Consider the following 57671-nt stretch of genomic DNA (forward strand, 5'->3'; position numbering starts at 1 on the left):
AATGTCCGGGGCTGAAACACGACACCGAAGCTGTGGACTTGCCTATGGCAAGTGGTAGAGGAGCATTCTTAACTGCGGCGAAGCAGTACCGATAAGGAGCTGTGGAGTGTTAAGAAGAGAGAATGCCGGAATGAGTAGCGAGATGGAGGTGGGAATCCTCCAGGCCGAATATCTAAGGTTTCCAGAGTAAAGCTGATCTGCTCTGGGTAAGTCGGGACCTAAGGCAAGGTCGAAAGACGTAGTCGATGGACAACAGGTTGAAATTCCTGTACCACATATCATCAGAACTGTGGGGACACAGGACGATAACCAGACCCGGGAATGAAAAGACCGGGGCAAGCGAAGAAGGAGTTAAGCCGGCAAATCCGCTTAACAATCCGAAAGCGTGATGCGGACCGAACAAAAGTAGGGAAGCTGGTAATTCGAACTGTCAAGAAAAGCCGCTATTGTGTGATATGTGCCCGTACCGTAAACCGACACAGGTGGATGAGGAGAGAATCCTAAGGCCGGCGGGAGAAGCATTGTTAAGGAACTCGGCAAAATGACCCTGTAACTTCGGGATAAAGGGTGCCTGCGCAAGCAGGCCGCAGAGAATAGGCTCAAGCAACTGTTTAGCAAAAACACAGGTCTATGCAAAACCGAAAGGTGAGGTATATGGGCTGACGCCTGCCCGGTGCTGGAAGGTTAAGAGGAGAGGTTAGAGCAATCGAAGCTTTGAATTTAAGCCCCAGTAAACGGCGGCCGTAACTATAACGGTCCTAAGGTAGCGAAATTCCTTGTCGGGTAAGTTCCGACCCGCACGAAAGGCGTAATGATTTGAGCGCTGTCTCGACAATGCACCCGGTGAAATTGAAGTACCAGTGAAGATGCTGGTTACCTGCGCCAGGACGGAAAGACCCCATGGAGCTTTACTCCAGCTTGATACTGGGATTCGGTTATACATGTACAGGATAGGTGGGAGGCTAAGAAATGAGGACGCCAGTCTTCATGGAGCCGCTGTTGGGATACCACCCTTGTGTGACTGGGTTTCTAACCTGCAGCCGTGACCCGGCTGGGGGACAATGTCAGGTGGGGAGTTTGACTGGGGCGGTCGCCTCCGAAAGGGGATCGGAGGCGCTCAAAGGTTCCCTCAGAATGGTTGGAAACCATTTGCAGAGTGCAAAGGCATAAGGGAGCTTGACTGCGAGACCGACGGGTCGAGCAGGTAGGAAACTAGGACTTAGTGATCCGGTGGTATAAAGTGGGATTGCCATCGCTCAACGGATAAAAGCTACCCTGGGGATAACAGGCTTATCACTCCCAAGAGTTCACATCGACGGAGTGGTTTGGCACCTCGATGTCGGCTCATCGCATCCTGGGGCTGAAGTAGGTCCCAAGGGTTGGGCTGTTCGCCCATTAAAGCGGTACGCGAGCTGGGTTCAGAACGTCGTGAGACAGTTCGGTCCCTATCCGGCGTGGGCGTAGGATATTTGAGAGGAGCTGTCCTTAGTACGAGAGGACCGGGATGGACTGACCTCTGGTGCATCGGTTGGGTATCAAACCCATGGCCGAGTAGCCAAGTCGGGACGGGATAAACGCTGAAGGCATCTAAGCGTGAAGCCCCCCTCAAGATGAGATATCCCATACGCAAGTAGTAAGACCCCTTGAAGACGACGAGGTAGATAGGGCAGAGGTGGAAGTGTGGTAACACATGCAGCTGACTGTCACTAATAGGTCGAGGGCTTAACCAAGACGGTTTAGGTAAGAGAAAACGGATGAAATTCAATATGTGGTTTTGAGGGTATATACCTTCCTATTTAGATGTATTCCTCGATAGCTCAGTCGGTAGAGCACGCGGCTGTTAACCGCGCTGTCGTAGGTTCAAGTCCTACTCGGGGAGCTGGTCTGAAAGGACCTCAAGGTTTCGGACCTTTAGCTCAGTTGGTTAGAGCAACCGGCTCATAACCGGTCGGTCCTGGGTTCGAGTCCCTGAAGGTCCATTTTCAAATCCAATTTTATTATTATTTTGGCCTGGTGGCTCAGCTGGTTAGAGCGCCGCCCTGTCACGGCGGAGGTCGTGGGTTCGAACCCCATCCGGGTCGCTGATCTGTCGATCAGATCGTTACAATTCCATATTGGAAAAGGGGTCTTAGCTCAGCTGGGAGAGCATCTGCCTTACAAGCAGAGGGTCATAGGTTCGAGCCCTATAGGCCCCATTTGGCGAGTCAGCCATAGATGCCGCAGTGGCGGAACTGGCAGACGCACAGGACTTAAAATCCTGCGGGACTAATCTCCCGTGCCGGTTCGATTCCGGCCTGCGGCATTTACGTGAAAGGTATTTCTGTATTTACAGAGATACCTTTTTTTGTTACTCTAAGAGAGTAGTGAAACAGAAGGAGAATTGAGAGCAGATAGGGAAAAGAACTTTAAAGAAAGAATATTGTTTTCAGGCAGCAACAAAATAGAGACGATCAAGAGAAGGGAAGATAGCGATGATAAGAAAAACAGCACGCGAAACAGTACTTTATTATAATCCGGAAGCATCATCAAAAGTTGTAAAATTAAAAGGAGTCCTGGTGCGCATGGGGATTCGAATCCGAAATGTGACGCCAGAACAGTTTGACGAAACGGTAGGAGCCCTTGCCGGGATTTCAGGATTTGAAAAAGAAAATCAAAATAAAGAGCAGTTGGTAAGGAATCTGCAGGAGCAGCGCCAGGAACCAAGCCAGGATCAGAATCAAGACCAGCATCCGATGATTCAGGATGAAGTACTGGTTATGCATGGATTTACGAGCCGCCGGATCGATGAACTTCTGGCGGCATTTCGAAAGGCAGGAGTTGTGAAGGTAGAATTGAAGGCCATTGTGACGGAAACGAATGCGCACTGGACATTTTACCATCTGTATGAAGAAATTAAAGAGGAACATGAACGTATGACGAAAGGCGGGGCAAATGCAGAGGGATAAGGCAATGTCAGATGAGCCGATTTTGCGAAAAAGAGTTTCTGGCAAACGGGCGGGGCTATTCCTTCTTTGTGTTATGCTGCTGTGCAGTGCCTGCTCAGCTCCAAAAGAGGAAAAAACGAAAGAAAAAACAGTGCTAGAATTATGGCATTACTGGGCGAGACAGGATTCAAGACAGTGTTTGGCTGGCATGATCCAGGAATTTAATGCGATGCATGAGGATATTGAGGTTCGGGCGAATTATATCGCAGATGAAGATTTTAAAAAGCGTCTGGTATTGGCGGCAGCCTCCGGAGAAACTCCGGATTTGGCGATTGTAGACTCTTCGGATGTCCAATATTATGATAAGGCGGGGATTTTATCCGATCTTTCTGAAGAGGTGAACGAGACGGAATATCTTTCCAGGGCTATGATCAGCTGCCGGGCAAAGGATGGACGCATCATAGGACTTCCATTAGGCTTAAACTGTCTGATTTTTTATTACAATACGGATATTTTGAAGCAGGCAGGGATAGAACCGCCTGAAACACTTGAGGAGTTTGTAAGAGCGGCAGAAGCGGTCACAACCGACCAGATATCCGGATGCGCATTTCCGGCCTTGCAAAGTGAGGAAAGCAGTTTTTGTTTTTTACCGATCCTATGGAATTATGGGGGAAGTCTTGCCCAGATTGATTCCCCGGCGGGAGAGGAAGCCTTTGGATTCCTGAAGCAGCTTGCGCAGAATGGTGCATTGAGTGAAGATAATGTCAATATGACCTTATCGGATATTGGATGGGAATTTGCGAATGGAAATATAGCAATGGCGTTTATGACATCTGGTTATGAATATGAGATTCGAAAAGAAAATCCTTCTTTGCATTTTGCGATGGCAAAGCTTCCCTGTGGAGAGAACGCGGTTACGGTCAGTGGTGGGGAAGTTCTCGCCGTGACAGACCCGGAACACGAGGTGGCTGCCAGAGAATTTGTAAAATTCATGTCGGAACCGGCACAGGTGAAGAAGTGTCAGGATAGTATGGGATATCTTGCTGCAAGAAGAGATATGCTGAAAGAGCAGATCGGCCGGGACCCGGAGAAAAAGGCATACTGGGATTATCTGAAACAGGCGAAACTCCGGGAAATAGAGGCTTACTGGCCATCCTTGTCGATGGAAATTGCAGAAAGCATTAACCGTGTGATCCTGGGGCAGGATGACCCGGATGAGTTAAAACAGCTTTCTGAACGCATCAGCCGGATCAGGAGGGAGAACTATGAAAAAGAGTAGAAGCCTGCGCTCCATGATTTTTTTCCTGGCAGTTGTTCTGGTAATCCCCATTCTTGGTTTTTCTTTGTATTTGCAGCTGCAGACGTGGAAACTTATGCAATCGAATTTGCAGAGAGAATTGGAGGGGGAGTTATATACAGAGAATCACATGCTTCAAATGATCATGGATAAGTACGATATGGTCCTTTATGATTTTTGTACAGATGATGAGATCATAGATCTGGTGGAGCAGATCAATGAAGCAGAGAAGGCCTCCGATGCAGTAAAATATCAGATTCGGCGGAATCTGTCGCATCTATGCAACCGAAATGCCGGGATTGAAGGAATTACGCTGATTACGGAGTCTGGTACGATCTGCTTTTATGACCGGAGAGCAGCCTCTTTTGTGTCAACCAAATGGGCAAATCAGGTATCTCCCGGAGACATGCAGGGAAAGATGGCTGTCTATCACGGAAATTCTTATCAGAATGAAGGGGAAGATACTTCGCTCCATATGCTTCAGCTTACAAGAAAGCTCGCAGATTACCGGAATATCAACCGCAGAATCGGGACCGTGATCCTGAGTGTTGACCAGTCTGTACTCTGGGAAGAAATTCAGGCCGATGGGAACTCTTCGGTATATGTCTGTGAAGGGGATACTATCATTGCAGCGGCAGATGCCAGACAGATCGGGAGCAGTATTTCCACGAAACCGCACCGGGGATACCGGGTACTGGAAACAGAGAATAAAAAAACAGGATGGAATATATATCATTTTTATTCGATCGCCCAGTACGATCAGGTGGTAAAACGTAATATTGGAATTGGTCTTGGGACTTTGGTAGCGTTAACGATTTTATCAACATCCATTGTCTGGCTCATGACCAGACCGGTATTGGATGAGGTTGGAAAACTGGTGTACGCAATGTCCGAAATAGAAAATGGAAATTTTTCGGTTCAGATTTCAGGCGTTGCGAATCCACGAAATGAAGTGGAGCGGATTGAAGCCGGCTTCAATGAGATGTCCAGCCAGTTAAAGAAGCTGGTTGAGGCGGTGAAGCAGTCAACAGTAGAACAGAAAAATGCGGAACTTCAGGCAATGGAAGCACAGATCGATCCTCATTTTTTGTACAACACCCTGGATACGATCAACTGGAAGGCTCTGGAGCATGATGATTATGAGGTAAGCGCAATGGTTGGGGCCCTGGCAGATATCCTGCGCTATTCGATTCGGAATCCGGGAGATATGGTAAGCATTAGCCAGGAGCTTTCCTGGCTGGATCATTATATCATGCTTCAGAAGGAAAAACTGGAGCAGCCACTTCAGGTGATCACGGATGTTCCACCGGAACTGTTAGGGTATCGGATTCATAAAATGCTTCTTCAGCCATTTGTGGAAAACGCGATCAATCATGGTTTTCGCCGGATGATATCGCCGTGTAAGATTGAAATTTCCATGAAACTTCTGGACGAACAGTTTTATATCCGGATCCGGGATAACGGATGCGGAATTTCGCCAGCGCTTGTAAGAGAATTGAATGATAAAAACAGTGATTCCGGCCATCATGTCGGCATTGCCAATGTCAGAAAACGTCTGGAACTTTACTACGGGGAAGATCACGCGATGTATTTTGAAAGTCAGGAAGGTTCCGGAACCAGTGTGCATCTGTTTATTCGAGCGGTATGTGGAGGCAATCAGAATGAAAATTATAATAGTGGAAGATGAGAAATCGATTCGCAACGGACTGACGAAGATGCTCCCGAAACTGAGTCCGGATTATGAAGTTATGGGTGCGGCAAAAGATGGTCTGGAAGGATATCACAGGATTTTGGACGAAAATCCGGATCTCGTGATCATGGACATCCAGATGCCGGAGATGGATGGGTTGACCATGCTGGAAAAACTGCGGGAAAAGGGGTTTCAGGGAAAGGCTGTAGTTTTAACGGCATATTCGGATTTTTCGTATGCCAAACGGGCGATTGAACTGGGAATTGAAAATTACCTGCTGAAACCGATTAAGATCGATGAATTAAAGAAAACACTGGAGGCTGTGAATTTATCACTCCGTCAGGAAGCCGGTACGCGGAAAATGCAGGAAAAGCTGCTGTCATTAGAACAGATATTTCGCTCTGCGCTTTTGGCAGAGCTTACGGTGGATGAAGAACTGGAGTCTTATGCAGAATCCATGTACGGGTTAAACAGCCATGGTACATTTGCGGTTCTGATGGCATATCTGAGTGATTATTACGATGAGTATTATGGACCGGCAGAGCGCTTTCTGGAGCCATATCTGTCGGCTGGAACGGAATATTCGGTCTGCATGCTGACAACCGTGCGCTATCGTGCGATCGTGATGGTATTTTACAATATAAGAGATCCGGAAAAAATTCGAAACTGGTATGAAAAACGTGTGATCCCTGCAGCCTACCGAAGTCTGGAGCATGCGCCGATCTTTTGCTGGACGGTTTGTGAGGGACTGACCTCCCTGTCCTCAGGGTTTGAAAAACTGGAACAGGCCAGAATGTGGAAGCTGTGCTTCCCGGAAGGAAGTCTGATGACAGAGGAACAGATCCGGGCGACCAAAACGGTTCCAATTAAGTATTCACCGGATCTGGAATCCCAGCTGAAGCAGGCAGTGGTAAAGCGGGATAAGGTGGCTTATGACCGGATTTTAGAGCAGCTCATTGCCTATTGCGTGGAGGAGCCGCATCATCCGGATGAAATCCGTGAGGCGTGGGCGAGACTGGTCGTAGCGATGGTTACGGTTTCCAATTCCATGGGACGGGTTACCGATAATATTTCCATGCGTCATACTATGGAGGGATTGTCCCAGGCGATTTCCTGGCAGCGAATCCGGCAGCTGATGCAGCATTTTTATGATGAGATCACCGGAGTACACGATCAGCCGGAACATGTCAGTTTATTGGTAAAAAAAGCACTTTCCCTGATCGAGACTTACTATAGCCAGGGGATTACACTGGAGGAACTGGCCGAACGTCTTTGCGTGACCGACGAATATTTGAGTACGCTGATCAAAAAAGAAACCGGTATGTCGTTTACGGAAACCCTGCGGAAAGTGCGAATTGAACGCATGAAGGAATTGCTCCTGCATTCCGGGCTGAAGCTGAATCAGATTGCGGAAATGGTGGGATATTCGGATCCAAAGTACATGAGTAAGGTATTTAAGGAAGAAGTTGGCATGCTTCCGGCCCAATTCCGGAAACAGAATCATTGACAAAGGAATAACACCTTAAATAGTTACTCCTTTTTAAAAAATTTCCTCTTTGCATTTTCTGCGAAAATGGTAGAATAATGTCAACATAAAAAAGATGACATCATACAATTGTGTATTGTTTTATAGGATGCAGGTAACGGGAACGATAGGAACCGTTATCAATGCAGAGTAAAGAAGGAGTGACCATTATGAGAGAGATGAATCTGACTTTCCGTAATCCGGATGAAGTACTGGATTTTGTAAAAACAGTAGAGCAGTACCCGTTTGATATGGATCTCTGCCGCGGCAGCGTTGTAGTAGATGCCAAATCTTTACTGGGTATCATGAACCTGGGTTTTAACCAGACTGTAAATTTAAAGATTTACAGCAATGACTGCACCGATCTTTTCCACAATATTGAGAAGTTCAGAGCAGCATAAGAATACGAGACTTTCAATTATTTGTTCCCCCATACCGGACAGGATAGCGCATGCTATTCTGTCTTTTATTTTATGGAAAGATGTGGTAAAATCGAAGTAATTTCGCAAAAAAATCAAAGGATTCTGATGGTAAGAAGCGTAAGTCCGCTATGTGCGGATTCATCTTTCCAAGATGCACAGTTACCACAAAGAATAAAAACAGATGAGGAGAGAAAAATGTACAAGATTGTTTCCCGCTTACTGATCTACGGCGATATGCCGAACGATACGATTTTAATGCAGCTGGCCGATATCACCCGCAAAGCAGACGATAAAAGCCAGACGAAAGAAGAACTGCTTACCAGGACTTTTACCCAGATCAAACACCTGCTTCAGGTGGCAACGGATTACGGGTTTGATAAAAACTTATGGCAGAACTATCTGACCTTTCTGCTGATCACCAATGAAAATCCGTTCAGCATTACCTGCGAGAAGGTAGGGGCGAACGACGGCAGTGTCAATTATTTTGCGAAGAGTGATTTTAAGGCATTTATGGAGCTGTTCCATTACGATTTCAGCGGTCTGGAGGAGTATCTTGGTATTGATTGCTTTACCCGCCTGACCAACTATAAGGCGATTGGCAAAAAGGACCTGATGTACAATAAGAATGTCAGTGAAAAGGTTCGTATGCTGAGCGAAAAGCTGGCAGCAGCAGCAGATGAGGAGGCATTCTTTGACGCAGTGACCGGCTTCTACAAAGCTTATGGTGTCGGCATGTTTGGTCTGAACAAGGCATTCCGCATTCAGTCCCGTGAGGATGGCGGCGTGAACTTCTGTGCGATCAACAATATGGATGCCGTTATGCTGGATGACCTGATCGGTTACGAAATCCAGAAGAAGAAACTGGTGGACAATACCCTCGCTTTTGTGGAAGGCAAGAAAGCCAACAATGTTCTGCTGTTTGGTGACAGCGGTACCGGTAAGTCTACCAGTATCAAAGCGATTGTCAATGAATTTTATGATCAGGGTCTGCGCATGATCGAGATCTATAAGCATCAGTTTAAGGATCTGTCTTCCGTGATCGCCCAGATCAAGAACCGCAATTACCGGTTCATTATTTACATGGATGATCTGTCTTTCGAGGAGTTTGAGATTGAGTATAAATTCTTAAAAGCTGTTATCGAGGGTGGCGTTGAGACCAAGCCGGACAACATCCTGATCTACGCAACTTCCAACCGCAGACATTTGATCAAAGAAAACTGGAGCGACCGTGATGATGTCGAAAGCCAGAATGGTATGCATCGTTCCGATACGATGGAAGAGAAGCTGTCCCTGGTAAACCGTTTTGGTGTGACCATCAACTACTCCAAGCCGTCCCAGAAGGAATATTTCAACATTGTGGTTGAGCTGGCTCACCGTGTAGGACTCACCATGTCGGATGACGAACTCCGTGCGGAAGCAAACAAGTGGGAATTAAGCCACGGCGGAATTTCCGGACGTACTGCACAGCAGTTTATCAATTATCTGCTGGGAACCGTGTAAAATTAGTCTGGCAAAACGGTCTGTCTGCGGGATATGCAGGTGCATGTGTGCAAGAAAAAATTTGGAATCCTGTTTTGAAAAACAGGTTGGGAAGCAGCAAAGAATGGCGTATCTAAGCCATTTCTTAGCTGCTTTTTCCTTGTGAAAAACCAGGGAAAAAGGCTTTTGAAAATTTTTTTAAAAAAGTTTTTAAAAAGTGTTGACAAAACAGGAAACATGCGGTATCATATACATCGTTGCAGCGAACAAGAGCTCAACAAAATAAAAGAATATGTGTGCGTAGCTCAGCTGGATAGAGCACTTGGCTACGGACCAAGGTGTCGGGAGTTCGAATCTTCTCGCGCACGTATCGGAAAGGCATTCTCATGAGAGAGTGCCTTTTTTCTTTGCTTTATAGAAAATTTTCTTCTATCATAAAAATAAAAGAATCTTTTTGGCGATTACTGCCATTGTCAAAAAATGACCAGCAAATATAATAAGGATGATCTTTGAGGGCGATGAGAAAAAACCTCATCTCTTCTAAAAACCGGTTGATTTTGTCTGTATTCATTCTGTTTGGCCAGCAGCGAGATCGCGGTGCAAAATAAATCGGGGATGACTATGGTTAAATAAAAAAAGGGGGTCATTTTTCTTATTCTTGTGAGTATCGCAATTGTAATCCTGCTGGTATTCAAAGGTGTCCCGGTATTCTATTCTGCATTTATTGCGTCGTTGGTATACCTTCTGACTGAAGCATTGTTTACTGGTGCCGGTGCAGGTACTTCTTCCGGATGGTTCCTTCATATGCAACCCTGTGTGGACTTCTGGTAGGTACATTCAGCAACCCGGTTATCGCATCGGCTGTTACCGTAGGTGGTCTTGCCGGTGTTACCGGATCTGGCACCGGTGGTATTGGTCTTGCTATGCCGGTAATCATTGAAAACTTTATTGGTGATATTGCAACCAACCCGAATCATGTAAATCTGGAAGTTCTGTCCCGTTGTACTTCCATTGCAGCACTGACCCTGGATTCCCTTCCGCATTGCGGACTGGTTGTTTCGGTTATCAGTTATACCGGAAACACCCATCGGAATTCTTATCTGCAGACAGGTGCAGTTAACGTAGTCTGCCCGATCATTACACTCCTTCTGATGCTTGCATTTGTAGCAGTGACAGGATGTGCATATCTTCCGGCATAACCGATTGTAAAAATAAATTTCATTGGCCAACAACACACCCTCCGTTTTACAGAAATGTAAGCGGAGGGTGTTGTGGATGAAAAAGAGTCTGCTATAATAAAAGAAGATCACGCGAGAGGAGAGAAACGATGGAACTTAAGTATATTTTACTGGAAAAGAACGACAGGATCGCGACCATTACCTTTCACAGACCGGAGGCGCTGAATGCACTCAACAGTGCGCTTCTTTCTGATCTGGATGCTGCGGTGGATGATGTCATCGCGGATGATGCCGTGCGTGTGGTAGTATTTACGGGAGAAGGAAAATCTTTTATTGCAGGAGCGGACATCAAAGAGATGGATGGCGGCAGTGCCATGGAGGCAATCCGTTATTCCCGCAAGGGTGCTGCATTATTCCGAAAAATCGAGCTGATGGATAAGCCAACGATCGCGGCAGTGAATGGCTATGCGTTTGGTGGTGGATTTGAGTTCATCCTGTGCACGGACATCCGTTTCGCCTGCAGCAAAGCCAAGCTCCGTCTTCCAGAGGTGACTCTGGGAATTACAACAGGTTTCAATGGAAGTCTTCGTCTTCCGAAGTGTGTTGGAATCAACAAGGCAAAGGAGATCATGTTTACCGGGAAGATGCTGACGGCTGCGGATGCACTGGAGCTTGGTATTTTAAATTATGTGACGGAACCGGAAAATCTGATGGAGGAAGTTTACAAAATGGCCAGTCAGATTGCAGATCATTCGGCTTCAGCGATTGCGATGGTGAAGGCAATGGTGAATGCCGGAATCGATGCAGATATCGACACTGGCATGAATATCGAACTTGGCTATATGGCGGCCTGCTTTGGAACACCGGATCAGATTGAGGGATTTACTGCGTTTAAGGAGAAAAGAGCAGCAAAGTTCCGCTGATGATAAAAATTCAGGATGAGAAAAACGAGAAGGAGATAAAAGAATATGACAGGAATGTATCTGGAAGAGTTCTGTGTCCCGGTGAAGCGGAATCAACACCTTTCCGTAAATGATCAGGATTGCTGGATCATTTTGATGAAAGATTTTTAAGTCTTCCGCTGTGCGGACAGTCCAGAGTGTAATGCCTCGCTGGTCTTTGAAAGAAACCTGCTTTTTCCCGATGACAGTACTTGCAAAATTGGCGGGAACAGCGATGATCTGCCGGGCATTTGGGTGATCTGCAAGGATCAGGCGGACACGGAAACCCTCTCCGATCTGGTTATAAAGATCTTTCATGACGTTTCTGACTGATCTTGCAGTAATAGGGAAAGAATGCAAAAGCCATGGCAGCAGGCATGAGAAGCATGATTGGACTTATTCCCACAGTCAGGATGCCTGCCAGCGCAAGAATGGCAATCACTGCGATGACTGCGGGGGAAGAATATTCTACGATCTGCATAAAATGACTTTGGAAAAGAGCATGGGCTGACTGATAAAGTCCGAGTGCTATGTCATCTTCCTGGGCGGTACAGTCGGTAAAACCGTATTCTGTTCTGGCCTGTTCTGGTGTAATCATAAAAACCCCTCTTTGCTGTTGTAAGATAAAAAAGCAGCTGACGGATGCCATAGCAGATGGATCAGCAGCTGTCTGCTATCGTAACACAGACAAATGGGAATGTCCATAGAGATCGTGACCAAGAACGACTTGTAAAAAAAGTGTGAATAACGTATAATTGTGATATAAATGATAGAATACTCACATGATGGGAGAGAAAAAGAGAATAAAAGAAAGTGAGCGGGAAAGCGAATTATGATGCCGCAGGAATATGTGAGCAGTGATGCGATTTACGAAGATTTATGCAACAAGATAGAAAAACTGGTTTATCTTCCAGGAGAGAAGATCAGTGAGAATGAATTATGCAAACAGTATGGAGTTACCAGACATATTGTGCGCAGTGCGATCAGCCGTCTGAAGGAACGGTTGCTGGTAACGGTTTATCCGCAGCGGGGAACCTTTGTCAGCCTGATCGACATGAAGCGTGTGGAGCTGATCCTTTTTATCCGGGAGGCAGTGGAGCAGGAGGCGATTCGTCTTTTACAGTTTTCATCCCAGGAAGTGCTCGATAAAATGCAGGAAAGCATGAAAATCTGTCTGGAAAAACAGAAAGAGGCCATGCAGCAGCAAATTGATATGGATGCGTTTTATGAGCTGGATAACGAATTTCATGGATGCTTTCTGGAGGCAGTCGGAAGAAAAGGTGTAATGGCGCTCATTAGCGAAGATTACATTCATTTCCGCCGCTGGAGAAATTTTGATGTTGGAAAGAGCCGCCGGCAGCCGGAAATCATCGAAGAGCATACTACGATCATGGAAGCATTGATGCGAAGGGATACCAAGACAGCACATGAATTGCTTCATTCACATCTGAATACAGAGACCCGGCAAAAGTATATCCAGGAACGGGTATCTCCGGAATATTTTATTTATTCCTGAGGAAAACACGGCTAAGATTGTTAAAAATGGGTCAACAACCTGGGTGCGTCGGTCTGCAAAAACGGAAAGGAAAATCACGATTTTACGTGGTTTTCTTTTTTGCATAGCGGCAGGGACACTCGCGGCAGATTTGCTGATTTTGCAAAAAATCGTTTCAAAGCACGGCGAAAACCAGGAAAAAGCCAGTATTTCAACAAGGTGCGGGTGGTTCACATGAAAAATACGCTTGCCATGAGCACGATTGAAGTGTCGGAAGCCCTGTACGAATCAATCAAAGAACTTCCGGGCATCAGCTATGTAAGCGGACCGGTTCCGATGGAGTTTGATCCGGAAGGAAATCTGGTTGAGACGGTATGGTCGGAGCAGGGCTGAGCAAATAGCGCAAAAAGGAGCAGACGATTATGGTATATACATTGGGAATTGATATCGGATCCACAACTTCCAAGTGTGTGATCCTGGAAGATGGAAAGACGATACGGGCGAAAAGCCTTGTGAAGGCCGGAACCGGACGGTTTCTGGATGTGATGGCTGGAATTTTGCAGCTGGATGTCGATGAACTCGGAGCTTACGCATTAAAAGCAGAAGAGCCGGTCCGGATCTCCAGTACCTGTACGGTATTTGCGGAATCCGAGGTCATTTCCCAGCTTTCCAAAGGTGTGAAGCTTTCGGATCTGATCGCCGGAATCTGCAATTCGGTTGCAAGCCGTACGGCAGCACTGGCAAAACGTGCGGATGTCACCGAAGTCAACGGATAAAAAATATGTCGAAATTGACATATCTGTATTTACATGCATTCCCTAATGTGATATAATTTTAACAGAATTATGGAACATAGGTCAAAACTGCTCCAATGTGGTCGAATCTGTGCATGCTATATGGAGGGTGACATGGAAAGACTGCAGTTTGCGGGCAGGAAGTTTCTGAATGGAATGAAGGAGTTAAAGGGGAGCTATCATGAGGCTGATTAAAAAAACAATTGCGGAATGTCTCAGAAGCAGGGTCAAAGAAAGTGCGGATAAAATTGCGCTGGAAGCAGATGAGCAGCGTTACACCTGGAGGGATCTGGATACCCTCAGTGATTATATGGTGGGGCGTATGCTTTCCTGCGGGATCCGGAAAGGAACACATGTGGGAATCTGGAGTACCAATTCCCCAAACTGGATCATTGTCTTTCTGGCACTGACCAAGATCGGAGCAATTCCGATTCTCTTAAATACCTGTTACAGTACCGAGGAGATGGCAAAGGTCCTCCGCTATGCAGATGCAGAGTTTGTTTATTATGGCGAAGGGTATAAGAAACTGGTTTACGAGGACATGGTTGTTTCGCTGAAAGAAGAACTGGAAGGTGTCGTAAAACGCTGGATTTATATAGGAAGAGATACCGCACGCCGCTGGATGACAGAAGAAAGCTTTGTTTTTGCAGAACGCATGAAAAAGGTCACCAAAGAAATCGGCGGCTATATCCGGAAGGTAAACCCGGACGACACAGCAGCAATTTTGTTCACCTCCGGAACGACTGCGATGCCAAAGGGCGTGATGCTGAGCCATTACAATCTGGTGAACAGTTCCCTGGAAACCTGTGAGCATATGAAATGGGATGAGTCGGACAAAATGCTGATCGCAGTTCCTTTATTCCATTGTTTTGGAATTACATCCAGCCTTTTATCCAGCATCCATACCGGATTCTGTATGCATGTGATCGAGTATTACAAGACCGTAACCGTGTTAAAGTCAGTGCAGGATTATCACTGTACGCTTTTAAATGGTGTTCCGTCCATGTTCCTTGCGGTTGTCAATAATCCGCTGCACAAGGAGTATGACTTAAGCAGCCTGCGCCGGGGAATCATTGCAGGTTCTCCGTTAAGCCCGCAGGATTATATGCTGATCCGCCGGGAAATTCCGAGTCTGGTCCTTCATGCTTCTTATGGCCAGACCGAGACATCTCCCTGTGTCAGTATCGGTGATGTGGGAGATTCGGATGAGGATAACGCCAATTCTGCAGGCAGGGTGATCCGTCACTGCGAGGTGGGAATCTTTGACAAGGATGGAAACAAGCTTCCGGTTGGAACGGATGGAGAAATCTGTGTGCGCGGATACAATGTGATGCAGGGATACTACAATCTTCCTGAGGCGACAGCAAAGGCAATTGATTCCAATGGCTGGCTTCACACCGGAGACCTGGGGCATGTAGATGAACGCAACTTCCTGTATGTAACGGGGCGCATCAAAGAAATGATCATACGGGGCGGCGAAAATATTTCCCCGCGGGAAATCGAAATGGCAATCTTAAAATATCCGGGAATCAAAGCAGTGAAGGTGATCGGGCTCCCGGCAGAAGTTTTACAGGAAATGATCGTTGCGTGCATTGTGCCGGAGGATGGAAGGACCATCAGCAATACCGGTCTGATGACGCATCTGGAAAACCATCTGGCATACTATAAGCTTCCAGCCCACATTGTGCGCTTTGAGTCGCTTCCGGTCAATGCCAGCGGTAAGATCATGCTGGGGGAACTGAAAAAGCAGGCAGCGGAGATCGTCAAAGCCAATCCGGAAGCAACCGCTACCGGAAAAGACGATCACCGGAAGAGATGATCCAGGCAAAAACAGTCCGGGTAATTTACCTGGATGCCATGTCAAAGCGGGCAGCTTGAAGAATAGAATGCCGGACACTGTATGAAGTGCACAAAATAATCATTTTGATTTCGTACAAATTAGCAAAAACGATCACAAAACAACATGTCTATGTTTACATGTTGTTAAGGATGTGTTATAATCAACACAGGTGTTAAAGAAATAACAAACGCGCCGGATTACGAAGAATCTTGTCGGAATCAGACGTGAAACGTAAAAACACGGAAATTTCATTCCGTATAATTAAAAGGAGGCAAACGATGATTCTTTCTGCGAAGTATGAATTAATGAGAAAGAACTTCCGCAATTTCGCGGAGACTGAGTTCACAACCGAGATTCAGGAACAGCTGGATAAAGAAGGTGGATTCAACGAGGAAATCTGGAAGAAGATGGCAAAATACGGCTTCTCCGGTGTTAAGATCCCGACCAAATACGGCGGTCAGGGTGGAGACAGCCTGGCATACGTTCTGATGAACGAGGAATTCTCACGTGTTTGCCCGGTACTTGCAATTTATGCAAACACCCCGAACTCCTTAGGTGGCGGTCCGCTGCTTGCATGCGGCAATGAAGAGCAGCTGCAGAAATATCTGGTTCCGGTTGCAAAAGGTGAGAAACACATCGTATTCGCATTGACTGAGCCGGGTGCAGGTTCCGATGCAGGAAGCATGACCACAAGAGCTGTGGAAGATGGTGATTACTATGTATTAAATGGCCGTAAGTGCTTCATCTCCGGTGCACCGATCGCTGATTATGCAGTTGTATTCGCAAAAACCAATCCGGCATTAAAGGGCGCAAGAGGCATTTCCATTTTCGTAGTAGATATGAAGCTGCCGGGCGTTTCCTGTGGTAAGCCGGAAGCTAAGATGGGTATCAACGGATATCCGACCAGTGATATCGTATTAGAGAATGTACGCGTACATAAGAGCGATCTGGTAGGCCCGTTAGACAAAGGTTACGGCGTTGCAATGTCCACTCTGGACGGCGGCCGTCTTGGTGTTGCAGCTCAGTCCCTGGGTCTTGCACAGGCTTGTCTGGAAGAAGCTACCAACTATGCAAAAGAGAGAAAACAGTTCGGCAAACCGATTTCCTACAATCAGGGCATCAGCTTCATGCTGGCTGATATGGCAACTGAGATCGAAGCAGCACGCTGCCTGATCTACAACACCGCTATGGCAAAGGACGCAGGTGACAAGAATGCCTCCGTTATGTGCTCCATGGCAAAATATTACGCATCTGAGATGGCAAACCGCGTAGCAGGCAAGGCAATCCAGATCCACGGTGGTTATGGTTTCATCAAAGAGTACAAAGTAGAGCGTCTGTACCGCGATGCACGCGTTATGACTCTGTATGAAGGAACCAGCCAGGTACAGCAGATCGTTATTTCCAGAAGTCTGTTAAAGTAGGAGGAAGCTTAGAATGAGAATTTTTGTATGTGTAAAACAGGTTCCGGATACTTCCGGAAAAGTTGCTGTAAAAGCAGATGGAACACTGGATCGTGCATCCATGCAGACCATCATCAACCCGGATGACCTGGCTGCTACGGAGGCAGCTCTGGAATTAAAGGATGCTACCGGTTGTCAGGTAACCGTAGTTACCATGGGGCCGCCGCCAGCAGAGGGCATGTTAAGAGAGCTGATCGCTATGGGCGCAGATGACGCAGTCCTGATCTCCGGTCGTGAGTTCGGTGGATCCGATACGTTCGCAACTTCCCAGATCATCGCAGGCGCACTGCACAACCTGGGTGTTGGACCGGAAGATGTGATCTTCTGCGGACGTCAGGCAATCGATGGCGATACCGCACAGGTTGGTCCGCAGATCGCAGAAAAATTAAACATTCCGCAGGTTACCTACGCAGCAGACATCAAGAAAGAGGGCAACTCCCTGACTGTAAAACGTCTGCTTGAGGATGGTTACATGACCGTTCAGGTTCAGACTCCTTGCCTGATCACCTGCGTAAAAGAGTTAAATGAAGTTCGTTACATGACCGTAAAGGGCATTCTGGAGTGCTGGGATAAGCCTCTGACTGTTCTGGACTACAATGCATTAAAAGACGAGCCGCTCATCGATCCGACCACCATCGGACTGAAAGGTTCACCGACCAACGTATTCCGTTCCTTTACCCCGCCGCAGAAGGGCGCAGGACAGATTCTTGGCGGTACCGCTGCAGAAGCTGCTAAAGAGCTTGCAAGTCTGCTTGCAAAGAAACACGCAATCTAGGAACAGGGAGGAAAAAGAATATGTCTTATAATAGTGCTGAGATTAATGAATTCAGTGATATCTGGGTATTCTGTGAGCAGCGTGACGGCAAGCTGATGAATACTGACTTCGAACTGATCAGCGAAGGTAGAAAGCTGGCAGACGAGAGAGGTTCCAAGCTGGTAGGTATCTTACTTGGCGGCGAGGGAATCGAGAATACCGCAAAAGAGCTTGGCGGATACGGCGCAGACAAAGTCATCGTATGCGCAGATAAAAACCTGGCAGTTTACACCACCGATGCATACAGCAAAGTGCTGTGCGACGTGGTTATGGAAAAGAAACCGGAAGTTCTGTTAATCGGCGCATCCAACATCGGACGTGACCTTGGACCGCGTGTTGCTGCAAGACTTCACACTGGTCTGACTGCAGATGCAACCCATCTCGACATCGATATGGACCGCTATGTGCAGTTCTTAAAAGAGTCTTCCACCATCGATCTGGAAAAAGTTAAATTCAAAATGGATGATAACAACTTAAAGATGACCCGTCCGGCATTCGGCGGTCATCTGATGGCTACCATCATCTGCCCGCGCTTCCGTCCGTGCATGTCCACTGTACGTCCGGGTGTTATGAAGAAAGCAGAGTTTGATCAGGCTAAGGCGGATGCATGCGAGATCGAGATGGCTCAGTTCTCCTTAACCGCTGCAGATTTAAGAACCAAGGTTCTGGAAGTTGTTAAGGAAACCAAGAAGCTGGTTGACTTAATCGGTGCAGATATCGTTGTCAGCGTAGGCCGCGGTATCAGCAAGGATCCGGAGAAAGGTATCGCACTGGCAGAAGAACTGGCAGAGGCTCTGGGCGGCGGCGTTGTAGGCGCATCCCGTGCAGTTACCGATGCAGGCTGGCTGTCTTCTGACCATCAGGTAGGACAGACCGGTAAGACTGTACATCCTCGTATCTATGTTGCACTTGGTATCTCCGGCGCTATTCAGCATAAGGCAGGCATGCAGGATTCTGAGATCATCATCGCAGTGGACAGCAATGAGACCGCTCCGATCTTTGAGTGCGCGGATTACGGCATTGTAGGAGACCTGTTTGAGGTTGTTCCGCACATGATTGAGGAAATCCGGGCAGCAAAAGAAGCCAAGTAAAAATTTAAATGAATAGCTAATAAGGTCCGAAGTGAATGAGCCCGCTTTCCGGGATTTTCAGCATATCAGGTGTTTGCATCTTGAACACACGTGTACGAATGCAGCGTATGTAATCCGATACAGGCGAACGCGTGTTGTGAGAGCAAGCAAACAACGATATGTGAAAATAGAGGAAGGCGGTCTCGTTCTCTTCCGGACCTTTATTCGTTCCGTCCTATAATTGCTCTGCGGTTGACAGCAGCAAAATTCTGACGTAGAATGGTAAAAAATGAAAGCAGCGGGGAGAAGTAAGTATGATTTATGCGAAATCTGGTGAGAGTCATCCGAATACGTCAGATGAAATTTTTGAACAGATGCTGAACCGGATCATCCAGCTGCGCCTGGAGCCTGGACAGCTGATCAGCGAGAATCAGATGTCTGCGGAGTACGGAGTGTCCCGCTCGGTCATCCGCACTGTGTTTACGCGTCTTAAGCAGCTTGGCTTTATTGAGATTTATCCGCAGCGAGGTACCTATGTCAGTCTTATGGATTTAAGCCATATCGCGGATCTTCTGACATTGCGTACAGCGGTGGAAAAGGAAGTCCTCTATGAGATTTTTACCGAACTGGGCGAAGCAGAGCGCAGCCAGATGCTGAAGCGGCTGGAAGCGAATCTGAAGGAACAGGAGAAATACAGGGATGAGGCCGATTACTTTGGCCGTTTTCCGGATCTGGATGCCGAATTCCATAAGATTATGATCGACAGTGTAGGACGCAGCGCCATGATGTGCATGTTGGATAGCCTGATGCTGCACCTCGCGCGCTGGCGCAACTTTGATGTGGCTTTCGATAATCGTGTGCCGCAGCTGATCGAGGAACACAAAAAGATAGTTGAGGCTATTGTGGAAGGGAACATCCAGAAAGCTCAGGAATGCATGGGAAGGCATCTGGAAACGATCACAGCCATTGCGGACAGGGCTACGGCCAAGTATCCGACCTATTTCAGAAATGGTTGATCCGATCTGTTATAGAAAGGAAGAGACGGAATATGCAAAGAAGCGCATAGTTCCGTCTTTTTCTTTGCTTTTCAGGCAGTTGCCTCGGAAACGAGAGTGTTTAAAAATAAACAAAAAATGCTGGATTTATGTAAACTGAAAGAAACAAAAGAAATGGTGTGCAAATAAAATTCCGGTGAAAAACACAAAAAATACAAAGAAACTATTTACATTCATTGATAAATTTGATAGTATAAGGTCATGAGTTGAGCTGTTTGTTGGCGATATTGAGGAATCGTACAACAAATTTTTTTGGCGTTTATCTTGTATACTAGAATACCAAAGTGTGAAACACAAGCAAGACGCCGTTTTTATTTGCTCAAACTTGTTTAATTTTTAACAACTGCAAAGAAACATAGAAATAACAGTTAAAAATTTCGAAGAGGTGTCAGTTATGTATACACTGGGAATTGATATTGGCTCTACTACATCCAAGGCAGTGATCCTGAAGGATGGAAGCGAAATCGTGGCCTCCTCCATTGTGGTAGCTACCGTCGGAACAGACGGAGTCAGCAAGGCACTGGAAAATGTAATGAAAGAAAGCGGTCTTACGCAGGCAGATATGGCATGCACCGTGGCAACCGGATACGGACGCCAGACCTATGATGGGGCAGATTATCAGGTCAGTGAGCTGACCTGTCACGCGCTGGGTGTCCACTATGTTTGTCCGGGCGCAAGAACAGTAATCGATATAGGAGGCCAGGATGCCAAGGTTCTTTCTCTGAATGAAGAGGGACGCATGATTAACTTTGTTATGAATGACAAATGCGCGGCAGGAACCGGCAGATTCCTGGATGTTATGGCAAATATCCTGAAGCTTGATATTTCCCAGCTGGAAACCGAAGCCGCAAAAGCAGTAAAGCCGGCAAGCATCTCCAGCACCTGCACGGTATTCGCAGAGTCCGAGGTAATTTCCCAGCTGGCATCCGGAACTGATATCCCGGATCTGGTAGCAGGTATCTGCCAGTCTGTGGCAACCAGGGTTGCATCTCTGGCAAAGCGTGTAGGCATCCGCGAGGAGGTCTGCATGAGCGGCGGCGTGGCGCAGAACGGCGGTGTCCGCAATGCCATGGCAAAGGAGCTTGGCGTGGAAATCTACTACGACAAGCGGGCACAGGAACTTGGAGCTCTCGGCGCAGCAATTTACGCATACGGAAAGAGCAGCCAGTCATAGATCAAACAGAAAGCTTACCGTGTTCCTTTGCGGAGGACGCGAGCTGATACAGACCGGACAGACGCCGCAAGTGACGTGCGGACGGCCAGAACCTATTTAAGTTTAGGAAATGAAAATGTATAAAGGAGGTTTTTCACAATGGCTGAAGAAGTAAAAAAGAGCAGACCAGCACCAGATCCGAACTCAGCAAAGTTTAAGCTGGGCCAGATCGCGGCAAAGGCTTACAGTGATGCGATGGAGGCCAAAAAACGCGGAGAGATGGTTGGCTGGTGTGCCAGCAACTTCCCGGTAGAAATCCCGGAGACGCTCGGACTGTATGTCTGCTACCCGGAAAACCAGGCAGCCGGCATTGCAGCAAGAGGCGGCGGTGAGAGAATGTGTAATGAGGCAGAGGGCGAGGGCTACTCCAACGATATCTGCGCATATGCACGTATCTCCCTTGCTTATGCAAAACTGAAATCCGCTCCGGAGCAGGATATGCCGATGCCGGACTTCGTACTTTGCTGTAACAACATCTGTAACTGTATGATCAAATGGTACGAAAACCTGGCAAAAGAGCTGAACATCCCAATGTTCATGATCGATATTCCGTTCAACCCGGATTACGAGGTATCCGATGCGGAGACCGAGTACATCAAGGCTCAGTTCTGGGATGTTATCCATGGTCTGGAAGCGTATACCGGCAAGAAATGGAGCGATGAGCGCTTCAAAGAGGTTATGGCTTCCTCCGGACGCGCAAGCCGCGCATGGATCGAGGCAACCTCCCAGGCAAAATATGTTCCATCTCCGTTTAACGGATTTGACCTGTTAAACCACATGGCAGTTATGGTTACCGCACGTGGTAAAGAAGAGGCAGGCGACGCTATGGAAACCCTGTTAAAAGAGTACAAAGAGAACCATGAAAAGGGCACTTCCACTTTCCGTGCAGAAGAGAAATACCGTATCATGTTCGAAGGTATTGCATGCTGGCCGTGGCTGCGTGTTACCTCTACCGGCTTAAAGGGCAGAGGCATCAACATGGTAACCACCATTTATGCTGACGCATTCGGCTTCATCTACGATGACTTTGACGGAATGTGCCGTGCATACGCAAACGTTCCGAATGCCATGAACCTTGAGCATTCCAGAGACAAACGCATCAAGCTCTGCAAGGATAACCATGTAGAAGGTCTGTTAGTACATACCAACCGCTCCTGCAAGCTGTGGTCCGGATTCATGCCGGAGATGAGCCGTCAGATCGGCGAGGCATGCGGCATCCCGGTTGTTTCCTTCGATGGCGACCAGGCTGATCCGAGAAACTTCTCTGAGGCACAGTACGATACCCGCGTACAGGGTCTGACAGAGATCATGGAAGCAAACAAAGGAGGGAAATAGAGATGGCAGCAAAGGAATTATTAGCACAGCTTCATGAAGTTGCTGCAAATCCAAGAAAACAGCTGGACAAATATCTGGCTGAAGGTAAGAAGGTCGTTGCAGTAACCTATTATACACCGCAGGAGATCGTTCATTCCATGGGCCTGGTACCGATGGGTGTCTGGGGCGCAGACATGGAGATCAACGAGGCAAAGAAATATTATCCGGCATTTATCTGCTCTATCATGCAGACAATCCTGGAGCTGGGAATCAAGGGCGAGTATAAGGGCATTTCTGCTATCATCATCCCGTCTCTGTGTGACTCCTTAAAGACTCTGGGCCAGAACTGGAAATACGCAGTAAAGGATATCCCGTTCATCCCGATGACCTATCCGCAGAACCGGAAACCGGATTTCGGCATCAAGTTCACCAAGGCCGGTTATGAGAGAGTCATCAATGACCTGACCGTTGCAACCGGAGCACACTTCTCCGAGTTCGCGCTGTCTGAGTCCATTAAAGTATACAACGAGCACAACGCAGCTATGAGAGCATTCTCTGAGGCAGCAGCAAATGCAGATATCACCGCAGCTGAGAGAAGCGATGTATTCAAGAGCGCATGGTTCATGCTTCCGGAAGAGCATACCGCAATTGTAAAAGAACTGACTGCTGAGCTCTTAGCCGGTCCGAAGAGCACCCGCACAGCCCGTGTTCTGGTAAGCGGCATTCTGGCAGATGCTCCTGGCATGTTAAAGATTTTCGACGACAACGGCATCCAGATTGTTGCAGATGATGTTGCGAACGAGACCAGACAGTATCGTACCGATACCCCGGAAATGACGAATCCGGTAGACGCACTGGCACAAAAATTCGCAAACATGGACAACTGCACACTCCTTTATGATAAGGAAAAGAAACGTGTGGATTATATCATTGAGCAGGCAAAGGCCCATGACGCAAAGGGCATCATCGTTCTGATGACCAAGTTCTGTGATCCGGAGGAGTTTGATTACGTTCCGATCAAGAGAGCATGCGAGCAGGCAGGTCTCCTGAACTTAAATATCGAGGTTGACCGCCAGATGGTAAACTACGAGCAGGCAGCCACCATGATCCAGGCGTTCAAGGAAATGCTGTAACAAAATGTTGATCGAGAGGCGGGCCGGAATCGTCCGCTTTGCGATATAAAAGAAACTGTGGGAACTATGTCAGGCGGGAAGCCTTTCATAGAACAGGATCTGCAGAAAAAAATAGGGGGATGGCATTATGATTAGTAAAGACAAAATGTCCGTAACAGTAGGTGTTGCATTTGTGTGGTTTACGACACAGTTCGGCGGCGGTTTTGCATCAGGCAACCAGCTTCGTCAGTATTTCGTACAGTTCGGAATCTGGGCATTCGTAACCTGCATTATGACTCAATTTCTGGGTGCATTTTTCCAGTGGTATGCACTGAGATATGCAAAGAAGCATGAGGTTTATGATTACAGAAGCTTCAATAACAGTTTTTATGGCAAGTATGCGCCGATTTTTTCCAATCTGTATGAGCTGGTATATATTGTGACGATATGCGTAGCTCCGGCAGCAGCATTCGCAACCGGTGTCAGCACTATGGAAAGTGCATTTGGCATTAATCACTGGGTTGGAACGATCTTTGTAGGAATCTTTATTTTTGCGGTAGCTGTATATGGCACCAACGTAGTACGTAAAGTGGCTGCTACTTTATCGGTACTGATTGTTGCGGGACTGTTGATCGTTTATATTCCGAATATCATCGCACAGTGGGGTGATATTTCCGCAAACATTTCCGCGAGCATGGCAAATCCGGCACCGTTTGGCAAGGCACTGTGGATCGGCTTCGTATATGCAGCCTTCCAGCTGGCATCCATCGGTCTGTTAGTACAGCACGCAAAACCGTTCGCATCTCCGGATGACGCGAAGACCTCTATGGTTCAGGGATTTTTCGTAAACGTTCTGATTTGCCTGATGGCTGTTGTTGGTCTGATGGCAATCGCAAATGATCCGAACTTCGCAACCGAGAGCATTCCGCTGCTGATCCTGGTAAACAGAGGTGTGGCACCGGGCGTGCTTCGCCCGATCATTTCCATCCTGATCGTACTTGGTTCTGTATCTACTGCAGTAAACATGATCGCCGGTATGTCCAACCGTGTATGTTCTTCTCTGGACAAAAACTTTGATCCGACTGCAAAACCGGGCGCAAAGGTTATTGCTGTTACCCTGATCTGTACCGTAGTAGCATTCGGTATTGCTCAGCTGGGTCTGAATAAGATCGTGGCAGTAGGCTACAAGTACCTGGGCTATTTAACCATTCCGGTTATCATGATCCCATATCTGGTACATATGGCAGCTACCAAGTTCGATACCAAAGACTGAATCTGTTAGGAACATTATATTTTTCAAAAAGGAGTGTAACATAAAATGAGCAAACCATTGGAAGGTGTAAAAGTTATTGAGCTGGCAACCTTTATCGCTGCGGCAACCGCAGGCAGATTTATGGCTGACCTTGGAGCAGATGTTATTAAAATTGAGTCCGCAAAGGGTGATCCGTTAAGATATACCGCTCCGTCTGAGGGACGTCCGTTAGATATGTATGAGAATACAACCTGGGATCTGGAGAATGGTAATAAGAGATGTATCTCCCTGAACATGAAAACTCCGGAGGGCAAGGAGGCATTCTTCAAGCTGCTGGATTCCGCAGATGTCCTGATCACCAACTGGCGCGTACAGGCTCTTCAGAGAGCTGGTCTTGACTATGAAACCTTAAAGGAAAGATATCCGAAGCTGGTTTATGCAATCTGTACTGGTTATGGTGAGTATGGTCCGGATAAGGATCTTCCGGGATTTGACTTTACCGCATTCTTCGCAAGAGGCGGATACTTTGAGACTCTGCGTCAGAGAAGCGATGTCCCGTTCAACGGTGCACCTGGTGTCGGTGACCACAACGTAGGTATGAACCTGGTAGCAGGTATTCTGGCTGCATTATATCAGGCAAAGACCAAAGGTGTCGGTGAGAAGGTTGAGACTTCCCTGTTTGAGAGTGCTGTATACAACATGGGCATGATGGTTCAGGCATCCAACTATGAAGGTATTGCACAGCAGTATCCGATCAACATCCGCAATGGTGCTAACCCGTTCAACTCCGCATGGCATACCGCAGATGACCGTTATATTCAGACCTGTATGCCGGATTACAACACCTATTACAAGAAGTTCATTGCAGCAGTAGGCCGTGAGGATCTGGTAGAGAATGAGAATTACTTCCCGATCCTGACCTGTCAGGAAAAGGGTCTGACTACGGAAGTTTATGATATTGTTATGGAAGCTTTCGAAAAGAAGACCGCAGCAGAATGGAGAGAAATCCTGACTGCAGCAGATATTCCGTTCGCACTGTGCCAGAACTGGATCGAGATCCGTAACGATAAGCAGGCAGAAGCAAATCACTGCTTCTACGATATGACCTATTCTAATGGCAATACCAGAAGACTGGTTCGTACACCTGTTAAGTTTGAAAATATGGGTGTTCCGGATTACAGACGTGGACCGTTAATCGGTGAGCAGGGTGTTGATGTTCTGAAGGAAATCGGTTATAATGATGAGCAGATTGATGCACTGAAAGCAAACGGAACTCTTTATATCTGGGAAGATCCGAAAAAAGCATAATGAGTGTTCCTTAGCATTGTAGTAAGGAAGCAGGGCTGCGCAGGCGCAGAAGCCACGCAGCCCTCTATGCGGCAATGACTTGTATACAAGTTGGAGAGAACATGGAATTGACGAAAAAAACAATCGGGCAGTATCTGAAGGAACAGGCAGCCGTGATTGGAGATCACACCGCTATGGAAATGTTTGGCTGGAGCTGTAGCTTCGCCCAGCTGGATGAAACATCAGATCTTATGGCAGGCAGACTGGACGATATGGGAGTCACACGGGGAACCCATGTGGGAATCTGGAGTGTCAACAGTCCGAACTGGGTATTTACCTTTCTGGCGCTGGTGAAGATTGGTGCCGTTCCGGTGCTGATCAATACCTGTTACCGGGATGAAGAACTGAAGGGAATCCTGAATTACTCCGATGTGGAATATGTGTTCTGCGGCACTGGCTGCAAGGATATTGTCTATGACGATGTGATCGCGGATATCCGGAAGGATACGCCGAAGGTAAAGCGCTTCCTTCATCTGGATGAAAAGGAAGCAGGAACCTGGATGAGCCCGGACAGCTTCGGCCGCCGGGAAAAGTCACTGGAACTTCTGGCCCGTGTACAGGAGCTGAAAAGCCAGGTGCAGCCGGAGGACGCGGCCTGCATGATCTTTACGTCCGGCACCACATCCCTTCCAAAGGGGATCCTGCTGAGCCATGAGCAGCTGATCAACAACAGCCGTGCCATGGTGGAGGCAATGCACTGGGGCGTTACGGATAAGATGTGCATAACCGTTCCGCTGTTTCATTGCTTCGGCATCACTGCCGGCGTGATTGCCTGTATCACAGGAGGCATGGCTATGTGCCTGATCCCGTATTTTCGGACGGCCCATGTGTGGGACGCCATTGATCAGTACAAATGTACGATCTTAAACGGTGTTCCGAGCATGTTTCTTGCATTGATCCGCAAACCGCAGTACGCGGGACGTCAGGCACCAGATCTGAAATCCGGCATCATCGCAGGCTCCCCGTGTACCCCGGAGGATTTTCTGGAAATCTGCAGACGGTTTCCGCAGATGCATCTGCAGCCGTCTTACGGACAGACAGAAACATCACCATGTATTGCCATTGCAGACTGGGATGATCCAAATGAAATCAAGGCGGTATCGGCCGGACATGTGATCGAACATGTGAAGGCACGTATCGCAGATCTTGCAACCGGGAAAGAAGCAGCACCGGGGAAGGCCGGAGAAATTCAGGTTCAGGGCTATAATGTCATGCTGGGGTATTATCATCTGCCGCAGGCCAATGCCAAAGTCTTCACAGAGGATGGATGGCTGAGGACCGGAGATATCGGCTACTTCGACGAAACGGGTGAGCTTCATATTACCGGACGCCTCAAAGAGATGATCATCCGTGCGGGAGAAAATATTTCTCCGCGGGAGATTGAGCTTATGATCCGCCGTTATGAAGGGGTGGCGGATGTCAAGGTAGTAGGAGTTCCGGCGCAGGTTCTTCAGGAAGAAATTGCAGCCTGCGTGATTTTGAAGCCGGGAGTGCAGATCGATAAAGAACGGATGCTTTCCTATTTAAAACAGCATTTGGCAGATTATAAGGTTCCGGCCTATGTATTCTGGTTTGAGAAATTCCCCATGAACGCGAGTGGTAAGATTGAATTAAAGGAGCTGCGAAAAGAAGCAGCGGAGCGTGCCGCAAAACAGCGTGAGACGGCTGGCGGCACACAAGAATAAGCATACAGCCGGAGCAATCCGGTTTAGATACCAATATGTATGAAGGAGGAAATAGAGCAAGATGGCAGACGCATTTTTCACAGAGCAGCATGAACTGGTCAGAAAACTGGCAAGAGAATTTGCAGAGACAGAGCTGACAAAAGAAATTCTTGACAAAGTCGAGGAAGAGGAGGTTTTCCCAGAGGAAATCCTCGACAAGATGGCAAAAGCCGGTTTCTTCGGAATCAAGGTTCCGAAGCAGTACGGTGGACAGGGCGGAGACGCGCGTTCTTACGTTATCGTAATGGAAGAGATCGCAAGAGTATCCGGTGTTGCAAGTATTTATGTTTCTTCCCCGAACTCCCTTTCCGGCGGTCCGTTCCTTCTTTCCGGAAACGCTGAGCAGAAAGAGAAATATTTACGTCCGGTCGTAACCGGCGAAAAGAAGGTCTGCTTCGCGCTGACTGAGCCGGGCGCAGGTTCCGACGCAGGCGGCATGCAGACCACTGCAGTAAAAGACGGTGACTACTATGTCCTGAATGGCCGTAAGACCTTTATCACCATGGCGCCTCTGGCTGACTGGGCGGTTGTATACGCAAAGACCGACATGAGCATGGGAACCAAGGGTATTTCCGCATTCATCGTAGACATGAAGCAGGAGGGTGTATCCTGTGGTAAGCCGGAGAAAAAGATGGGTGTCGTAGGCTGCGCAACCAGTGATATCATTCTGGAAAATGTACGTGTACATAAAGACAACCTGCTTGGTCAGGAAGGCAAGGGCTTCATTAACGCAATGAAGACTCTGGATACCGGACGTATGGGCGTTGCTGCACAGTCTATCGGTGTTGCACAGGGCTGTCTGGATGAAGCAATCAAGTATGCAAAAGAGAGAAAGCAGTTTGGCCGTCCGATCGCAAAATTCCAGGCGATCGCATTTATGCTGGCTGAGATGGCAACCAAGCTTGAGGCAGCCAAGAACCTGGTTTACAAGACTGCATGGCTGATCGATAACGGTCAGGATGCTTCCATGGCAGCTTCCATGGCAAAATTCTATGCATCTGAGGTCTGCAACGAGATCGCTGCAAAGACCGTTCAGATCCATGGTGGATATGGCTTCATCAAGGACTACAAGATTGAGCGTATGTTCCGTGACTGTCGTGTATTCACGATCTACGAAGGAACCAGCCAGGTACAGCAGATGGTAATTTCTGGTAAATTACTGAAGTAATTAGGAGGGAGCAGACCATAATGAAGATCTTAGTATGTGTAAAACAGGTGCCAGACACCACAGAAGTAAAGATTGATCCGGTTAAGGGAACCCTGATCCGTGAGGGTGTTCCGAGTATCTTAAACCCGGATGATGCAAATGCGCTGGAGGCAGCACTTCAGTTAAAAGACAAAGACCCGGAGGGAACCTCTGTTGCAGTCCTGACCATGGGACCGCCTCAGGCAACCTACATGCTGCGTGAGTGCCTGGCAATGGGCGCTGATGAAGCATATCTGTTAAGCGACCGTGTATTCGGTGGTGCAGATACCTGCGCAACCTCTACCACCATCGCAGCTGGTATCCGCAAGGTCAATGAGCTGGGCAAGGTTGACATCATCTTCGCTGGCCGTCAGGCAATCGATGGTGATACCGCTCAGGTTGGACCGCAGATCGGCCAGAGACTTGGTGTTCCGGTTGTTACCTATGTACAGGATTACAAAGTAGAAGGCGACAAGGTTATCGTACAGAGACAGCTTGAGGATGGCTACGAGGTCATCGAGGTTGGCATGCCGTGCCTGCTGACTGCAGTGAAAGAGTTAAATACCCCAAGATACATGAGCATTGGCGGTATCGTAGATGCTTACCAGAAAGAGATCACCGTATGGGATCACGTTGCAGTTGACCTGGATCCGGCAGACTGTGGACTGAAAGCTTCTCCTACCCGTGTATTCCGTTCCTTCACCCCGCCGCAGAAGGGCAAGGGCGAAATGCTTGAGGGCAGCATTCAGGAGATGGGTGCAAAGCTTGTAGGCAAACTGGTCGAGAAGCATTACATCTAAGCACAAGTGAAAGGAAAGGGTACGAAGAAATGGCAGACGTAAAGGATTTAAGCGCCTACAAAGGCGTATGGGTATTTGCAGAGCAGAGAGAAGGCAAGATCATGCCGGTAGTAATCGAGCTGCTCGGAGAGGGCCGCAAGCTGGCTGACGCAGTTGGATGTGAGCTGTGTGCCGTACTTCTTGGCGAAAACGTAGGAGGACTGACCGATGAGCTGTTTGCATATGGCGCAGATAAGGTATATCTGGCAGATGATCCGGAATTAAAGGATTACCGTACCGACGCTTACAGCATTACCATTGGCAAGGCAATTGAGGAATACAAACCGGAGATCGTTCTGTTAGGTGCAACACATATCGGACGTGACCTTGGCCCGTGTCTGGCAGTTAACTGCAACACTGGTCTGACTGCAGACTGCACCAAGCTGGAGATCGACCCGACCGATAAGAAGATTCAGCAGACCCGTCCGGCATTCGGCGGAAACTTAATGGCTACGATTATCTGCCCGGATCACAGACCGCAGATGTCTACCGTACGTCCTGGCGTTATGGAGAAAGCACAGTACCAGGCAGGCCGTAAGGGTGAGGTTATAAAATTAAACGTTTCCTTTAAGGAAGGCGAGATCCGTACCAAGGTTCTGGAGATCGTTAAGAGCTTAAAAGAGACGGTTTCCCTGACCGACGCAAAGATCATCGTATCTGGCGGTATGGGACTTGGCAAGCCGGAGGGCTTTGACTTATTAAAGCAGCTGGCAGATAAGCTGGGCGGCGTAGTAGCAGCTTCCCGTGCAGCAGTAGATGCAGGCTGGATCGATCATTCCTACCAGGTAGGACAGACCGGTACCACCGTAAAACCGAAGGTATACTTTGCATGCGGTATTTCCGGAGCAATCCAGCACGTAGCAGGTATGCAGGACTCTGAGCTGATCGTTGCCATCAACACCAACGAGTCTGCACCGATCTTCGAGATCGCAGACGTTGGCATTGTAGGTGATCTGTATAAAGTGATCCCGGCAATCATCGAGGAGCTGGACAAGGCAGAAGCAAAAGACTGATCATAAAACGAACCTTTATAAGAGAGTGGGATGCAGAAGTGTCCCGCTCTTTTGTTTGTATGATAGGAAATTTTTTCAATCAAGGCAAAGAGGAGGACTTAGACATGACGGGATATGACATCAGGGAGGTGCTGCCGGAGGTGTTCCGGATTCCAGTGCCTCTGGAGGGCAATCCACTCAAAGAGTTAAACAGTTATCTGTTCCGGGGCAGCAGGGAGACGAAGCAGCGCAATCTGCTGGTGGATACCGGATTTCGGACAGAAGGCTGCAAAAAAGCGCTCCTTAAGGGACTGGGGCAGCTCGGTGTATCCATGGAGGATACGGATATTCTGCTGACACATCTTCATGCAGATCACAGTGGAAATGCTCCGGAGCTGATCCGGCCGGGCGGAAGGGTATATATCAGCCGGGAGGATTACCGGTTTATGGACGGAACATTGCAGGAGCACCGTTCGGAACGGTTCCGGGAAAACGGAATTGAGGAATCACTTTTGCAGGCGATGCTGGCCTGTACGCCGTCCAGAACCATGGCAGCGCCGCTCTCCTTCCGGGATTATACGCTGCTGGAGGAAGGAGATATGATCTTAGCAGGGCGGTACACACTGAGGGCCATCTGGACACCGGGACATACACCAGGGCATTTCTGCTTTGAAGTCTGCGGTACCGGTGCCATGCTTCTGGGGGATCATGTGCTGTTTGACATTACGCCCAATATCACAGACTGGTGGGATGTGCCGGACTCCCTGGGCAATTATTTAAGGAGCCTGGACAAGCTGGATGCCTATCCGGTTACCCTGACGCTTCCGGGACACCGGGAAGCAGGGGATATGAAACTCAGGATCCGTCAGCTGAAGGAGCATCATAAGAAGCGTCTGGCAGACTGTCTTAGAATTGTCCGTGAATTGCAGCATGATCCGGTGAAGAAGCCCTGCCTTTATGATATTACGGGCTGCATGAAATGGAAGATCCACTGTGATGGCTGGGATGATTTTCCGCCGGCCCAGCGCTGGTTTGCCCTGGGTGAATGCTTTGCGCATCTGGACCATCTGAAACAGGAAGGACTGATCCGGGAGGTCTGCGGGGAGCATGGCGTGCATTATGAACCTGTTGAGAAATAAAAAGATCCGGTAAAAAACTTTTAAAAGCCTCTTTTTTTTGCTACACTGTTACCAGTAACAAAGAAAAGAGGTTTTTATGTTATATCAGATTACGGATGGTACCGTTTCGGTGGGCGGACATGTGATTTTGTCCCATGTAGATTTTGAGATAAAGGGAAATGAAAAGATTGCCCTGGTGGGGCGAAATGGCGCAGGAAAGACCACGCTTTTAAAGCTGATCGCAGGAGAGCTTTCTCTGGACCGGGACGACAGGCGCCAGGGAGCAGGTGTGACGTCTTCTCGTCGGCTGACCGTGGGAATGTTAAAGCAGCAGGCTTTTTCGGACCGGGAACAGACCGTGGAGAAGATTCTTCTGGCGGCATGCCCGTTTCGCGATACCTTTGCGCGGGAACGGTTTGAATATGAGCAGGAGTATGACCGGATCTTTACCGGCTTTGGCTTTGCAAGGGCTGACAAGCAAAAAAAGATTGGAGATTTTTCCGGAGGTGAGCAGACGAAGATCGCGCTGATCCGTCTGCTTCTGGAAAAACCGGATATTTTACTGTTAGATGAGCCGACCAACCATCTGGATATTGCCACGATTCAGTGGCTGGAGCAGTATCTGAAGTGGTATGAGCATGCAGTGGTGCTGGTGTCTCATGACCGCTTCTTTCTGGACCAGGTAGCGGAGGCTGTTGTGGAGGTTTCAGATGGAAAACTGACCCGGTACGCGGGCAATTACAGCGAATACCGCACCGAAAAGCGAAAGCGGATCGAGCGGCAGCAAAAGGCCTGGGAACGCCGGAAGGAGGAAGAAGACCGGTTAAACGGCGTGATCGAGCGGTTCCGGCACAAGCCGACAAAGGCCTCCTTTGCGCGGGCCAAGAAAAAGCAGCTGGAGCGCATGGAGCGGGTAGAAAAACCGGTGGAAGATGATGTCCATCTGTTTACCGGCAATATCGAACCGCTGATCCCGGGCAGCAAGTGGGTGTTTGAGGCAGAGCATCTGAAAATCGGTTATGACCGGCCCCTTTTAGAGATTACCCTGCGGATCCGGAGAGGGCAGAAGCTTGGTATTCTGGGAGCCAACGGAGCCGGAAAAAGTACATTTTTAAAGACGGTGGCCGGACTTTTGCAGCCGTTTCAGGAGAAGGACAGATCGGTCGAACGACGATGTGTGCTGGGGAATAACATTACCATCGGATATTTTGACCAGCATTCTGCGGAAATTCAGTCAGATAAGTCTGTGGCAGAGCATTTCCACGACCTGTTCCCGGCTCTGACGGAAAAAGAGGTGCGAAATATCCTGGGGATGTATCTGTTCACGGGCAAGCTGGCATCCCGGCGGGTGAGTGATTTATCCGGCGGCGAAAAGGCAAGGCTTGTGCTGGCAGAGCTTTTGCAGAGCCGACCAAATTTCCTGGTCTTAGATGAGCCGACCAACCATATGGATGTGCAGGCGAAGGAAACACTGGAATCGGCCTTTCAGGCTTATCAGGGAACCATTCTGTTTGTATCCCACGACCGGTATTTTATCCGCCAGGTGGCACAGAGCGTGCTGATCTTTGAAGAGACCGGTCCGATGTATTACCCATTCGGGTATGAGCATTATCTGGAAAAAAGGCAGAAGGCGGAGGCGTACGGCGAGGAACTCTCTGCCCAGGTGAAAGCAGAGGACGCGGCTCTTTTAGAGGGGATGCGGACTGTGCCGAAGGCGGAGCGCCACCGGCTTCGGGAATTCTCCACGGAAGAAGCATATGCGGACTGGAAGCTGCGGCTAGTTTACGAAAAGCTGGAGCCGGAGGAACTGGAATATGGACGGCTGGAGGCGGAGTACCGTGGGCTGCTGGCTGAGTGGAAAATGTCGGAGGCATACTGGACGCTGGAACAGGGAATTCCTGACGCGGTGGCAGCTGCGAAAGCCCGGCAGGATGAGGCCTTTAGACGGTGGCATGAACAGTGCATGGCATGGCTAGGGGTGTATGAAGAAGTACACGGTGAGACAGATTTGAATGTGTGAGGGACTGCAGAAAAAGCAGCAGGATAAAACAGAAGATTTCAGGAGGATACAGGATGGATACAGAGATGATACGTGCGCGCCTTGCAGGCTGTCAGAAGCTTTTGATCGGACTGGGCGAGGAGTGGAAATGGAAACGCGGGGCTGAAGCGCAGGAGGCGCAGCTGCGGGCGGCTTATGCAAATCTGTATGAGCTGGTGAAGGATAAGGATTATTTTATCATCACCATGGCCACAGACGCGCTGATTTTTGACACAAAGCTCGGAAGCGGGACTGAGACTGCGGTGACAGAAAAAATCCAGATGGAGGAGGTCTCCTGCCCGGCAGCGGATGAGCAGACCCAGGTTCTTATGGACCGTCTGTTCCCGGTACAGGAAAGGCCGAAGGACAAACGGATCCAGAGGATCGTAGCGCCCTGCGGCAACGAGACCTGGAAACAGTGCTCTGCGGGATGCACCAAAGACATCTGGGAACCGGATGAAATTCCGTCCGGTATCTGCCCGCACTGCGGTGCGCCGCTGACCGGGAATACGATCGAGGCGCATCCGTACATTGAGGAAGGGTATCTCCCGCAGTGGAACCATTATACCCAGTGGCTGGCCGGAACCTTCCGCAAGGATCTGGTGATCCTGGAGCTGGGCGTGGGCTTTGCAAATCCCGGCGTGATCCGATTCCCGTTCGAGAAGACTGCATTTTTTCATCAGGACTCGTTGCTTTTGCGGGTGAACCAGACCTTCCCGCAGACAACCGAAGAACTGAAGGACCGGGCACGGGGAGTGCATAAAAATTCAGTAGACTGGATGATAAAAAGTGATTATAATGTAGAATAAAAAAGAATCTGATAACCAGTAACTGCATGGAGGACACCAATGATTGCGATAATTGACTACGATGCCGGAAATATTCGAAGTGTGGAAAAAGCGCTGATCGCTCTGGGTGAGCAGCCGGTTGTGACGAGAGACAAAGACGCCATTCTTGCTGCAGATAAGCTGATCCTGCCGGGCGTGGGCGCCTTTGGAGACGCCATGGAGCGCCTGCACCAGTACGGCCTGGTGGATGTGATCCGGGAGGCAGTCAAGAACGGTACGCCGCTTCTTGGGATTTGTCTTGGACTGCAGCTGTTATTTGAGCGCAGTGATGAGAGCGACGGAGTGAAGGGACTTGGTATCTTAAAGGGCCAGATCTTAAAGATTCCGGACAGTCCGTGTCTGAAGATCCCGCATATGGGATGGAATTCCCTGAAGATAAAACCGGATACAAGGCTGTTTGCGGGAATCTCCAATGGAGCCTATGTATATTTTGTACATTCTTATTATTTAAAAGCAGAGGATCCAAAAATCGTGGCGGCCACCACGGAGTACAGCACTCATATTCATGCTGCAGTAGAGCAGGGCAATGTGTTTGCCTGCCAGTTCCACCCGGAAAAGAGCAGTGAGGTGGGACTTCAGATCTTGAAAAATTTCATCAGCCTGTAGCGGATAGGGCAGTTTGGAGGAGCATATGTTTACAAAGAGAATCATTCCCTGCCTGGATGTTCACAATGGCCGGGTAGTAAAAGGTGTTAATTTTGTAAATCTGCGGGATGCAGGTGATCCGGTGGAGATTGCGGCAGCATATGATAAGGCCGGTGCCGATGAACTGGTATTTCTGGATATTACGGCATCTTCCGATGCGCGAGAGACTGTGGTGGATATGGTACGCCGGGTGGCAGAAACCGTGTTTATTCCGTTTACCGTGGGCGGAGGCATCCGCACCGTGGAGGACTTCCGACGCCTTCTCCGTGAGGGTGCGGATAAGATTTCCATCAATTCTTCTGCCATCAATACGCCGGAGCTGATCAGTGATGCAGCAGACAAGTTTGGCCGTCAGTGTGTAGTCGTGGCCATTGATGCGCGACGGCGGGAAGATGGCTCCGGCTGGAATGTATACAAGAACGGCGGACGCATTGACACCGGCCTGGATGCGGTCGAGTGGGCCATGAAGGCAGACTCCCTGGGAGCCGGCGAGATCCTGCTTACCAGCATGGACTGTGATGGAACCAAGGCCGGTTATGACAATGAACTCACCTCTCTCATTGCAGAGAACGTGTCGGTCCCGGTTATCGCTTCCGGCGGTGCAGGAACGAAGGAGCATTTTTATGATGCGCTGACCAGAGGAAGGGCAGATGCGGCGCTTGCGGCATCGCTGTTCCATTATAAGGAGCTGGAAATCCGGGATCTGAAGCAGTATCTGCGGGAACGCGGCATTTCTGTGCGGCTGTAACAGGCCGCAAGCAGTGTGAGGATCCGGTGCTTTAAAAGCAGCACCGGAAAGAAAAGGAGGGTCTTAAAAAGCTATGGGAGCCATTGCAAATGACTGGCTTGGCCCGCTGAGCGGGGAGTTTAAAAAGCCGTATTATAAAAAACTATACGAGACGGTAAAACATGAATACGAGACGAAGCAGGTATTTCCGGATCCGAATGATATTTTTAATGCATTCGAATTCACACCGTTATCGAAAGTAAAAGTGGTGATCCTGGGACAGGATCCGTACCATAATGTGGGGCAGGCCCACGGCCTGTGCTTCTCTGTGAAGCCGGATGTCGAGATTCCGCCTTCGCTGGTGAACATCTATCAGGAGCTGCACGATGATCTGGGCTGTTACATACCGAACAACGGATATCTGGTAAAGTGGGCAAGGCAGGGAGTCATGATGTTAAACACCGTGCTGACTGTGCAGGCTCATGCAGCCAATTCCCATCGCGGGATCGGCTGGGAGGAGTTTACGGATGCCGCCATCAAAATTTTAAATGAGCAGGACCGTCCGATGGTATTTATCCTTTGGGGACGCCCGGCCCAGATGAAAAAGTCCATGCTGGACAATCCGAAGCATCTGATCCTGGAGGCACCGCACCCGAGTCCGCTGTCTGCATACCGGGGATTTTTCGGCAGCAGGCCGTTCAGCAAGACCAATGCATTTTTGGAGGAGCACGGACTTACTCCGATCGACTGGCAGATTGAAAATGTGGAGAAATAATGGTTTAAAATCCGAGACTGCAGACAGTCCTATTTGGCAGAAACGGGGCAGGATGCAGCGAAAAGACAAATAGAAATGAGGCAGAAATATGGATTTTATTGAATTTTTAAAGGTTCTGGTGCTTGGCATCGTGGAAGGCTTTACCGAATGGCTTCCGATCAGCAGCACCGGACACATGATCCTGGTGGACGAGATCATCCACTTAAATGTAACCGAGGCATTTATGTCGATGTTCCGCGTGGTGATCCAGCTTGGTGCGATCCTGGCGGTTGTGGTTTTGTATTTCAGGCGGCTGAATCCGTTTGATCCGGGAAAGACAAAAGCGCAGAAGATCGGAACGGTCAGACTGTGGATGAAGATCATCGTAGCCTGTGTGCCGGCTGCTGTGTTTGGACTTTTGCTGGATGACTGGATGGACGCGCATCTCTATAACGGTTATGTGGTAGCTGCTACGCTGATCATTTACGGTGTGCTGTTTATCATACTGGAGAATCACAATCAGTATACGGATTTTCCAATCCAGCGTACCAGCCAGATTTCTTACCAGACTGCACTGTTTATCGGACTTTTCCAGGTACTTTCCCTGGTTCCGGGAACTTCCCGCTCTGGTTCTACCATCTTAGGAGCTATGATCTTAGGATGCTCCCGCAGTGCGGCCGCAGAATTTTCCTTCTTTTTGGGAATTCCGGTCATGTTTGGTGCAAGCCTGTTAAAACTGGTGAAGTTTGGGTTCCATTTTACTGGACTGGAGCTGTTTTATCTGATCGCCGGTATGGTGATCGCGTTTGTAGTATCCGTGTATTCCATCAAATTCCTGATGGGTTACATCAGAAAAAACAACTTTAAGGTATTTGGTTATTACCGGATCGTGCTGGGCGTCATTGTGCTGTTCTATTTCGGGGTAACTGCATTTCTTGGATAACGGAGGAATAGATGAACCGATTTGGAATACAGAGACCACTTTCAAAAAACAAATGCTTTTTGATCCTGTCCCTGCTTCCGGCATATTTTATTGTGGCCGGACTGTTTATGCAGCCCATAGATGAGATTTTTCGGGGCATTGTGGAGATCATACGGGAGCCGGACTTTCTGATCACGGATTATTTCGTGATCGGAGGAGTCGGTGCGGCTTTTATCAATGCCGGTGTGCTGACGCTGATTTGTATCGGGATCATGTATGCACTGGATATGAATTTTGACGGACATACCATTACATCAACCTGCCTGATGTTCGGCTTTTCTCTGTTTGGAAAAAACCTGCTGAACATCTGGATGATCCTGCTTGGTGTATTTCTCTATGCAAAATACCATAAGACTACAGTAAAACGATACCTTTACGTGGGCTTTTATGGGACAAGCCTGTCTCCGATCGTGAGCCAGGTCATGCATATTGTGAATCTGCCGCTGCCTTTGAGATTTCTTCTTTGTGCAGCTACCGGTATCATCATTGGATTCGTGTTGCCGCCTCTTAGTACCCATGTCCATTACTCCCACAAGGGATATTCCCTTTACAACGTGGGATTTGCAGGGGGAATCATTGCGACGGTGATCGTGTCGGTCCTGAAATCCTTTGGCGTCACCATTGAGTCCCGCCTGATCTGGTTTACCGGACAGAACCATACGTTTATCATTTTGCTGTCGATCCTGTTTGGTGCCATGATCCTCTACGGCATTGTGACTGATCCGATGGCGTTGGAAGATTATCGCAGCATCCTGCGCTCCTATGGCCTGGGCGGTACGGATTATTATGAGTCTGAGGGTGGTGCCGCTGTTATGATCAACATGGGTGTGAATGGTCTGGCGTCAATGATGTTTGTTGTCATGGTAGGTGCGGACCTAAACGGTCCGACCATTGGCGGTATTTTTACGGTGGTCGGCTTTAGTGCGACCGGTAAGCATCTGCGCAATATTCTGCCAGTCATGGCGGGCGTGCTCATTGCCAGTGAGGCAAAAAGCTGGAGCATCACAGATCCGTCCGCGATCCTTGCTCTGCTGTTGTCTACGACGCTGGCACCGATCGCCGGGGAATTCGGAATCATTGCCGGTGTTATCGCGGGATTTCTGCATTCTTCCGTGGCACTGAATGTCGGAATCGTGTACGGAGGCATGAACCTGTACAACAATGGATTTGCAGGCGGTCTTGTCGCAATGTTCCTGGTTCCGGTCATCCAGTCGATCCGCGACCGGAGGGCGCGGGCACGGGGCGGACTGTCGCTGTAACAGCGTATTGTTTATTTTCAGAAGGTCAGCCGCATCTGATACCACGTCACATTGCCGTGCACGGATGCGGAAACACCTTCATTTTGAAAGCCGAATCTGGCGTAATAATGGATCAGTTTGTCTTTGCAGGTAAGTACCAGCCCTTTGCGGCCCTGGTCTCTGGCGTCGGCAATGGCGCGTCGGATGAGTTCTCCGGCATAACCATGATTGCGGTATTGCGGAATGGTGTTTACACCGAAAATCATCTGCCAGGCACCTTTTTCATCGTGCAGATCGGCACACTCATACATTTCATCGGTGAGGTCGGCGGCATCTGTCACCATACCGTCTACAAAAGCAATTAGTTTGTCCTCATCGAACATCAGCCAGAAATGGTTGGCGTAGTGGGAGAGACGTTTGGCAAATTCAGCGCGGGTAGCTGCTTCTGCTGCAGGAAAGCATTCGGATTCGACTGCTGTGACTGCGTCAAGATCGTTCATGGATGCGGTTCTGATCAACATGGGAAAATCCTCCTGAATTTTATGAAAAATGTGAAAAATCCAGTATTCAGACAAAGCGTAACAACTAGCCTGAATACTGGATTTTTAAATAATGCGTCTGATAGGAATCGAACCTACGCACGCGGCTCCGGAGGCCACTGCTCTATCCACTGAGCTACAGACGCATCTCTATCATGATACTATACTTTTTTCTAATTTGCAAGGGGATTTGTTGATTTTTTATTCCTCATTTGATATGATGTTAGTACTGATTGGAGGTCCTATTTTATGAAAGATAACTGGAATTCTTTTGGGAAAAAAGATACAGATACAGAGAAAAAGGCATTGCTTCCGGTTCTGGTTGTTCCGCTCGTAGTCATTGTACTCATGATCATCATTGTGCTTGCAGACTACGGGAAAAAGCGGGCAGCAGAACCGGCAGCAGCGACGGAAACGGTGGAAACAGAACCGTCAGAAACAGAGACAATGGCTGCAGAGCCGGAGAGCGATTCTACGGAGTTAGACACTGCGGATGAGTCTGCAGCAGAAGAGGAAACTTCCGGGGATGAAAACGGAGATCCTTATGCGACAGAGACCCTGATGCACGACAGTGTTCCGGAAGTACTGGATCTGATGAAAAAATACTTTGCAGCACGGGCCAGTGCGGATGCGGATACCATGAATGAGATTTATGGTATCTCTGGTCTTTCCTTTACGGAGCTGGAGCACGAGAAAACCCGCCTGCGCAGCAATTCCAAGTATGTGCAGGAGTTTGACAATATTACAACCTATGTGCGCGATGGCGCGACGGCAGACAGCTGGCTGGTCTATGCACTGGCAGATATTAAGTTTCATTCCGTAAAAACTGCGGCACCTATGATTATGTGGTGCTACGTGGAGAAAGACAGTGAGGGCAATTACCATATCATCCAGGATGAAAACCTTTCGGAAGAGGTTCTGCAGCTGATCGATGTTTCCAATCACTCGGAAGAGGTGAGAAAGCTTGCTTCCAGTGTGAATGTGAAATTGAAAGAAGCGTTGAATTCAGACGAGGATTTAAACAGCGTTTACGGTGTGCTGCGTGACGGCTCTCCGGTTTACGACAATGGGGACGAGCCGGAGGTAGTGATCGGAGACGGGGAAACCTCTGAGAGCGGGGAAGATGGTGCAGCAGCTTCTTCGGAATCGAGTGAAGGAAGCGTGCAGGAGACAGGTGCAGAAACAGCCGTGGAAACAACCGCAGGTTCCGAGGTAAGCATCGGTGCGGAGTCTGGTGACAGCACAGCAGCGGATACCGCAAATTAGAATGAAAGATAAGCAAAGCAAGAGCAAGGCGTAAAGCAAGAGCAAGGCACAAAGCGAGAGCAAAGAGCCAGGCAAGAAAAAACAAACAAAAAGTGAAGAAAAGAAAGAAGATAAGATAAATGGAAACCATGAATGTAAAAGACTTTGATTTTGACCTCCCACAGGAGCTGATCGCCCAGGATCCGCTGGAGGATCGTTCTGCCTCCAGACTCCTGGTGCTGGACAAGAACACCGGAGAGATGGAGCACCGCCATTTCCGTGACATTACGGAGTATTTAAGACCGGGTGACTGTCTGGTCATCAACAACACCAAGGTAATCCCGGCGCGTCTGTTTGGCGTGAAGGAGGATACACAGGCGAAAATCGAGGTGCTTTTGTTAAAGCGCCGTGAGAACGATATCTGGGAGACTCTGGTAAAGCCGGGCAAAAAGTGCAAGCCGGGCACGGTGATCGTGTTTGGCGAAGGTCTGTTAAAGGGTACCGTCATCGATGTTGTGGAGGAGGGCAACCGCCTGATCCAGTTTTCTTATGAGGGCATTTTTGAGGAAATCCTGGACCAGTTAGGACAGATGCCGCTTCCGCCATACATTACCCATCAGTTAAAGGATAAGAACCGTTATCAGACCGTGTACGCGGAGCATGACGGCTCTGCTGCTGCGCCGACCGCAGGTCTGCATTTTACGAAGGAGCTGCTCGCGCAGATCGAGGCAATGGGCGTGAAAATTGCCCATGTAACGCTGCACGTTGGTCTTGGCACGTTCCGTCCGGTTAAGGTGGAGAATGTGCTGGAGCACCACATGCACTCGGAGTTTTATATGGTAGAAGAATCCGAGGCGAAGAAGATCAACGACACGAAAGCAGCGGGCGGACGCGTGATCTGCGTTGGTACGACCAGCTGCCGTACCATCGAGTCTGCAACCGGGGAAGATGGAATCTTAAAGGCTGGAAGCGGCTGGACGGAGATTTTTATTTACCCGGGTTATAAATTCAAGATCCTGGATTGCCTGATTACAAACTTCCATCTGCCGGAGTCGACTCTGGTGATGCTGGTTTCTGCGCTGGCAGGACGGGAACATATTCTGAATGCGTATAACGAAGCAATTAAGGAACGGTACCGTTTCTTTAGTTTTGGGGATGCCATGTTCATCCACGACTAAGGACGCGGGGAAGCAATACAGGCTATCTCCATGGTTTGGGGATAGCCATTTTCGGCTTATAAAAGGAGCCGGTGCATGATAAAAGAGACCTGTGCAAAAAAGGGATTGAAAAAGCCTGTGCATGCAAAGAAACCTGTGCAGAAGGTACGGAAAGGGTTACTGTATACTGTTTGGGCAACGCGTGAACAGTAACCGGAAAGGAAGCAAACATGGAAGAAATCCGTTTAAACAAATATTTGAGTGAGCAGGGAATCTGCTCCCGCCGTGAGGCAGACCGCCTGATCGAGGCAGGAAAGGTGACCATCAACGGCCGGAAGGCCCAGATGGGAGAAAAAGTAACAGGTCAGGAAGTGATCGTCTGTGATGGAAAGCCGGTTGGAAAGGCGGCGGGCGGCAAAAAAGTAAAACCGGTGCTTCTGGTTGTGAATAAGCCGCGCGGAGTGGTATGCACCACTTCCGATAAGGACCGTGCGATGAACGTTGTGGATCTGATCCAGTATCCGGCGCGTGTGTATCCGGTGGGACGTCTGGATAAGGATTCCGAGGGACTTCTCCTTATGACGAATCAGGGAGAACTGGCTAACGAGATCATGCATGCAGGCAATTTCCATGAGAAAGAGTATCTGGTCACGGTAGATCAGCCGTTCAATGCCGCATTTTTAAAGAAGATGCGTGAGGGTGTGGAATTAAAGGAGCTTGGAGTGACCACAAGACCATGTCAGGTGGAAGCAACCGGTGTGAAATCGTTTAAGATCATCCTGACACAGGGATTAAACCGCCAGATCCGCCGCATGTGCGCGGAGCTCGGCTACCGTGTGGTGACTTTAAAGCGGATCCGTATCATGAACATTCATCTGGGCAAATTAAATACTGGGGATTTCCGCCGGGTAACACCGCAGGAGATGGAAGAACTGGAATGGCAGTTGGAGCAGGCGCGTCTGGAGCGTGAGGAACTTCTGGAAGGCGGAGACGAGTAGAAAATGAATCCAAGACAGGAAAATGGCAGGTGACGAGAATGGATCAGAGAAAGAATGATGATAAGATCATGCGCATGAAAGAGCTGCACCGGCAGCTTTTGGCGGCATCCAGGGCGTACTACCAGGAGAGCCGCGAGATCATGAGCAATTTTGAATATGACCGGCTGTATGATGAATTGCTGCAGTTGGAAAAGGAAACTGGCATGGTATTGGCCGGAAGCCCGACCCAGAAGGTAGGTTATGAAGTATTGAGCGAACTTCCGAAGGAGGCGCACGAGGCACCGATGCTTTCTTTGGATAAGACAAAAGAAGTTCCGGTTCTTCAGGAGTGGCTGGGAACCCAGAAGGGACTTTTATCCTGGAAGCTGGATGGTCTGACCATTGTTCTGACATATGAGGGCGGTGAGCTGGTGAAAGCAGTCACCCGCGGCAATGGCGAGATCGGTGAGGTTATCACCAACAATGCGAAGGTATTTTCCAATGTGCCGCTTCGGATCCCGTATCAGGGACAGCTGATCCTTCGCGGGGAGGCAATCATCAAATATTCGGATTTTGCACGCATCAATGAAGAAATCGAGGATGTGGATGCGAAGTACAAGAACCCGAGAAACTTATGCAGCGGCTCTGTGCGTCAGTTAAACAATGAGATCACGGCGAAGCGGAATGTGAATTTTGAGGCATTCATGCTGGTGCGGGCGGTAAATCCGGCGGATGCGCAGGCACCAGATGCAGCAAATGCAGATGGCGTGGATGCAATTGTGGACGATGGAACAGATCATGGTCGTTTCCACAATTCCCGCAAAGAGCAGTTCGAGTGGCTGAAGACACAGGGCTTTGATGTGGTGGAATACAAGGAAGTGACGGCTGCCACACTGCCGGATGCAGTGGCAGAATTTGCCGAGGCAATCCAGAGCTATGATATCCCCTCTGACGGTCTGGTACTTCTGATGGATGACATTGCCTACGGCGATGCGCTTGGCCGCACAGCAAAATTCCCGCGCAATTCCATTGCTTTTAAATGGGCGGATGAAATCCGCGAGACCACGCTTCGGGAGATTGAATGGAGTGCATCCCGGACCGGTCTGATCAACCCGGTGGCGATTTTTGATCCGGTGGAACTTGAGGGGACCACGGTAAGCCGGGCCAGCGTCCACAACATCAGCATCATGGAAGCGATGGAGCTGGGGGTAGGTGATACCATTACGGTATATAAGGCGAACATGATCATTCCGCAGATTGCCGAGAATTTAACTCGCAGCGGAACGATTGTGATTCCGAAGATCTGCCCGGTCTGCGGCGGCGAGACCCAGATCCGCCAGATGAATGATGTAAAATCCTTATATTGCACGAATCCGGACTGCCAGGCAAAGAAGATCAAGAGTTTTTCTCTGCTGGTGAGCCGTGACGCGTTAAACATTGACGGCCTTTCCGAGGCAACCCTGGAGAAGTTTATTGCAGCTGGGTTCATCCACAGCTATGCCGATATCTTTCATCTGGACCGCCATCGTGAGGCGATTGTTTCGATGGAGGGCTTTGGCGAAAAGTCCTACGAGAATCTGATGGCAGCCGTGAAAAAGGCTTCCCACACCAATCTGGTCCGTGTGGTTTACGGCATTGGTGTGGCAGGCATTGGGCTGGCGAATGCGAAGATGCTGTGCCGGTCTTTCGACTATGATTTCGAACGGATGCGCCATGCCACGGAGGAAGAACTGACTGCGGTTGATGGAATCGGCGCAGTTTTAGCCGATGCGTGGATCGCATACTTCGCATCTGAGAAAAACGCAAAGCTGGTGGATGATCTGCTTGCAGAGCTTACCATAGAGAAAGTTTCGGAAAATACAGAGGCAGCGGTATTTGCGGGGATGACTTTTGTCATCACCGGAACGGTAGAGCATTTTGCAAACCGGAAGGAACTGCAGGCGGCCATTGAGGCACGCGGCGGAAAAGCGACCGGTTCGGTCACCGCAAAGACTACGTATCTGATCAACAATGATGTGACTTCGAATTCGTCAAAAAATAAAAAAGCAAAAGAACTGGGGATCCCGATCATTTCCGAGCAGGATTTCCTGAACATGATGGGGGAAGAAAACAATGCCGATTAAAGTACAAAATGATCTGCCGGCCAGAGCCATTCTGGAATCTGAAAATATATTCGTGATGGACGAGAACCGTGCGATGAGTCAGGATATCCGTCCGCTTCAGATCCTGATCTTAAACCTGATGCCGATCAAGGAGGATACGGAAACCCAGCTTCTCCGGGCACTTTCCAATACACCCCTGCAGGTGGACTGCACCTTTTTGATGCTTTCCACGCACGTTTCCAAGAATACCTCGGCCAGTCATCTGAATAAATTCTATGTGACGTTCGATGAGATCCGCCGTCAGAAATTTGATGGTATGATCATCACCGGGGCACCGGTAGAAAATATGGAGTTTGAGGAAGTCAATTACTGGGACGAGCTGACGAAGATCATGGAGTGGAGCAAGACCCACGTGCATTCCACCCTTCATATCTGCTGGGGAGCGCAGGCAGGTTTATATTACCATTACGGCATTCCGAAATACAAAAGAGAAAAGAAATTAGCAGGAATCTACCGGCACAAGATCTTAAACCGCAAGATCCCGTTAGTCCGCAGCATGGACGATTACGTGATGGCGCCGCATTCCCGCTATACTGAGGTGCGCCGGAAAGACATAGAAAAGCATCCGGAGCTGACGATTGCGGCAGAGTCCCCGGAGGCCGGTATTTTCTTGGTACTTAACAATACCGGAAGCCAGATCTTTGTGCAGGGGCATCCGGAATATGACCGTATGACCTTAAATAACGAGTATCACCGTGATTTAAAGAAGGGACTGCATCCGGAACTTCCATGCAACTATTATGAGGACAATGATCCGTTCAATATTCCGGTCCTGTCCTGGAGAAATGCCTCGAATACCCTGTATGCAAACTGGCTGAACTTCTATGTATACCAGACAACCGATTATATTCTGACAACGGATGAAGAGTAAAGACAGCAGTTCACCGGCAGGAATTTTCGGAAGGGAAGATTCCATGTGATATCGTTTGGGGAGCAGATGTAAGGCTTTTGTGGCTTTGGGTAGAACGCTCATTTCGAAGGCATGGAGCCGGACCATACAATCCGGTGCGGAAGAACCGGATCTGCGCGACCATGATCCTGCATGTGCTTGGATTTGGGGAGCTGATCGGGCGTCAGGACTCGGAGGCAGCATTTACCATTTATGAAGAACTGGCAGGAACAGAGTATAAATAGGAGATAAAACAATATGAAAACACAGATGGAGAACCACTACCCGGTCGTGATCCTGGCTTCGGCTTCTCCGCGCCGCCTGGAGCTTTTGCGTCAGGCGGGCATAGAGCCGGTGGTAGAGCCGAGCCATGTCACGGAGGTGATCCGCAGCACAAAGCCGGATGAGGTCGTGATGGAGCTTTCCAGGCAGAAAGCAGAAGACATTGCTTTCAGATATACCGGTGAGAATGTTGTGGTGATTGGCGCGGACACGGTGGTGGCATTTGACGGAAACATCCTCGGAAAACCGAAGGATGAGGCAGATGCCATCCACATGATCTCATCCTTTCAGGGGAAAATCCACCAGGTATACACAGGCGTGACCCTGGTATTTTGTGGAAAACCGGGAGAAAATCCAAGCGAGCAGTGGAAAACCATAACCTTTGCGGAAAAGACCGATGTACATGTCTGCCCAATGACAATGGAGCAGATCAAAGCATATGTCAGAACCGGGGAATCTATGGATAAGGCCGGGGCCTACGGGATTCAGGGACGTTTTGCGGTCTGGGTAGAAGGAATCCGGGGAGACTATAATAATGTGGTCGGGCTTCCACTGGGGCGCGTCTGCCGGACACTGCTTGAAAATATAGCAACACAGGAATGACATCAGGAGAATCTATGATCAAGAAAAAAGATTTTTTGAAAGAATATAACATTGAAAAAGAAACCTTGAAAAAGACAGGGATGAAGTGGGAAGAGCTGAATTCCATTTACGACAGCTACTGCCGCATTGAGCCGCAGTTAAAGAAGATCGGCAAGGATTTCGTTAACGATTATCTGTATGACATTGAGAAAGCAGGGATTCACTCTTACCGCTATCGGACCAAAAAGGCAGGGCATCTGCTGGAGAAGATCATCCGCAAAAAGAGCGAGCAGACGGACCAGTACAAATATATCAACCGGAAGAACTACTATAAGTATATGACGGATCTGATCGGAATCCGTGTCTTCTTCCTTTACCGGGAGGACTGGATCCATTTTCATAATTACATTACTTCGGTATTTGAGAATGATCCGGCCAATTATATTGAGGACCGGCTTCTGGACTTCGATGATGACCCGGACCATTACTACATCGCAGAACGGCCGAAGGTCTACCGCAGAACCGGTGATACCCGGATTTACGATAAAAAACTGATCGACATCAAGTCAGACGGCATTTACCGTTCCCTGCATTATATCATCAAGTACAAGGGCTACTATGTAGAGATCCAGGGCAGAACCCTGTTTGAGGAGGGATGGAGCGAGATCGATCACGATATCGTGTATCCGTATTACCAGAACGATGAAATGCTTTCCGATTTCTCCACACTGTTAAACCGTTTGGCCGGCATGGCAGACGAGATGAGTTCGTATTTCCGCCGCATCAAGCAGCAGCGTCAGGAACAGCTGGAAAGCGAGCATGCGGAGAAGGAAGTGCAGAAGAAGCAGGAGCTGGACCAGCAAAAGAAGCGGGAAAAGCAGGAGCAGAAGAAGGCGGCTGCCAAAAAAACGGAATCGCCGAATTAAACATATCGCACAGTAACAAATAGAAGGTCCGGGCGTATACGAGTCTGACTTCCTCCATTTTCACATATCGTTGTTCGCTTGCTTTCGCTGACACATGTTCGCCTGCATCGGATTTACATCCGCTGCAATCGGACATGTGTCCTCAAGAGGCGAAACAACTGATATGCTGAAAATTTCAGAAGTCAGACTCATACACGCCCTACTTTTTTGGCTCCGCTGCGTACGAAAAAAACTGCAACCATCACTAAATTGGCGGGGCGGGGGCTTTCGGACTTACTGTGCGATAATGTCGTTTCACCGCCTTAAAATATGTGCGTAGAGTAGCAAAATTCCGTAGCAAGAAGAGAGCAGCAGAATCTGGAGTGCGGTCTTAAAAAAGAGCGGCATGCCTCCGGAAACTTCCGGCAGTAAGCCGGACAGGGCATAATGGATGCCGGTTGCCAGAAATAACAAAAGAGCCGGTTTTAAGATCATATCCCAGGCGCTCCAGGTAAAGGCTACTCGCTTTTTCAGGGAGTACAGGTGCATCAGTGCCAGAAATACTTCACTGGCGAGCATTCCGCAGAGATAGCCATAGATTCCGAGGCGGGGAATCGCGGTCAGCACAAAGAACAGACGCAGAAGCATGGATGCAGTGTTTTGCAGAAAGGTAATCCTCGTACAGCCAAGTCCGTTTAAGATGCTGCCCATGGTCGTTGCGAGGTAGAGAAACGGACACAGCCAGGCAAGAATCTGCATATAGCGTCCTGCGTCCTCATTTTTAAAGACGCTGTCGCCGAGTGGAATGCCAAACAGCACAAAGATCCCAATGCAGAGGATGCCCATGTAGAGACTGTAGCGCAGGGCCATGGCGACACTTTGGGCGATGCTTTCTGCTTTCCCCTCTGCCTGGTCTTTCGCTACACTGGGGAGAAGGAGCACGGCAATGGAATTGGTGATGGCAGAGGGAAAGAGGATAAAGGGCAGGGCCATGCCGGTCAGGACGCCGTAAACAGAAAATGCTCCGGCATCGCTTAGTCCGTATTGCTGGAGACGGTTAGGAATCCAGACTGCTTCGGCTCCGGCCAGCAGGTTTAGAACCAGGCGATTGCCCATAAGCGGCAGGGCAAGTGCCATGAGCGGGAGAAAGCAGGAAGCGGAAAACGGAGCGGTATCCTGTGCCGGAGGTGAAGCTGTGAAGCAGGAGGACGTTTTGTCTGCCAAAGGTGCAGACTGGGATGCGTCAGGAGCTGCCTGTACCGGAGCTGGAAACATGGAATCGGAGTTTTTTCGTGTCCCTACCTGCGGTGGAAACAGCAGAAGACACAAAAAATTAAAGGAAGCAGCCCCAATCTCACCGATCAGATGCCCGTAAACAGCCAGGCGCACGGTGATCTCCTGACCGGCCGCGGTGCGCTCTGTGGCGATCAGAAAAACGAGAGTCATCCGGACAATCTGCTCTGCAACCTGCGAAAATGCCGGTACTTTCGATTTCTGGGCGCCGTAGCAGTAGCCGTTGGCGCAGGCATGGAAGGAAGCGAAGGGCAAGGAAAGTCCCATGATGGGAAGATACGGGCTGCAGCGCGGCTCCATGAGGATGCGCTTGGCAATCCAGTCCGGATAACGGCAGATGAGAAAGGCCAGAAAGCCGGAGAGCAGCATGGAAACGCTAAGACCGGTGCGGAAAACACGCTGCCCTTTTCCTTCGTGGGCAGCTATGTACTGGGAAAGCGCAGTCTGGATCGCGCCGCCGCAAAGCGCAAAGCAGATCCCGTAGACGGGATGAACCATGTTGTAGATGCCGAGTCCTTCGGCACCGATCGTGCGGGATAAAAAAATACGGTAGAAAAAGCCCAGAAGCCGGCAAAGAAACCCTGCTGCGGTAAGCAGCAGGGTGCCGGTGAGAAAGGCGCGTTTTTTTTCGGAAAGACCGGAATAAAAAGACATAAAGGCAGCCCCCGGCCGGAAATCTTATTACAGGATATGTAAGTCCTGCGATAATCAGAACCGGGAATGGGGCTGCCTTTTTGGAAGATCGGATCAGAACCGGGGATCCGGTCGGGGTTCGTTTAGTTTTTTACATACCGCTCAACCAGAAGTCCGCTGTGGTAAGCCATGAGAAGCTGCTCCAGATCTGCAATCTTTTCGCGGAGCACGGCGCCGGTGTCGGTATCGCCTACCAGCTTTCTGCGGTCTGCGTGGCGGACAATGACGCTGTCAGAATGAATGTCGATCTCGCGCTCAATGGCTGCTTCTGTAGATTCAAACGGCTCTAAGGCGGACAGGATCAGTCCGTAAGAGTTGTAAGTGAGGGTGTATCCGGCAATGCCGGTTTCTTTCTGGTATGCTTTAGAGAAGCCGCCGTCGATGACCAGGATCTTGCCGCCGCATTTGACCGGGCTTTCGCCGTTTTTCGAGCGGACCGGGACGTGACCGTTGATGATGTGGCTGCCGGTCTCCGGAAGACCGAATTCGGTCAGAATGTGGTTCACCACGGTTTCATTTTCCAGATACTTGTAATACGGGTTTTTCTTTTCTGCATGGGTCTCTTTTTCGGCCAGGAAGTAGCGCTCAAAGGTAGCCATCTTATCCTTGCCAAAGAGTGGTGAGTCCTTATTCAGCCAGATGTACCACATGATGTCGCGGCCAAGGCGTTTTTCACGATCGGAAACTCCCATGAAAGCCTTGCGGATATAGCTTTCCAGAACATCGTAGAGTGCCCTGCCGTGGAAGTAGGAGCCGTTGATCTCTACTTCCTGGAACGTTCCGTCCGGATTTAACGGGATGCAGCCGTGGTAGAGCAGGTTTCCATTGTAAATCTTGTAGAGGCTTCCCTTGGCGAGCAGGAATTTGACATGCTGCTGGAGTTTTTCACAGTTTAAAAACGCTTTGATCAAACGATCCATGATATCAGCCTCAATCGGGGTGTAAGCATATGGATCCTTCGGGTCGATGGTAGGGAAGTTGTTGTCTAACAGGGTGTAGGTGTGCGGGGTCAGATTCCCCTTTTCGTCCGGCATATCCAGGGTGATGGTGCCATGCTCGTAGTCGATGCGGTGCAGCAGGTTGCGGTGCTCCATGTGGTATTCCGGATGAGCTTTGATGAGCTGTCCTTCTGCCTTAAACTGGATGATGGAGATGGCCTTGTGCATTTTTAAGTTGACTTCCACTTCGTACTGGTTCAATTCATTGGAGCCTTTTAATTTAAAGCAGGTACACGGATCGTCGCTGTAGGTGTTTAAGGCAAACGTAGCAAGCGGCAGCAGGTTGATGCCGTAGCCATCCTCCAGAATGTCCAGATTTCCGTAGCGGGCACAGATACGGATCACGTTGGCAATGCAGCCTGGCTGACCGGCGGCAGCACCCATCCACAAGACGTCGTGGTTGCCCCACTGGATATCTACGGAATGGTAACTCATGAGCTTGTCCATGATCTTGTGCGGCCCCGGGCCACGGTCGAAGATATCCCCCACAATATGTAAGTGGTCAATGACCAGACGCTGGATCAGCTGGCTCATGGCAATGATGCATTCCCGGCCGCGGCCGACATGAATGATCGTGTTGACGATCGCATTGTAATAAGAGGCTTTGTCCACGCTGTCATCTTTCTCGGTGATCAGCTCCTCCAGAATGTAGGCGAAATCCGGCGGCATGGCCTTGCGTACCTTGGAACGAGTGTATTTGCTGGCAGCCCGCTTGCAGATCTCGATGAGGCGGTACAGGGTGATGCGGAACCATTCATCTTTGTCTTCCGTAACCTTTAAGATCTGGTCCATTTTTTCTCTTGGGTAGTAGATCAGTGTGGCAAGGGTCCGTTTGTCCTTGTGGGACAGGGTATTTCCGAATACTTCATTGACCTTGCGGCGCACGGATCCGGAACCGTTCTTCAGCACATGGGCGAAAGCTTCGTCCTCTCCGTGGATATCGGTCAGAAAATGCTCCGTTCCTTTGGGCAGGTTTAAGATTGCCTCCATGTTGATGACTTCGGTAGAAGCGGCTGCGATCGTGGGATACAGATCCGCGAGACGTTCTAAATAACGGATTTCCGGATAATTCATAAAAACCCTCCTTGTGAAAGAACATATTTATATAGTAGATTATATCATAGATAAGGGAAAAAGCCGAAAAAGGGATTGTACTTTTTCGGAAAATCGAGAAAAATTTTCATAAATTCATTAATTCCTATTGAAATACTATGAAATAAATACTATAATAAGCCTGTCATAAAGACAGTCTGGCTGGCATAGCTCCCAGCTGGAATTTTATGTATATTTTCCAGAAAGGTGGATTTATATAATGAAGAAAACAATCTATTTGGATAATGCGGCAACAACCAAGACCAGACCGGAAGTTGTAGAGGCTATGCTTCCGTATTTTACCGAGTTTTACGGAAACCCGTCCTCGATCTACAGCTTCTCCGACGAGCCGAAGAAGGCAGTCGCAGCAGGACGTGAGGCAATCGCAAAATCAATCGGTGCGAAGACCAACGAGCTGTACTTCACCGGCGGCGGCAGCGAGTCCGACAACTGGGCATTAAAGGCAACCGCAGAGGCATACAAGAGCAAAGGCAACCACATCATCACCAGCAAGATCGAGCATCATGCAATCCTGCATACCTGTGAGTGGCTGGAGCAGCACGGCTATGAGGTTACTTATATCGATGTAGACGAGAACGGTGTATTAAAGCTCGATGAGTTAAAGAAGGCCATCCGCCCGACCACCATCCTCATTTCTGTTATGTTTGCAAACAACGAGATCGGAACCATCCAGCCGATCAAAGAGATCGGTCAGATCGCAAAAGAGCACGGTATCCTGTTCCACACCGATGCGGTTCAGGCATACGGACATGTGCCGATCAATGTTGACGAGTTAAACATCGACATGATGAGTGCCAGCGGTCACAAGATCAACGGACCGAAGGGAATCGGTTTCCTCTACATCCGTACCGGTGTGAAGATCCGTTCCTTCATCCATGGCGGTGCACAGGAGCGCAAACGCCGTGCAGGTACCGAGAACGTTCCGGGCATCGTAGGCTTTGGCAAGGCAGCTGAGATCGCTGCAGCAAACATGGAAGAGCGTTCCAAGTACGAGAGCGAGCTGCGTGATTACCTGATGGACCGTGTCATTGCGGAGATTCCGTATGCACGCATCAACGGCGGCCGTGAGAACCGTCTTCCGAACAACGCAAACTTCTCCTTCCAGTTTATCGAGGGTGAGTCCATGCTGATCATGCTGGATGATAAGGGCATCTGCGGTTCCAGCGGTTCTGCATGTACCTCCGGTTCCCTGGATCCGTCCCATGTGCTCTTAGCCATCGGACTTCCTCACGAGATCGCTCACGGTTCCCTGCGTTTAACCTTAAGCGAGGAGACCACCAAAGAGGATATCGATTACACCGTAGAGAGCTTAAAGGCAATCGTCAGCAGACTGCGCAGCATGTCCCCGCTGTATGAGGATTTCGTAAAGCACCAGGCAAAATAAACAAAGACCTGTTTTAAAAACAAACGTATTAGCCAGACAAAAAGGCCGTGACCATAAGAAACCCGGTCCGGCTTTAGAAAAGGAGATAAAACATATGTATTCAGATAAAGTAATGGATCATTTCCAGCATCCGAGAAATGTAGGCGAGATTGAGAATGCCAGCGGTGTCGGCACCGTCGGCAACGCAAAGTGCGGCGATATCATGAGAATCTACTTAGACATCGACGACAACGGCGTGATCCGTGACTGTAAGTTCAAAACCTTCGGCTGCGGCGCTGCAGTAGCAACCAGCAGCATGGCAACCGAGATGGTAAAAGGAAAAACCATCCAGGAAGCACTGGAAGTAACCAACAAGGCCGTTATGGAGGCCCTGGATGGACTTCCGCCAGTTAAGGTACACTGTTCTTTACTGGCAGAGGAAGCCATTCATGCAGCTCTGTGGGATTACGCTGAGAAGAACGGCATCAAGATCGAAGGATTACAGAAGCCGAAGAACGATATCAGCGAAGGCGAAGAGGACGAAGAATATTGATCCAGGCAGAAAACAAAAAGAAAGTAGTAGTAGGAATGTCAGGCGGCGTCGATTCATCGGTTGCCGCCTGGCTTTTAAAAAAGCAGGGGTACGATGTGATCGGCGTTACCATGCAGATCTGGCAGGATGAGGAAGAGACCGCGCAGCAGGAAAACGGAGGCTGTTGTGGTCTTTCTGCCGTTGATGACGCAAGACGCGTGGCATGGCAGCTTGAAATCCCCTATTATGTCATGAACTTTAAAAAAGAGTTCAAGGACAATGTCATGGACTATTTTGTGGGCGAGTATTTATGCGGACGGACTCCGAACCCCTGCATCGCCTGCAACCGCTATGTCAAGTGGGAGTCCCTGTTAAAGAGAAGTCTTGATATCGGTGCGGATTACATTGCGACCGGACATTACGCGAGAGTGGAGCAGCTGCCAAACGGCAGATATGCGCTGAAAAAGTCCGCAACTGCGGCGAAGGACCAGACCTACGCCCTGTACAACCTGACTCAGGAGCAGCTTTCCCATACGCTGATGCCGGTGGGCGAGTATACCAAGGACCAGATCCGTAAGATGGCTGAGGACATTGGTCTGCAGGTGGCGCACAAGGCAGACAGCCAGGAAATCTGTTTTATCCCGGATCATGATTATGCGGGATTTATTGAGCGCGAAGCAGAGAACGTGCCGGGACCGGGCAATTTTGTGACGGCAGACGGTACCGTGATCGGCCGTCATGAGGGCATCACCCATTACACGATCGGCCAGAGAAAGGGCTTAAACCTTGCTATGGGACATCCGGTATTTGTAACGGAGATCCGCCCGGAGACGAATGAGGTCGTCATCGGCGGGGCAAACGATGTGTTTACCGATACGCTGGTCTGCAACAAGTTAAACTGGATGGCGATCGACGGTCTGCACGGTGAGCCGATGGAGGTCAGTGCCAAGATCCGCTACAGTCACAAAGGCGCTCCCTGTGTCATTGAGGAGATCGGAGAAGATCTGGTGCAGTGCCGTTTCTTGGAACCGGTCCGTGCTGTGACACCGGGGCAGGCAGTGGTATTCTATGATGGCGATTATGTAGCAGGCGGAGGAACGATCATCCGATGAGAAAGAAAACATTTGTATTTGCCATGGCGGCAGCTGCAGCTTTGATGACAGCAGGCTGCCAGTCAAAATATGAGAAAGTAGAAGTGCCGGGGAATGCGGCAGAAGCACCGGAGTCTGCCGGGGAAAAACAGAAAGCGGACGGGGAAAACCAGCAGGCGGGCGGAAAGAGCCAGACAGAAGGCAAAGACCAGCAGGCAGATGGAGCAGTCAATGAGAAGATTGCACAGAACGGTGGATCCGAAAGCGAAAAACAGCAGGCAGAGGTCAGCGTGAATAAAACAGAACTGACTACAGAGTCTGCCCCTTCCATGGAAGCACGGAATGAGACTGTGTATGTAAAAGCAACCACATTGAACCTGCGTGTTGCTCCGGAGCCGGGGGCAGAGGTTGTGGCAGCACCGGTAAACGGAACACAGCTGAAACGGACCGGTGACAATGGAAACTGGAGTCAGGTGGAATATCAGGGTAAGACCTGTTATGCCGCATCTGCTTATCTGAGTACAGAGCAGCCAGAAGAACAGTCTGCTGCTTTGGCACAGCCAGCAGGAAATTCTGGTTTGGCAATGTCTTCTGATTCCGCAGCTTCTTCCGGATCGGCAGCATCCGTTCAGAATGCCGGTGAAGTGGGGCTGAACATGGATTGGAAATACGCTTCCCTGTCTAAGATCAACAGCGGAAAAGCGGTGTTGTACCGCTCCGAATCTGCTTCCCGCAAGAATAAAGTGGTTTGCGTCAATGCAGGACACGGAACAAACGGAGGCAGCAGTGTGAAGACCCAGTGCCACCCGGACGGAACCCCGAAGGTGACCAGCGGCACCACAAGTGCCGGTGCGACCACCGCGGTGGCAGTATCCGGCGGCATGACCTTTGCGGATGGAACCCCGGAGGCGAAGGTGACCCTGGCGATGGCGAAGGTATTGAAGGATAAGCTTCTGGCAAAAGGATACGATGTCTTAATGATCCGCGAGAGCGATGATGTCCAGTTAGACAACATAGCCCGCACAGTTATGGCAAACAATCTGGCAGACTGTCACATAGCCCTTCACTGGGATTCCACGAAGAGCAACAAAGGTGCTTTTTACATGAGTGTGCCGAATGTTGCTTCCTACCGTGCCATGGAGCCGGTGGCATCACACTGGAAACAGCACAACGCGTTGGGGGAGAGCCTGGTTGCCGGTCTGAAAAGTGCCGGTGTAAAGATCTTTTCCGGCGGCAGTATGGAGATGGACCTGACCCAGACTTCGTATTCTACGGTTCCGTCCATCGATATTGAGCTGGGGGACGGTGCTTCCGACCATTCCGCAGCAACGCTCGATCAGCTTGGAAATGGTCTTGTCGCAGGATTAGACCAGTATTTCGGGAACTGAACATAAGAATAACAGGTAAAATTACACAAAAATTGTGAAAATCAGCAGAAAAAGCGAAGAAAATGAATTTCTCTATAGCTTTTCTGCTGATTTTGTATTATACTGGCATCGTTGCACATGTCTTTCTGGGAAAGATATTTGTACGCGATTGTAAAAACAGAATCGTTTTTTGTGCAGCGAGTATGAGGGAAAGGAATCAAAACAATGAATCTTCAGTGGGATTGGGATTATCTGCTTGATACAATGAAAAAACTGATCGAAACACCAAGTCCGGTCAGCTACTTTGAACAGGTAAATCCGCTGATGGAGCAGCTTGCTGCTTCACTTGGGTATGAGGTGGAGTATGACCGCAAGCACACGGTTTACATTAAGGTACCGGGAAAAGACCGTACCAGAACTGTATGCGTCGGCGCTCACTTGGATACCCTCGGCCTTATGGTCAAACACATCGATAACGATGGAATGCTCCGTGTGAGAAATTTGGGCGGCATCAACTTTAACAGCATCGAAGGAGAAACGGTTACCGTATATGCAAGAAACGGAAAAACCTATACCGGTCTTGTGGCATGCCAGTCACATTCTGTTCATGTATTCGACGATGCAAAAACATTAGAGCGTAATGAGAACACCATGATCGTAATTCTGGATGAGAATGTACATTCCGCAGAGGAAGTACGTGCCCTGGGGATTGAGAATGGCGATATCCTGTCGATCGAGCCGCATTTTACCGTAACGGAGAAAGGGTTCATCAAATCACGCTTTATTGATGACAAAGCCTGTGTAGCCTGTAGTCTGGTTATGTTAAAGTTTTTAAAAGACCAGAACCTAACACCGCTTTGCGATACCTGGTTCGCGTTCCCGCATTACGAGGAGATCGGACATGGCGGCTCTTTTGTGCCGGAGTGTGTAAGCGAGTACCTGGCACTGGATATTGCCGTGATTGGACCAGACCACAATGGCCGGGAAGACCGCGTCAGCATCTGTGTGAAAGACAACTTCTCCCCGTATGACAGAGAAGTTACGGATCGTCTGGTAAGACTGGCAGCAGCCAATGAGTTAAACTACGCACCGGATGTATTTTACCGTTATGGCACCGACGGCGGCGCAGCAGTGCGCGCAGGAAACAACCTTGTTGCAGGCGCATTCGGC

The 57671-nt window shown here is 49.2% G+C and carries 49 protein-coding genes, 7 tRNA genes, 1 rRNA gene and 1 pseudogene (2 of these 58 only partly in view); 53 read left to right on the plus strand and 5 right to left on the minus strand.

Annotated elements, in window-relative coordinates; genetic code table 11:
- The 15 genes from DWZ40_RS06015 to DWZ40_RS06085 form a co-directional block, all read left to right on the plus strand.
- Positions 1-1730 (plus strand): 23S ribosomal RNA (locus tag DWZ40_RS06015); it begins 1220 nt to the left of the window's first position.
- Positions 1731-1806: 76 nt separating this feature from the next.
- Positions 1807-1879 (plus strand) — tRNA-Asn (locus DWZ40_RS06020).
- A 26-nt stretch (positions 1880-1905) separates the two neighbouring features.
- Positions 1906-1979: transfer RNA gene (locus DWZ40_RS06025), tRNA-Ile, on the plus strand.
- A gap of 28 nt (positions 1980-2007) precedes the next feature.
- A tRNA-Asp gene (locus DWZ40_RS06030) sits at positions 2008-2081 on the plus strand.
- 41 nt (positions 2082-2122) lie between these two features.
- Positions 2123-2195 (plus strand) — tRNA-Val (locus DWZ40_RS06035).
- 21 nt (positions 2196-2216) lie between these two features.
- Positions 2217-2302: transfer RNA gene (locus DWZ40_RS06040), tRNA-Leu, on the plus strand.
- A gap of 169 nt (positions 2303-2471) precedes the next feature.
- The gene (locus tag DWZ40_RS06045; RefSeq protein WP_118541743.1) at positions 2472-2945 is read left to right on the plus strand and encodes a DUF3783 domain-containing protein; all 474 of its coding nucleotides are present in this window, start codon (positions 2472-2474) and stop codon (positions 2943-2945) included.
- Positions 2932-4203, plus strand: coding sequence for an extracellular solute-binding protein (locus DWZ40_RS06050; RefSeq protein WP_118541745.1), 1272 nt, complete (start codon positions 2932-2934; stop codon positions 4201-4203). The genes DWZ40_RS06045 and DWZ40_RS06050 overlap by 14 nt, the downstream gene beginning before the upstream one ends.
- Positions 4190-5908 (plus strand): histidine kinase, encoded by a 1719-nt coding sequence (locus tag DWZ40_RS06055; protein ID WP_118541747.1) that lies wholly within the window; start codon positions 4190-4192, stop codon positions 5906-5908. The genes DWZ40_RS06050 and DWZ40_RS06055 overlap by 14 nt, the downstream gene beginning before the upstream one ends.
- A complete protein-coding gene (locus DWZ40_RS06060; RefSeq protein WP_182431630.1) occupies positions 5883-7418 on the plus strand; it encodes a response regulator in 1536 nt (511 codons plus the stop codon). Before DWZ40_RS06055 ends, DWZ40_RS06060 begins: the two co-directional genes overlap by 26 nt.
- 161 nt (positions 7419-7579) lie before the next feature.
- Positions 7580-7837, plus strand: a complete 258-nt coding sequence (locus DWZ40_RS06065) for an HPr family phosphocarrier protein (protein WP_347560054.1) — start codon at positions 7580-7582, stop codon at positions 7835-7837.
- A gap of 216 nt (positions 7838-8053) precedes the next feature.
- The gene (locus DWZ40_RS06070) at positions 8054-9358 is read left to right on the plus strand and encodes an ATP-binding protein (RefSeq protein WP_118541751.1); all 1305 of its coding nucleotides are present in this window, start codon (positions 8054-8056) and stop codon (positions 9356-9358) included.
- Positions 9359-9631: 273 nt separating this feature from the next.
- Positions 9632-9705, plus strand: a tRNA-Arg gene (locus DWZ40_RS06075).
- Between the two features lie 423 nt (positions 9706-10128).
- Positions 10129-10536: a hypothetical protein gene (locus DWZ40_RS06080; RefSeq protein ID WP_118541753.1), complete on the plus strand. Its 408-nt coding sequence runs from the start codon at positions 10129-10131 to the stop codon at positions 10534-10536.
- Between the two features lie 128 nt (positions 10537-10664).
- Entirely contained in the window at positions 10665-11438 is a 774-nt protein-coding gene (locus tag DWZ40_RS06085) for an enoyl-CoA hydratase-related protein (RefSeq protein WP_118541755.1), read from the plus strand.
- 319 nt (positions 11439-11757) lie between these two features.
- Here DWZ40_RS06085 and DWZ40_RS06090 read toward each other — a convergent pair whose 3' ends face one another.
- Positions 11758-12054, minus strand: a complete 297-nt coding sequence (locus tag DWZ40_RS06090) for a hypothetical protein (protein ID WP_118541757.1) — start codon at positions 12052-12054, stop codon at positions 11758-11760.
- Between the two features lie 234 nt (positions 12055-12288).
- Between DWZ40_RS06090 and DWZ40_RS06095 the strand changes: the two genes are divergently transcribed.
- The 25 genes and pseudogenes from DWZ40_RS06095 to DWZ40_RS06215 all read left to right on the plus strand — a co-directional run bounded on the left by DWZ40_RS06095 (position 12289) and on the right by DWZ40_RS06215 (position 39334).
- Entirely contained in the window at positions 12289-12972 is a 684-nt protein-coding gene (locus tag DWZ40_RS06095) for a GntR family transcriptional regulator (protein WP_118541759.1), read from the plus strand.
- 213 nt (positions 12973-13185) lie between these two features.
- Positions 13186-13344, plus strand: a complete 159-nt coding sequence (locus DWZ40_RS19405) for a hypothetical protein (protein ID WP_182431631.1) — start codon at positions 13186-13188, stop codon at positions 13342-13344.
- A gap of 125 nt (positions 13345-13469) precedes the next feature.
- A pseudogene (locus DWZ40_RS06105) lies at positions 13470-13718 on the plus strand (BadF/BadG/BcrA/BcrD ATPase family protein); the annotation flags it as partial.
- 208 nt (positions 13719-13926) lie between these two features.
- Entirely contained in the window at positions 13927-15564 is a 1638-nt protein-coding gene (locus DWZ40_RS06110; RefSeq protein ID WP_118541765.1) for an AMP-binding protein, read from the plus strand.
- A 299-nt stretch (positions 15565-15863) separates the two neighbouring features.
- Positions 15864-17006 carry an acyl-CoA dehydrogenase family protein gene (locus DWZ40_RS06115; protein WP_118541767.1) on the plus strand — a complete coding sequence of 381 codons (1143 nt, stop codon included), beginning with the start codon at positions 15864-15866 and terminating at the stop codon, positions 17004-17006.
- Between the two features lie 13 nt (positions 17007-17019).
- A complete protein-coding gene (gene acrB, locus DWZ40_RS06120; RefSeq protein WP_118541769.1) occupies positions 17020-17820 on the plus strand; it encodes an acryloyl-CoA reductase electron transfer subunit gamma in 801 nt (266 codons plus the stop codon).
- A gap of 20 nt (positions 17821-17840) precedes the next feature.
- On the plus strand, positions 17841-18950 hold the full coding sequence (acrA, locus tag DWZ40_RS06125; protein ID WP_118541771.1) for an acryloyl-CoA reductase electron transfer subunit beta: 1110 nt from the start codon (positions 17841-17843) through the stop codon (positions 18948-18950).
- 293 nt (positions 18951-19243) lie between these two features.
- Positions 19244-19945, plus strand: coding sequence for a GntR family transcriptional regulator (locus DWZ40_RS06130; protein ID WP_118541773.1), 702 nt, complete (start codon positions 19244-19246; stop codon positions 19943-19945).
- Positions 19946-20378: 433 nt separating this feature from the next.
- A complete protein-coding gene (locus DWZ40_RS06135; RefSeq protein WP_118530539.1) occupies positions 20379-21158 on the plus strand; it encodes an acyl-CoA dehydratase activase in 780 nt (259 codons plus the stop codon).
- Positions 21159-21296: 138 nt separating this feature from the next.
- Positions 21297-22532, plus strand: coding sequence for a 2-hydroxyacyl-CoA dehydratase family protein (locus tag DWZ40_RS06140; protein WP_118541775.1), 1236 nt, complete (start codon positions 21297-21299; stop codon positions 22530-22532).
- 2 nt (positions 22533-22534) lie between these two features.
- Positions 22535-23644, plus strand: coding sequence for a 2-hydroxyacyl-CoA dehydratase family protein (locus DWZ40_RS06145; protein WP_118541777.1), 1110 nt, complete (start codon positions 22535-22537; stop codon positions 23642-23644).
- Between the two features lie 127 nt (positions 23645-23771).
- Positions 23772-24896 carry a hypothetical protein gene (locus tag DWZ40_RS06150; RefSeq protein WP_118541779.1) on the plus strand — a complete coding sequence of 375 codons (1125 nt, stop codon included), beginning with the start codon at positions 23772-23774 and terminating at the stop codon, positions 24894-24896.
- Positions 24897-24941: 45 nt separating this feature from the next.
- A complete protein-coding gene (locus DWZ40_RS06155) occupies positions 24942-26183 on the plus strand; it encodes a CaiB/BaiF CoA-transferase family protein (RefSeq protein WP_118541781.1) in 1242 nt (413 codons plus the stop codon).
- Between the two features lie 101 nt (positions 26184-26284).
- Positions 26285-27907, plus strand: coding sequence for an AMP-binding protein (locus DWZ40_RS06160; RefSeq protein WP_182431632.1), 1623 nt, complete (start codon positions 26285-26287; stop codon positions 27905-27907).
- A 61-nt stretch (positions 27908-27968) separates the two neighbouring features.
- Entirely contained in the window at positions 27969-29114 is a 1146-nt protein-coding gene (locus tag DWZ40_RS06165) for an acyl-CoA dehydrogenase family protein (protein WP_118541785.1), read from the plus strand.
- Positions 29115-29134: 20 nt separating this feature from the next.
- A complete protein-coding gene (etfB, locus tag DWZ40_RS06170) occupies positions 29135-29932 on the plus strand; it encodes an electron transfer flavoprotein subunit beta (protein WP_118541787.1) in 798 nt (265 codons plus the stop codon).
- A gap of 29 nt (positions 29933-29961) precedes the next feature.
- Positions 29962-30984, plus strand: coding sequence for an electron transfer flavoprotein subunit alpha/FixB family protein (locus tag DWZ40_RS06175; RefSeq protein WP_118541789.1), 1023 nt, complete (start codon positions 29962-29964; stop codon positions 30982-30984).
- Positions 30985-31088: 104 nt separating this feature from the next.
- Complete coding sequence (locus DWZ40_RS06180; RefSeq protein ID WP_118706273.1) at positions 31089-32102, plus strand: MBL fold metallo-hydrolase; 1014 nt, start codon at positions 31089-31091, stop codon at positions 32100-32102.
- 76 nt (positions 32103-32178) lie between these two features.
- A complete protein-coding gene (locus tag DWZ40_RS06185) occupies positions 32179-34101 on the plus strand; it encodes an ABC-F family ATP-binding cassette domain-containing protein (RefSeq protein WP_118541793.1) in 1923 nt (640 codons plus the stop codon).
- 53 nt (positions 34102-34154) lie between these two features.
- Positions 34155-34928: a hypothetical protein gene (locus tag DWZ40_RS06190; protein WP_118541795.1), complete on the plus strand. Its 774-nt coding sequence runs from the start codon at positions 34155-34157 to the stop codon at positions 34926-34928.
- Between the two features lie 39 nt (positions 34929-34967).
- A complete protein-coding gene (gene hisH / locus DWZ40_RS06195) occupies positions 34968-35573 on the plus strand; it encodes an imidazole glycerol phosphate synthase subunit HisH (protein WP_118541797.1) in 606 nt (201 codons plus the stop codon).
- A gap of 25 nt (positions 35574-35598) precedes the next feature.
- A complete protein-coding gene (gene hisF, locus DWZ40_RS06200) occupies positions 35599-36360 on the plus strand; it encodes an imidazole glycerol phosphate synthase subunit HisF (protein ID WP_118541799.1) in 762 nt (253 codons plus the stop codon).
- Between the two features lie 73 nt (positions 36361-36433).
- A complete protein-coding gene (locus DWZ40_RS06205; RefSeq protein WP_118541801.1) occupies positions 36434-37114 on the plus strand; it encodes a uracil-DNA glycosylase in 681 nt (226 codons plus the stop codon).
- Positions 37115-37202: 88 nt separating this feature from the next.
- Entirely contained in the window at positions 37203-38036 is an 834-nt protein-coding gene (locus DWZ40_RS06210; RefSeq protein WP_118541803.1) for an undecaprenyl-diphosphate phosphatase, read from the plus strand.
- Positions 38037-38047: 11 nt separating this feature from the next.
- Positions 38048-39334 (plus strand): DUF1576 domain-containing protein, encoded by a 1287-nt coding sequence (locus DWZ40_RS06215; RefSeq protein WP_118541805.1) that lies wholly within the window; start codon positions 38048-38050, stop codon positions 39332-39334.
- 17 nt (positions 39335-39351) lie between these two features.
- Here DWZ40_RS06215 and DWZ40_RS06220 read toward each other — a convergent pair whose 3' ends face one another.
- Together DWZ40_RS06220 and DWZ40_RS06225 are read right to left on the minus strand one after the other, a co-directional pair.
- Positions 39352-39834, minus strand: coding sequence for a GNAT family N-acetyltransferase (locus tag DWZ40_RS06220; RefSeq protein ID WP_118541807.1), 483 nt, complete (start codon positions 39832-39834; stop codon positions 39352-39354).
- A gap of 92 nt (positions 39835-39926) precedes the next feature.
- Positions 39927-39998 (minus strand) — tRNA-Arg (locus tag DWZ40_RS06225).
- A 103-nt stretch (positions 39999-40101) separates the two neighbouring features.
- Here DWZ40_RS06225 and DWZ40_RS06230 point away from each other — a divergent pair.
- From DWZ40_RS06230 to DWZ40_RS06260, 8 genes are all read left to right on the plus strand, one after another.
- Positions 40102-41118, plus strand: a complete 1017-nt coding sequence (locus tag DWZ40_RS06230) for a hypothetical protein (protein WP_118541809.1) — start codon at positions 40102-40104, stop codon at positions 41116-41118.
- 128 nt (positions 41119-41246) lie between these two features.
- Positions 41247-42275 (plus strand): tRNA preQ1(34) S-adenosylmethionine ribosyltransferase-isomerase QueA, encoded by a 1029-nt coding sequence (gene queA / locus DWZ40_RS06235; RefSeq protein ID WP_118542104.1) that lies wholly within the window; start codon positions 41247-41249, stop codon positions 42273-42275.
- 209 nt (positions 42276-42484) lie between these two features.
- Positions 42485-43252 carry a pseudouridine synthase gene (locus DWZ40_RS06240; RefSeq protein WP_118541811.1) on the plus strand — a complete coding sequence of 256 codons (768 nt, stop codon included), beginning with the start codon at positions 42485-42487 and terminating at the stop codon, positions 43250-43252.
- A 38-nt stretch (positions 43253-43290) separates the two neighbouring features.
- Complete coding sequence (gene ligA, locus DWZ40_RS06245) at positions 43291-45354, plus strand: NAD-dependent DNA ligase LigA (RefSeq protein WP_118541813.1); 2064 nt, start codon at positions 43291-43293, stop codon at positions 45352-45354.
- Positions 45344-46264 (plus strand): homoserine O-succinyltransferase, encoded by a 921-nt coding sequence (gene metA / locus DWZ40_RS06250; protein ID WP_118541815.1) that lies wholly within the window; start codon positions 45344-45346, stop codon positions 46262-46264. Before ligA ends, metA begins: the two co-directional genes overlap by 11 nt.
- A gap of 77 nt (positions 46265-46341) precedes the next feature.
- Positions 46342-46527 carry a hypothetical protein gene (locus DWZ40_RS19245; protein ID WP_147354141.1) on the plus strand — a complete coding sequence of 62 codons (186 nt, stop codon included), beginning with the start codon at positions 46342-46344 and terminating at the stop codon, positions 46525-46527.
- A 13-nt stretch (positions 46528-46540) separates the two neighbouring features.
- Positions 46541-47167, plus strand: coding sequence for a Maf family protein (locus DWZ40_RS06255; protein ID WP_243035237.1), 627 nt, complete (start codon positions 46541-46543; stop codon positions 47165-47167).
- A 14-nt stretch (positions 47168-47181) separates the two neighbouring features.
- Positions 47182-48072, plus strand: coding sequence for a GTP pyrophosphokinase (locus DWZ40_RS06260; RefSeq protein WP_118541817.1), 891 nt, complete (start codon positions 47182-47184; stop codon positions 48070-48072).
- 294 nt (positions 48073-48366) lie between these two features.
- Here the strand turns inward: DWZ40_RS06260 and DWZ40_RS06265 are convergent, their stop codons facing one another.
- Positions 48367-49998 (minus strand): oligosaccharide flippase family protein, encoded by a 1632-nt coding sequence (locus tag DWZ40_RS06265; RefSeq protein ID WP_118541819.1) that lies wholly within the window; start codon positions 49996-49998, stop codon positions 48367-48369.
- Between the two features lie 122 nt (positions 49999-50120).
- Complete coding sequence (locus DWZ40_RS06270) at positions 50121-52109, minus strand: fructose-1,6-bisphosphatase (protein WP_118541820.1); 1989 nt, start codon at positions 52107-52109, stop codon at positions 50121-50123.
- A gap of 238 nt (positions 52110-52347) precedes the next feature.
- Between DWZ40_RS06270 and nifS the strand changes: the two genes are divergently transcribed.
- The 5 genes from nifS to DWZ40_RS06295 all read left to right on the plus strand — a co-directional run.
- On the plus strand, positions 52348-53532 hold the full coding sequence (gene nifS, locus DWZ40_RS06275; protein WP_118541822.1) for a cysteine desulfurase NifS: 1185 nt from the start codon (positions 52348-52350) through the stop codon (positions 53530-53532).
- Between the two features lie 94 nt (positions 53533-53626).
- A complete protein-coding gene (gene nifU / locus DWZ40_RS06280) occupies positions 53627-54064 on the plus strand; it encodes a Fe-S cluster assembly scaffold protein NifU (RefSeq protein ID WP_118541824.1) in 438 nt (145 codons plus the stop codon).
- The gene (gene mnmA / locus DWZ40_RS06285) at positions 54061-55155 is read left to right on the plus strand and encodes a tRNA 2-thiouridine(34) synthase MnmA (protein ID WP_347560055.1); all 1095 of its coding nucleotides are present in this window, start codon (positions 54061-54063) and stop codon (positions 55153-55155) included. The genes nifU and mnmA overlap by 4 nt, the downstream gene beginning before the upstream one ends.
- Positions 55152-56522 carry an N-acetylmuramoyl-L-alanine amidase gene (locus tag DWZ40_RS06290; protein ID WP_182431633.1) on the plus strand — a complete coding sequence of 457 codons (1371 nt, stop codon included), beginning with the start codon at positions 55152-55154 and terminating at the stop codon, positions 56520-56522. Before mnmA ends, DWZ40_RS06290 begins: the two co-directional genes overlap by 4 nt.
- 204 nt (positions 56523-56726) lie before the next feature.
- A protein-coding gene (locus DWZ40_RS06295; RefSeq protein ID WP_118541826.1) for a M42 family metallopeptidase crosses the window boundary here: on the plus strand, positions 56727-57671 show its 5' portion. Its footprint extends 96 nt past the window's final position; the window shows 945 of its 1041 coding nt (coding positions 1-945); its start codon is at positions 56727-56729; its stop codon lies beyond the right edge, outside the window.

The organism is Clostridium sp. AF32-12BH (assembly GCF_003477935.1).
Taxonomy (GTDB): Bacteria; Bacillota; Clostridia; order Lachnospirales; family Lachnospiraceae; genus Brotaphodocola.

Coding starts and splice junctions, on each gene's coding strand:
- queA (WP_118542104.1), top strand. CDS start 41,247: ATGAATGTAAAAGACTTTGATTTTGACCTCCCACAGGAGCTGATCGCC.
- DWZ40_RS06095 (WP_118541759.1), top strand. CDS start 12,289: ATGATGCCGCAGGAATATGTGAGCAGTGATGCGATTTACGAAGATTTA.
- DWZ40_RS06135 (WP_118530539.1), top strand. CDS start 20,379: ATGTATACACTGGGAATTGATATTGGCTCTACTACATCCAAGGCAGTG.
- DWZ40_RS06150 (WP_118541779.1), top strand. CDS start 23,772: ATGATTAGTAAAGACAAAATGTCCGTAACAGTAGGTGTTGCATTTGTG.
- DWZ40_RS06265 (WP_118541819.1), bottom strand. CDS start 49,998: ATGTCTTTTTATTCCGGTCTTTCCGAAAAAAAACGCGCCTTTCTCACC.
- DWZ40_RS06080 (WP_118541753.1), top strand. CDS start 10,129: ATGGTTCCTTCATATGCAACCCTGTGTGGACTTCTGGTAGGTACATTC.
- nifU (WP_118541824.1), top strand. CDS start 53,627: ATGTATTCAGATAAAGTAATGGATCATTTCCAGCATCCGAGAAATGTA.
- DWZ40_RS06115 (WP_118541767.1), top strand. CDS start 15,864: ATGATTCTTTCTGCGAAGTATGAATTAATGAGAAAGAACTTCCGCAAT.
- DWZ40_RS06140 (WP_118541775.1), top strand. CDS start 21,297: ATGGCTGAAGAAGTAAAAAAGAGCAGACCAGCACCAGATCCGAACTCA.
- acrA (WP_118541771.1), top strand. CDS start 17,841: ATGTCTTATAATAGTGCTGAGATTAATGAATTCAGTGATATCTGGGTA.
- DWZ40_RS06165 (WP_118541785.1), top strand. CDS start 27,969: ATGGCAGACGCATTTTTCACAGAGCAGCATGAACTGGTCAGAAAACTG.
- DWZ40_RS06260 (WP_118541817.1), top strand. CDS start 47,182: ATGATCAAGAAAAAAGATTTTTTGAAAGAATATAACATTGAAAAAGAA.
- DWZ40_RS06145 (WP_118541777.1), top strand. CDS start 22,535: ATGGCAGCAAAGGAATTATTAGCACAGCTTCATGAAGTTGCTGCAAAT.
- DWZ40_RS06185 (WP_118541793.1), top strand. CDS start 32,179: ATGTTATATCAGATTACGGATGGTACCGTTTCGGTGGGCGGACATGTG.
- DWZ40_RS06110 (WP_118541765.1), top strand. CDS start 13,927: ATGAGGCTGATTAAAAAAACAATTGCGGAATGTCTCAGAAGCAGGGTC.
- DWZ40_RS06290 (WP_182431633.1), top strand. CDS start 55,152: ATGAGAAAGAAAACATTTGTATTTGCCATGGCGGCAGCTGCAGCTTTG.
- DWZ40_RS06270 (WP_118541820.1), bottom strand. CDS start 52,109: ATGAATTATCCGGAAATCCGTTATTTAGAACGTCTCGCGGATCTGTAT.
- DWZ40_RS06215 (WP_118541805.1), top strand. CDS start 38,048: ATGAACCGATTTGGAATACAGAGACCACTTTCAAAAAACAAATGCTTT.
- DWZ40_RS06155 (WP_118541781.1), top strand. CDS start 24,942: ATGAGCAAACCATTGGAAGGTGTAAAAGTTATTGAGCTGGCAACCTTT.
- ligA (WP_118541813.1), top strand. CDS start 43,291: ATGGATCAGAGAAAGAATGATGATAAGATCATGCGCATGAAAGAGCTG.
- etfB (WP_118541787.1), top strand. CDS start 29,135: ATGAAGATCTTAGTATGTGTAAAACAGGTGCCAGACACCACAGAAGTA.
- DWZ40_RS06175 (WP_118541789.1), top strand. CDS start 29,962: ATGGCAGACGTAAAGGATTTAAGCGCCTACAAAGGCGTATGGGTATTT.
- DWZ40_RS06090 (WP_118541757.1), bottom strand. CDS start 12,054: ATGATTACACCAGAACAGGCCAGAACAGAATACGGTTTTACCGACTGT.
- DWZ40_RS06070 (WP_118541751.1), top strand. CDS start 8,054: ATGTACAAGATTGTTTCCCGCTTACTGATCTACGGCGATATGCCGAAC.
- DWZ40_RS06190 (WP_118541795.1), top strand. CDS start 34,155: ATGGATACAGAGATGATACGTGCGCGCCTTGCAGGCTGTCAGAAGCTT.
- DWZ40_RS06055 (WP_118541747.1), top strand. CDS start 4,190: ATGAAAAAGAGTAGAAGCCTGCGCTCCATGATTTTTTTCCTGGCAGTT.
- DWZ40_RS06210 (WP_118541803.1), top strand. CDS start 37,203: ATGGATTTTATTGAATTTTTAAAGGTTCTGGTGCTTGGCATCGTGGAA.
- hisF (WP_118541799.1), top strand. CDS start 35,599: ATGTTTACAAAGAGAATCATTCCCTGCCTGGATGTTCACAATGGCCGG.
- DWZ40_RS06230 (WP_118541809.1), top strand. CDS start 40,102: ATGAAAGATAACTGGAATTCTTTTGGGAAAAAAGATACAGATACAGAG.
- DWZ40_RS06180 (WP_118706273.1), top strand. CDS start 31,089: ATGACGGGATATGACATCAGGGAGGTGCTGCCGGAGGTGTTCCGGATT.
- nifS (WP_118541822.1), top strand. CDS start 52,348: ATGAAGAAAACAATCTATTTGGATAATGCGGCAACAACCAAGACCAGA.
- DWZ40_RS06240 (WP_118541811.1), top strand. CDS start 42,485: ATGGAAGAAATCCGTTTAAACAAATATTTGAGTGAGCAGGGAATCTGC.
- DWZ40_RS06255 (WP_243035237.1), top strand. CDS start 46,541: ATGAAAACACAGATGGAGAACCACTACCCGGTCGTGATCCTGGCTTCG.
- DWZ40_RS06130 (WP_118541773.1), top strand. CDS start 19,244: ATGATTTATGCGAAATCTGGTGAGAGTCATCCGAATACGTCAGATGAA.
- DWZ40_RS19405 (WP_182431631.1), top strand. CDS start 13,186: ATGAAAAATACGCTTGCCATGAGCACGATTGAAGTGTCGGAAGCCCTG.
- DWZ40_RS06160 (WP_182431632.1), top strand. CDS start 26,285: ATGGAATTGACGAAAAAAACAATCGGGCAGTATCTGAAGGAACAGGCA.
- DWZ40_RS06085 (WP_118541755.1), top strand. CDS start 10,665: ATGGAACTTAAGTATATTTTACTGGAAAAGAACGACAGGATCGCGACC.
- metA (WP_118541815.1), top strand. CDS start 45,344: ATGCCGATTAAAGTACAAAATGATCTGCCGGCCAGAGCCATTCTGGAA.
- DWZ40_RS06065 (WP_347560054.1), top strand. CDS start 7,580: ATGCAGAGTAAAGAAGGAGTGACCATTATGAGAGAGATGAATCTGACT.
- DWZ40_RS06220 (WP_118541807.1), bottom strand. CDS start 39,834: ATGTTGATCAGAACCGCATCCATGAACGATCTTGACGCAGTCACAGCA.
- hisH (WP_118541797.1), top strand. CDS start 34,968: ATGATTGCGATAATTGACTACGATGCCGGAAATATTCGAAGTGTGGAA.
- acrB (WP_118541769.1), top strand. CDS start 17,020: ATGAGAATTTTTGTATGTGTAAAACAGGTTCCGGATACTTCCGGAAAA.
- DWZ40_RS06060 (WP_182431630.1), top strand. CDS start 5,883: ATGAAAATTATAATAGTGGAAGATGAGAAATCGATTCGCAACGGACTG.
- DWZ40_RS06045 (WP_118541743.1), top strand. CDS start 2,472: ATGATAAGAAAAACAGCACGCGAAACAGTACTTTATTATAATCCGGAA.
- DWZ40_RS06050 (WP_118541745.1), top strand. CDS start 2,932: ATGCAGAGGGATAAGGCAATGTCAGATGAGCCGATTTTGCGAAAAAGA.
- DWZ40_RS06205 (WP_118541801.1), top strand. CDS start 36,434: ATGGGAGCCATTGCAAATGACTGGCTTGGCCCGCTGAGCGGGGAGTTT.